The sequence below is a fragment of the Streptomyces sp. NPDC006544 genome, assembly GCF_040611715.1.
Taxonomy (GTDB): Bacteria; Actinomycetota; Actinomycetes; order Streptomycetales; family Streptomycetaceae; genus Streptomyces.
The window spans coordinates 1-56,163 of record NZ_JBEXOV010000017.1; the positions used below are offsets into that span (position 1 = coordinate 1).

48 protein-coding genes and 1 riboswitch are annotated in these 56,163 nt (G+C 70.3%); of the genes, 24 read left to right on the top strand and 24 right to left on the bottom strand.

Annotated elements, in window-relative coordinates:
* The 3 genes from ABZY44_RS10990 to ABZY44_RS11000 all read right to left on the bottom strand — a co-directional run.
* On the bottom strand, positions 1–1,346 hold a 1,346-nt coding region (locus tag ABZY44_RS10990), incomplete at its 3' end, for an MFS transporter (protein ID WP_356652212.1).
* A 106-nt stretch (positions 1,347–1,452) separates the two neighbouring features.
* Positions 1,453–2,535 carry an inositol-3-phosphate synthase gene (locus ABZY44_RS10995; RefSeq protein WP_356652214.1) on the bottom strand — a complete coding sequence of 361 codons (1,083 nt, stop codon included), beginning with the start codon at positions 2,533–2,535 and terminating at the stop codon, positions 1,453–1,455.
* Positions 2,536–2,584: 49 nt separating this feature from the next.
* Positions 2,585–3,187, bottom strand: a complete 603-nt coding sequence (locus ABZY44_RS11000) for a PadR family transcriptional regulator (RefSeq protein WP_356652216.1) — start codon at positions 3,185–3,187, stop codon at positions 2,585–2,587.
* A 269-nt stretch (positions 3,188–3,456) separates the two neighbouring features.
* Here ABZY44_RS11000 and ABZY44_RS11005 point away from each other — a divergent pair, with 269 nt between their 5' ends.
* Together ABZY44_RS11005 and ABZY44_RS11010 are read left to right on the top strand one after the other, a co-directional pair.
* Positions 3,457–6,003 carry a transglycosylase domain-containing protein gene (locus tag ABZY44_RS11005; protein WP_356652218.1) on the top strand — a complete coding sequence of 849 codons (2,547 nt, stop codon included), beginning with the start codon at positions 3,457–3,459 and terminating at the stop codon, positions 6,001–6,003.
* Between the two features lie 90 nt (positions 6,004–6,093).
* Positions 6,094–7,554 (top strand): glycosyltransferase 87 family protein, encoded by a 1,461-nt coding sequence (locus ABZY44_RS11010; protein ID WP_356652220.1) that lies wholly within the window; start codon positions 6,094–6,096, stop codon positions 7,552–7,554.
* A gap of 1 nt (position 7,555) precedes the next feature.
* Here ABZY44_RS11010 and ABZY44_RS11015 read toward each other — a convergent pair whose 3' ends face one another.
* The 3 genes from ABZY44_RS11015 to ABZY44_RS11025 all read right to left on the bottom strand — a co-directional run bounded on the left by ABZY44_RS11015 (position 7,556) and on the right by ABZY44_RS11025 (position 10,228).
* Positions 7,556–8,587, bottom strand: coding sequence for an alanine racemase (locus ABZY44_RS11015; RefSeq protein WP_356652222.1), 1,032 nt, complete (start codon positions 8,585–8,587; stop codon positions 7,556–7,558).
* 71 nt (positions 8,588–8,658) lie between these two features.
* Complete coding sequence (locus ABZY44_RS11020) at positions 8,659–9,777, bottom strand: peptidoglycan bridge formation glycyltransferase FemA/FemB family protein (protein WP_356652224.1); 1,119 nt, start codon at positions 9,775–9,777, stop codon at positions 8,659–8,661.
* A gap of 130 nt (positions 9,778–9,907) precedes the next feature.
* Entirely contained in the window at positions 9,908–10,228 is a 321-nt protein-coding gene (locus ABZY44_RS11025; protein ID WP_356652226.1) for a hypothetical protein, read from the bottom strand.
* 252 nt (positions 10,229–10,480) lie between these two features.
* Here ABZY44_RS11025 and rpsF point away from each other — a divergent pair, with 252 nt between their 5' ends.
* The 4 genes from rpsF (at position 10,481) to rplI (ending at position 12,194) form a co-directional block, all read left to right on the top strand.
* Positions 10,481–10,771 carry a 30S ribosomal protein S6 gene (rpsF, locus tag ABZY44_RS11030; RefSeq protein WP_004950685.1) on the top strand — a complete coding sequence of 97 codons (291 nt, stop codon included), beginning with the start codon at positions 10,481–10,483 and terminating at the stop codon, positions 10,769–10,771.
* A gap of 72 nt (positions 10,772–10,843) precedes the next feature.
* Complete coding sequence (locus ABZY44_RS11035; protein ID WP_356652228.1) at positions 10,844–11,449, top strand: single-stranded DNA-binding protein; 606 nt, start codon at positions 10,844–10,846, stop codon at positions 11,447–11,449.
* Positions 11,450–11,492: 43 nt separating this feature from the next.
* On the top strand, positions 11,493–11,729 hold the full coding sequence (gene rpsR, locus ABZY44_RS11040; protein WP_003956534.1) for a 30S ribosomal protein S18: 237 nt from the start codon (positions 11,493–11,495) through the stop codon (positions 11,727–11,729).
* An 18-nt stretch (positions 11,730–11,747) separates the two neighbouring features.
* Entirely contained in the window at positions 11,748–12,194 is a 447-nt protein-coding gene (rplI, locus tag ABZY44_RS11045; RefSeq protein ID WP_356652229.1) for a 50S ribosomal protein L9, read from the top strand.
* 107 nt (positions 12,195–12,301) lie between these two features.
* Here rplI and ABZY44_RS11050 read toward each other — a convergent pair whose 3' ends face one another.
* The gene (locus tag ABZY44_RS11050) at positions 12,302–13,639 is read right to left on the bottom strand and encodes an MATE family efflux transporter (protein ID WP_356652230.1); all 1,338 of its coding nucleotides are present in this window, start codon (positions 13,637–13,639) and stop codon (positions 12,302–12,304) included.
* Between the two features lie 440 nt (positions 13,640–14,079).
* On the opposite strand from ABZY44_RS11050, the gene dnaB reads away from it, so the two are divergent.
* Positions 14,080–15,555 (top strand): replicative DNA helicase, encoded by a 1,476-nt coding sequence (dnaB, locus tag ABZY44_RS11055; protein WP_356652232.1) that lies wholly within the window; start codon positions 14,080–14,082, stop codon positions 15,553–15,555.
* A gap of 10 nt (positions 15,556–15,565) precedes the next feature.
* The gene (locus ABZY44_RS11060) at positions 15,566–16,951 is read left to right on the top strand and encodes a serine hydrolase domain-containing protein (RefSeq protein ID WP_356652234.1); all 1,386 of its coding nucleotides are present in this window, start codon (positions 15,566–15,568) and stop codon (positions 16,949–16,951) included.
* Between the two features lie 31 nt (positions 16,952–16,982).
* Here the strand turns inward: ABZY44_RS11060 and ABZY44_RS11065 are convergent, their stop codons facing one another.
* The 3 genes from ABZY44_RS11065 to ABZY44_RS11075 are packed head-to-tail and all read right to left on the bottom strand — an operon-like array spanning position 16,983 to position 19,576.
* Positions 16,983–18,158: a winged helix DNA-binding domain-containing protein gene (locus ABZY44_RS11065; RefSeq protein WP_356652236.1), complete on the bottom strand. Its 1,176-nt coding sequence runs from the start codon at positions 18,156–18,158 to the stop codon at positions 16,983–16,985.
* A gap of 54 nt (positions 18,159–18,212) precedes the next feature.
* A complete protein-coding gene (locus ABZY44_RS11070; protein WP_356652238.1) occupies positions 18,213–18,677 on the bottom strand; it encodes a GNAT family N-acetyltransferase in 465 nt (154 codons plus the stop codon).
* A gap of 17 nt (positions 18,678–18,694) precedes the next feature.
* Entirely contained in the window at positions 18,695–19,576 is an 882-nt protein-coding gene (locus ABZY44_RS11075; RefSeq protein WP_356652240.1) for a GNAT family N-acetyltransferase, read from the bottom strand.
* Between the two features lie 199 nt (positions 19,577–19,775).
* Here ABZY44_RS11075 and ABZY44_RS11080 point away from each other — a divergent pair, with 199 nt between their 5' ends.
* Positions 19,776–20,426 carry an HAD-IB family phosphatase gene (locus tag ABZY44_RS11080; RefSeq protein WP_356652242.1) on the top strand — a complete coding sequence of 217 codons (651 nt, stop codon included), beginning with the start codon at positions 19,776–19,778 and terminating at the stop codon, positions 20,424–20,426.
* Entirely contained in the window at positions 20,383–21,771 is a 1,389-nt protein-coding gene (locus tag ABZY44_RS11085; RefSeq protein WP_356652244.1) for a globin domain-containing protein, read from the top strand. The genes ABZY44_RS11080 and ABZY44_RS11085 overlap by 44 nt, the downstream gene beginning before the upstream one ends.
* A gap of 28 nt (positions 21,772–21,799) precedes the next feature.
* Here the strand turns inward: ABZY44_RS11085 and ABZY44_RS11090 are convergent, their stop codons facing one another.
* From ABZY44_RS11090 to ABZY44_RS11105, 4 genes are all read right to left on the bottom strand, one after another.
* Complete coding sequence (locus ABZY44_RS11090; RefSeq protein WP_356652246.1) at positions 21,800–22,279, bottom strand: NUDIX hydrolase; 480 nt, start codon at positions 22,277–22,279, stop codon at positions 21,800–21,802.
* Between the two features lie 117 nt (positions 22,280–22,396).
* A complete protein-coding gene (locus tag ABZY44_RS11095; protein WP_356652248.1) occupies positions 22,397–23,560 on the bottom strand; it encodes a cystathionine gamma-lyase in 1,164 nt (387 codons plus the stop codon).
* A complete protein-coding gene (locus tag ABZY44_RS11100) occupies positions 23,557–24,048 on the bottom strand; it encodes a low molecular weight protein-tyrosine-phosphatase (RefSeq protein ID WP_356652250.1) in 492 nt (163 codons plus the stop codon). Before ABZY44_RS11100 ends, ABZY44_RS11095 begins: the two co-directional genes overlap by 4 nt.
* An 11-nt stretch (positions 24,049–24,059) precedes the next feature.
* Entirely contained in the window at positions 24,060–24,440 is a 381-nt protein-coding gene (locus ABZY44_RS11105) for a phage holin family protein (protein WP_356652252.1), read from the bottom strand.
* Between the two features lie 90 nt (positions 24,441–24,530).
* Here ABZY44_RS11105 and ABZY44_RS11110 point away from each other — a divergent pair, with 90 nt between their 5' ends.
* The 4 genes from ABZY44_RS11110 to ABZY44_RS11125 all read left to right on the top strand — a co-directional run bounded on the left by ABZY44_RS11110 (position 24,531) and on the right by ABZY44_RS11125 (position 26,805).
* Positions 24,531–24,848: a cupin domain-containing protein gene (locus ABZY44_RS11110; protein ID WP_356652376.1), complete on the top strand. Its 318-nt coding sequence runs from the start codon at positions 24,531–24,533 to the stop codon at positions 24,846–24,848.
* A 143-nt stretch (positions 24,849–24,991) separates the two neighbouring features.
* Positions 24,992–25,219 (top strand): DUF5326 family protein, encoded by a 228-nt coding sequence (locus ABZY44_RS11115; RefSeq protein ID WP_356652254.1) that lies wholly within the window; start codon positions 24,992–24,994, stop codon positions 25,217–25,219.
* A 251-nt stretch (positions 25,220–25,470) separates the two neighbouring features.
* The gene (locus ABZY44_RS11120; protein ID WP_356652256.1) at positions 25,471–26,259 is read left to right on the top strand and encodes a helix-turn-helix domain-containing protein; all 789 of its coding nucleotides are present in this window, start codon (positions 25,471–25,473) and stop codon (positions 26,257–26,259) included.
* Positions 26,260–26,355: 96 nt separating this feature from the next.
* A complete protein-coding gene (locus ABZY44_RS11125) occupies positions 26,356–26,805 on the top strand; it encodes an SsgA family sporulation/cell division regulator (protein WP_356652258.1) in 450 nt (149 codons plus the stop codon).
* A gap of 208 nt (positions 26,806–27,013) precedes the next feature.
* Here the strand turns inward: ABZY44_RS11125 and ABZY44_RS11130 are convergent, their stop codons facing one another.
* Positions 27,014–28,471, bottom strand: a complete 1,458-nt coding sequence (locus tag ABZY44_RS11130) for a YibE/F family protein (protein WP_356652261.1) — start codon at positions 28,469–28,471, stop codon at positions 27,014–27,016.
* Positions 28,472–28,510: 39 nt separating this feature from the next.
* A riboswitch (TPP riboswitch) is annotated at positions 28,511–28,655 on the top strand.
* Between ABZY44_RS11130 and thiC the strand changes: the two genes are divergently transcribed.
* The gene (thiC, locus tag ABZY44_RS11135; protein ID WP_356652263.1) at positions 28,650–30,437 is read left to right on the top strand and encodes a phosphomethylpyrimidine synthase ThiC; all 1,788 of its coding nucleotides are present in this window, start codon (positions 28,650–28,652) and stop codon (positions 30,435–30,437) included. It overlaps the preceding riboswitch by 6 nt.
* A gap of 142 nt (positions 30,438–30,579) precedes the next feature.
* Entirely contained in the window at positions 30,580–31,629 is a 1,050-nt protein-coding gene (locus ABZY44_RS11140; protein ID WP_356652378.1) for an aldo/keto reductase, read from the top strand.
* On the opposite strand, the gene ABZY44_RS11145 is transcribed toward ABZY44_RS11140, so the two are convergent.
* A complete protein-coding gene (locus tag ABZY44_RS11145; RefSeq protein WP_356652265.1) occupies positions 31,626–32,750 on the bottom strand; it encodes a glycosyltransferase in 1,125 nt (374 codons plus the stop codon). The genes ABZY44_RS11140 and ABZY44_RS11145 overlap by 4 nt on opposite strands.
* A 256-nt stretch (positions 32,751–33,006) precedes the next feature.
* Between ABZY44_RS11145 and ABZY44_RS11150 the strand changes: the two genes are divergently transcribed.
* Positions 33,007–33,840 (top strand): hypothetical protein, encoded by an 834-nt coding sequence (locus ABZY44_RS11150; protein ID WP_356652267.1) that lies wholly within the window; start codon positions 33,007–33,009, stop codon positions 33,838–33,840.
* 3 nt (positions 33,841–33,843) lie between these two features.
* Here ABZY44_RS11150 and ABZY44_RS11155 read toward each other — a convergent pair whose 3' ends face one another.
* The 3 genes from ABZY44_RS11155 to ABZY44_RS11165 form a co-directional block, all read right to left on the bottom strand.
* Entirely contained in the window at positions 33,844–34,662 is an 819-nt protein-coding gene (locus ABZY44_RS11155; RefSeq protein WP_356652269.1) for a hypothetical protein, read from the bottom strand.
* 148 nt (positions 34,663–34,810) lie between these two features.
* Complete coding sequence (locus ABZY44_RS11160) at positions 34,811–36,136, bottom strand: metallophosphoesterase (protein WP_356652380.1); 1,326 nt, start codon at positions 36,134–36,136, stop codon at positions 34,811–34,813.
* Between the two features lie 237 nt (positions 36,137–36,373).
* On the bottom strand, positions 36,374–37,489 hold the full coding sequence (locus tag ABZY44_RS11165) for a LacI family DNA-binding transcriptional regulator (protein ID WP_215021268.1): 1,116 nt from the start codon (positions 37,487–37,489) through the stop codon (positions 36,374–36,376).
* 362 nt (positions 37,490–37,851) lie between these two features.
* On the opposite strand from ABZY44_RS11165, the gene hisC reads away from it, so the two are divergent.
* Complete coding sequence (gene hisC, locus ABZY44_RS11170) at positions 37,852–38,934, top strand: histidinol-phosphate transaminase (RefSeq protein WP_356652271.1); 1,083 nt, start codon at positions 37,852–37,854, stop codon at positions 38,932–38,934.
* 72 nt (positions 38,935–39,006) lie between these two features.
* Here hisC and ABZY44_RS11175 read toward each other — a convergent pair whose 3' ends face one another.
* Positions 39,007–39,375, bottom strand: coding sequence for a cyclophilin-like fold protein (locus tag ABZY44_RS11175; RefSeq protein WP_356652273.1), 369 nt, complete (start codon positions 39,373–39,375; stop codon positions 39,007–39,009).
* Positions 39,376–39,564: 189 nt separating this feature from the next.
* Here ABZY44_RS11175 and ABZY44_RS11180 point away from each other — a divergent pair, with 189 nt between their 5' ends.
* The 4 genes from ABZY44_RS11180 to ABZY44_RS11195 all read left to right on the top strand — a co-directional run bounded on the left by ABZY44_RS11180 (position 39,565) and on the right by ABZY44_RS11195 (position 47,514).
* Positions 39,565–41,070: a cytochrome ubiquinol oxidase subunit I gene (locus ABZY44_RS11180; protein WP_356652275.1), complete on the top strand. Its 1,506-nt coding sequence runs from the start codon at positions 39,565–39,567 to the stop codon at positions 41,068–41,070.
* A gap of 18 nt (positions 41,071–41,088) precedes the next feature.
* On the top strand, positions 41,089–42,090 hold the full coding sequence (cydB, locus tag ABZY44_RS11185; protein ID WP_356652277.1) for a cytochrome d ubiquinol oxidase subunit II: 1,002 nt from the start codon (positions 41,089–41,091) through the stop codon (positions 42,088–42,090).
* A 70-nt stretch (positions 42,091–42,160) separates the two neighbouring features.
* A complete protein-coding gene (gene cydD / locus ABZY44_RS11190) occupies positions 42,161–45,715 on the top strand; it encodes a thiol reductant ABC exporter subunit CydD (protein WP_356652279.1) in 3,555 nt (1,184 codons plus the stop codon).
* A 50-nt stretch (positions 45,716–45,765) separates the two neighbouring features.
* Positions 45,766–47,514, top strand: coding sequence for a GAF domain-containing protein (locus ABZY44_RS11195; protein ID WP_356652281.1), 1,749 nt, complete (start codon positions 45,766–45,768; stop codon positions 47,512–47,514).
* A gap of 92 nt (positions 47,515–47,606) precedes the next feature.
* On the opposite strand, the gene ABZY44_RS11200 is transcribed toward ABZY44_RS11195, so the two are convergent.
* Positions 47,607–48,467 carry a Cof-type HAD-IIB family hydrolase gene (locus ABZY44_RS11200; RefSeq protein ID WP_356652283.1) on the bottom strand — a complete coding sequence of 287 codons (861 nt, stop codon included), beginning with the start codon at positions 48,465–48,467 and terminating at the stop codon, positions 47,607–47,609.
* Between the two features lie 252 nt (positions 48,468–48,719).
* Here ABZY44_RS11200 and ABZY44_RS11205 point away from each other — a divergent pair, with 252 nt between their 5' ends.
* Complete coding sequence (locus tag ABZY44_RS11205; protein ID WP_356652285.1) at positions 48,720–49,292, top strand: DUF6083 domain-containing protein; 573 nt, start codon at positions 48,720–48,722, stop codon at positions 49,290–49,292.
* Between the two features lie 33 nt (positions 49,293–49,325).
* Positions 49,326–50,228 (top strand): LLM class flavin-dependent oxidoreductase, encoded by a 903-nt coding sequence (locus tag ABZY44_RS11210; protein WP_356652287.1) that lies wholly within the window; start codon positions 49,326–49,328, stop codon positions 50,226–50,228.
* A 131-nt stretch (positions 50,229–50,359) separates the two neighbouring features.
* Here the strand turns inward: ABZY44_RS11210 and ABZY44_RS11215 are convergent, their stop codons facing one another.
* The 3 genes from ABZY44_RS11215 to ABZY44_RS11225 form a co-directional block, all read right to left on the bottom strand.
* Complete coding sequence (locus ABZY44_RS11215; RefSeq protein ID WP_356652289.1) at positions 50,360–53,449, bottom strand: tetratricopeptide repeat protein; 3,090 nt, start codon at positions 53,447–53,449, stop codon at positions 50,360–50,362.
* Positions 53,446–55,413, bottom strand: a complete 1,968-nt coding sequence (locus ABZY44_RS11220; RefSeq protein ID WP_356652291.1) for an HSP90 family protein — start codon at positions 55,411–55,413, stop codon at positions 53,446–53,448. Before ABZY44_RS11220 ends, ABZY44_RS11215 begins: the two co-directional genes overlap by 4 nt.
* Before the next feature lie 118 nt (positions 55,414–55,531).
* On the bottom strand, positions 55,532–56,071 hold the full coding sequence (locus ABZY44_RS11225) for an RNA 2'-phosphotransferase (protein WP_356652294.1): 540 nt from the start codon (positions 56,069–56,071) through the stop codon (positions 55,532–55,534).
* Positions 56,072–56,163: the final 92 nt, after the last annotated feature.

Here is a 56,163-nt window from a genome sequence, read left to right on the forward strand (position 1 = left end):
CCGTCAGCCGCTTCAAGTTCCCCGGAATGAAGCCGCTGATGTGGACCCTGCTCATCACGCAGATGTTCCCTATGGCCATCCTCATCGTGCCGCCCCTGACGCATGAGGAAGCCCGCGATCAAGGCGTAGAGCACGGCCACGCCGAGGACCAGCGGGACGGAGCGTCCGTCGAGCGGCAGCACGAGCGCGGCCACCGCCGCGGCGCCGACGAAGGCGGCGTTGAAGAGCACGTCGTAGACGGAGAAGACCCGCCCGCGGAAGGCGTCGTCCACCTGGGACTGCACGACGGTGTCGGTGGAGATCTTGGCGCCCTGGGTGGCCAGGCCCAGGACGAAGGCGGCGGCCAGCATCGGACCGGGGGTGAAGAACAGTCCGAGCGCCGGGACCAGGAGCGCGGATCCGGCGGCGCACGCGGTCATCCAGCCCCGGGTGCCCAGCCGGCCGACGAGCCAGGGAGTGACGAGGGCTGCCGCGAAGAACCCCGCACCGGAGACGCCGACGGTGACGCCCAGCAGGGCCAGCCCGTCGGACTCGTTGTCCGACCAGGCGTAGCGGCAGAGCATGAGCAGCGTGACGAACAGGGCCCCGTAGCAGAACCGCATCAGGGTCATGGCGGTGAGCGCCTGGGCCGCCTCGCGGCGGGACGACAGGTGCCGCAGGCCGTCCGCCATGCCGCGCACGGCGAGGAGGACTCCCTCGCGGAGCGTCGGGTCGATCCGGCCGGGAGGGTGGTCGGGTCCCAGGAGGCCCACGGCGAGGGACAGGGAGACCAGGGCCGCGCAGAGGTAGAGCCCGGCGCCGAGTAGGACGACCAGGGCGTCGGAGTCGGCGGCCAGGACTCGGACGAGGAAGGCGAGGCCCCCGCCGGCGACGGCCGCGAGGGTCCCGGCGGTCGGCGAGAGCGCGTTCGCCGTGACCAGCCGGCCGGAGTCGACGACGTGCGGCAGGGAGGCGGCGAGCCCGGCCAGGACGAAGCGGTTCACCGCGGTCACGGAAAGGGCCGAGGCGTAGAAGAGCCAGTCGGGGACGTGCGCGACGATCAGCATGCCGGTGACACAGGCGAGGAAGGCCCTCAACAGGTTGCCGTAGAGGAAGACCTGACGGCGGGGCCAGCGGTCCAGCAGCACTCCGGCGAAGGGCCCGATCACCGAATAGGGCAGCAGGAGCACGGCCATGGCCGAGGCGATCGCCGCGGGCGAGGCCTGCTTCTCCGGGGCGAAGACGACGTAAGTGGCCAGTGAGACCTGGTACACACCGTCAGCCGCCTGGGAGAGCAGCCGCACGGCGAGCAGGTTGCGGAAGTCCCGCAGACGCAGGAGTACGCGCAGATCACGTACGACAGCCATGTGGGCAAGGGTCACATACGCGGAGGGTCCCCGGGCACATTGCCCGGGGACCCTCCGTCGAAGTGCAGTCGAAGTCCAGGTGTCGTCGAGGACCCCTGGAGCGTGACTAGCGCTCGGTCTCGCCCTTGATGAACTTCTCGACGTTGGCCTGGGCCTCGTCGTCGAAGTACTGCACCGGCGGGGACTTCATGAAGTAGCTCGACGCCGACAGGATCGGGCCGCCGATACCGCGGTCCTTGGCGATCTTCGCGGCGCGCAGCGCGTCGATGATGACACCGGCGGAGTTCGGGGAGTCCCACACCTCGAGCTTGTACTCGAGGTTCAGGGGGACGTCACCGAACGCGCGGCCCTCGAGGCGGACGTAGGCCCACTTGCGGTCGTCGAGCCACTGGACGTAGTCCGACGGGCCGATGTGGACGTTCTTGTCGCCGAGCTCGCGGTCGGGGATCTGCGAGGTGACGGCCTGCGTCTTGGAGATCTTCTTCGACTCGAGGCGGTCACGCTCGAGCATGTTCTTGAAGTCCATGTTGCCGCCGACGTTGAGCTGCATGGTGCGCTCAAGACGGACACCGCGGTCCTCGAACAGGCGAGCCATCACGCGGTGCGTGATGGTGGCGCCGACCTGGGACTTGATGTCGTCGCCGACGATCGGGACACCGGCCTCGGTGAACTTGTCGGCCCACTCCTTGGTGCCGGCGATGAAGACCGGGAGGGCGTTGACGAAGGCGACCTTGGCGTCGATGGCGCACTGGGCGTAGAACTTCGCCGCGTCCTCGGAACCGACCGGGAGGTAGCAGATCAGAACGTCGACCTGACGGTCCTTGAGGACCTGGACGACGTCGACCGGGGCCTCGTCCGACTCCTCGATGGTCATGCGGTAGTACTTGCCCAGGCCGTCCAGGGTGTGGCCGCGCTGAACGGTCACGCCCGCGTTCGGGACGTCGCAGATCTTGATGGTGTTGTTCTCGCTGGCGCCGATGGCGTCCGAAAGGTCGAGGCCGACCTTCTTCGCGTCGACGTCGAACGCGGCGACGAACTCGATGTCACGCACGTGGTAGTCGCCGAACTGGACGTGCATCAGACCGGGGACCTTGGCCGCCGGGTCGGCGTCCTTGTAGTACTCGACGCCCTGCACCAGCGAGGCGGCGCAGTTGCCTACGCCGACGATGGCTACGCGAACCGAACCCATTCCGGTTGCTCCCTGTTTGTTCTCGGACGAGGCCTGCGAGGTGCAGGCCTCACTTTGCAGTTTCGTCGGGCGGACCGGGTCGTCTCTGATCCCGTCCCGCCCGCTCACTCTCGATGAGCTCGTTCAGCCAGCGCACTTCGCGCTCCACGGATTCCATGCCGTGGCGTTGCAGCTCGAGCGTGTAGTCGTCGAGCCGCTCGCGGGTGCGGGCGAGCGAGGCGCTCATCTTCTCCAGGCGCTCCTCAAGCCGGCTTCGACGGCCTTCCAGTACCCGCATGCGCACTTCTCGTTCGGTCTGGCCGAAGAAAGCGAAGCGTGCGGCGAAAGACTCGTCCTCCCAGGCATCGGGGCCCGTGTGGGAGAGGAGCTCTTCGAAGTGCTCCTTGCCTGCGGCCGTCAACCGGTAGACGATCTTGGCGCGGCGCCCTGCGAGTGAAGCGGCGAGAGCGTCTTCCGGGGCATTGCCCGGTTCTTCGATCAACCAGCCGTTGGTGACGAGCGTCTTGAGGCAGGGGTAGAGCGTCCCGTAGCTGAACGCCCTGAACACCCCCAGCGAGGTGTTGAGCCGCTTGCGCAGCTCATAGCCGTGCATGGGGGATTCGCGAAGCAGGCCCAGGACGGCGAACTCGAGGATGCCTGAGCGCCTGCTCATCCGCCTGCCCTTCCTCCGCCTCGGAGTGTTTATGTCGAGCTGATGTATCGGCTCGATACATCCAGACGATAGAACGGGCGGCCCCCGGCTACAAGTCGCAACGCGGTGACCGGCGTCACATCGTCAATTCACAGGGGGCAAGTTGCCTGTTTTGGGATGAACTTCGGCACTGGTGAGCTTTTGGTCCTGCGTAGTCTGTGCGCCATGACACCGGGGGGACCTCAACTGCCGCTTCCAGGCCACTCGCCTGCCCGAGGAGTAGTCGTTCGATGAGCGAGCACCGCCGCAAACAGCAGCAGCCGCAGGGCGGCGGCCGCGCCGCGGCCCGCAAGGCTGCCCAGCAGCGCCCCGCCCGGGGCGCCGGGTCCGGGCGTGACGTCCCCACCGCGTCACCCAGTGGGCCGTATCCGGACGAGCCGGGCCACGGCAGCCGTGCCGACGCCCGCAGAACCGCCGGCCGCGGGACTTCGGGCCGGGGCGCGGGCAAGGCCGGCCGCGGCACGGGCCGCCCGGACAAGCGCGTGATCAACTATCCGCGCTCGGACAAGGACGGCTGGAAGCGCTTCGTCCCCTCCTGGAAGCTGGTCGGCGGCACCGCCCTGGGCTTCTTCGCGATCATCACCGCGGGTGCCGGCATCGGCATCGCCTCGGTGAACACCCCCGACGCGAACAAGGCCGCCGAGGCGCAGAACAACGTCTTCTACTGGGCCGACGACACCCAGATGGTCGCGACCGGCGGTTCCATGAACCGCCAGATCGTGCCCATCGGGAAGATCCCCCGGTCGATGCAGAACGCCGTGATCGCCGCGGAGAACGAGTCCTTCGAGTCGGACAAGGGCGTCGACCCCATGGGCATCGGCCGGGCCGTGTGGAACATGGCCAAGGGCGGATCCACCCAGGGCGGCTCGACGATCACCCAGCAGTACGTGAAGAACACGTACCTGGACTCCGACCAGACGCTCAAGCGCAAGGTCACCGAGCTCTTCATCTCGATAAAGCTCGGTGTGACCGAGGAGAAGGCCACCATCCTGGCCGGCTACCTGAACACGGCCTACTACGGGCGCGACGCGTACGGGATCCAGGCGGCCTCCCGCGCCTACTTCAACAAGGACTGCACGGAGCTGACCCCCTCCGAGGGCGCCTTCCTGGCCGCGGTGCTCAAGGGCCCCAACCTCTACAACCCGGACGGCGGCATCGGTACCTCCGCCACGCCCCAGCTGAACTCCGAGCGGGCCCACCAGCGCTGGGCCTGGGTGCTGGACCGCGAGGTCGCGGTGGGCCGGATGCAGCAGTCCGAGCGGGACCAGTACAAGGAGTTCCCCAAGCTCGTCGAATCCGCGCAGGCCCGCGGCATGTCCGGGCAGATCGGCTACCTGGTCGACACGGCCAAGCTGTACGTGTCGAAGACCAAGGGCATCACGGCCGACGACCTGGCCAAGGGCGGCTACCAGATCCGCACCACCTTCGAGAAGCCGAAGGTGGACGCGCTGGTCAAGGCGGTCGAGGACACCCGGGACGGGTTCATCGACGAGAAGAAGCGGCCCGAGTACGACACCTTCGTGCAGTTCGGCGCGGCCTCCGTCGACGTGAAGACCGGCGCGCTGGTGGCCCTGTACGGCGGTCCGGGCATGGACAAGAAGTACTTCAACAACAACGCCAACACCACGGGTGTACCGGTCGGCTCGACCTGGAAGCCCTACGTGCTGGCGGCTGCCATGCAGTACGGCACCCAGAACTCCAAGGGCCAGGGCATCTCGGCCGACAGCAAGTACATGGCCAACGACCTCACGGTGATCAACAACCGTCAGGGCAAGCCGCTGTACGAGAGCCCCGGCAAGCCGTTCAAGCAGAAGAACGAGAGCTCGACGGCCTACGGCTACGTGACCCTGAACGAGGCGATGGAGAAGTCCATCAACGTCCCGTTCGCCCAGCTCATCTTCGACGTCGGGCACAGCAAGGTCCGGGACGTGGCCAAGGCCACCGGCATCCTCGACGAGTCGATGGACCCCGGTGACAACGCCTCGTTCGCACTGGGCACCTCGACCCCCAGCGCCATCCGGATGGCCGACTCGTACGCCACCTTCGCCGCCTCCGGAACCCACCGGGAGCCCTTCTCGGTGCGCAGCGTCCAGAAGGACGGCAAGGACCTGCCGGGCTTCGAGGCGCCCAAGGCGCAGCAGGCCATGGACAACTCCATCGCCGACAACATCACCAAGGTGCTGCGCAACGTCATCGAGAACGGCACCGGTACCAAGGCGAAGAAGCTGGGCCGCCCGGCCGCCGGCAAGACCGGTACCACCGACAAGAACAAGTCGGCCTGGTTCGTCGGCTACACCCCCGAGCTCTCCACCTCGGTGGCGCTGTTCCGATCGGACCCCAACGCGGAGAAGAAGGAACTGATCTCCATGAACCACGTGGGTGGAGTCGACTCCATCCACGGTGGTGACATCCCGGCCCAGATCTGGACCGAGTACATGAAGGCGGCTCTGAACGGCGTCCCGGAGAAGGACTTCCCGGAGCCCGAGGAGATCGGGGTCACCGCGGACTCCTCGGGTGCCCCCTCCCCCAGCCCGTCCCCCTCCCCGTCCCCGACGCCCTCCCCGTCGCCGACCCCCTCGATGACCCCGCCCGCGGAGCCGTCGCCGACGCCGAGCAAGGGCGGCAAGCCGTCCTGCCGGCCGTGGGAGATCTGCGACCCGGACCCGACTCCCAGTGGGACCGGTTCACCCTCGCCCACCAAACCGACGGGCAGGCCGGGCGGTACGACGAACGGGGGAGGCGGCGGCTTCCCCATAGGGGGATCCACCGGAGGCTGACCGGCTGCCCCGAGGCAACGCCGGAGAGGGCCGTCGCACCTGGTGCGGCGGCCCTCCCCCATGTCCGGCGCGGTACGGCAGGATGTGCGCATGACGAAGGTGCACGAGGAAAGCCCCGTACTGCCCACCCAGCAGGACGAGATCGCTGCCGCGGGGAGCGAACTCATCGGCGGGCCGCTGGGCCGCTACGCCCGGCTGGGCGGCCACTGGCTGACTCCCGTGCGCGTCGTGGTGCTCGTGGCCCTGGGGATGTTCGCGCTCGGCATGGTGCAGAAGCTGCCCTGCTACGACTGGGCGTGGTTCCGCGGCGCGGGATCCCAGTACACCCACGCCTGCTACTCGGACATCCCGCACCTCTACGTCGTCCGAGGCTTCGCCGACGGGCTCGTCCCGTACTTCGACCGGCTCCCCGGGGACATGCAGTTCCTGGAGTACCCGGTGCTCACCGGGCTCTTCATGGAAATCGCCTCCTGGCTGACCCCGGGCAGCGGCTCCATGCAGCACCGGGAGCAGATGTACTGGATGGTCAACGCGGGCATGCTGATGGTCTGCGCCGCGGTGATCGCCGTGTGTGTCGCCCGTACCCACCGCCGGAGGCCGTGGGACGCCCTGCTCTTCGCCCTCGCGCCCGCCTTCGCGCTGACCGCGACCATCAACTGGGACCTGCTGGCCATCGCCCTGACCGCTGCCGCGATGCTCATGTGGTCACGGGGACGGGCGCTGTCCTTCGGCGTCCTGATCGGCCTGGCCACCGCCGCCAAGCTCTACCCGGTGCTCCTGCTCGGGGCCGTGTTCGTGCTCTGCTGGCGGGCCGGGAAGTGGCGTGCGTTCGGTGCGGCGGCCGGCGGCGCCGCGGCCTCCTGGCTCCTGGTGAACCTGCCCGTGATGCTCTTCGCGTGGGAGGGCTGGCAGAAGTTCTACACCTTCAGCCAGGAGCGGCCCATCGACTTCGGCTCCGTGTGGCTGCTGATCTCCCAGCGCTCCGGGAACCCGCTGGAAGGCGCCAACACCTATGCGACGGGCCTGACGCTGCTGCTGTGCGCGGGGATCGGCCTGCTCACGCTGACCGCGCCCCGCCGCCCCCGCTTCGCCCAGCTGGCGTTCCTGCTCGTCGCCGCCTTCATCCTGGTCAACAAGGTCTACTCGCCCCAGTACGTGCTGTGGCTGATCCCGCTCGCCGCGCTGGCCCGGCCGCGCTGGCGGGACTTCCTGATCTGGCAGGCCGGCGAGGTCGTCTACTTCCTGGGCATCTGGTTCTACCTGGCGTACACGACGAGCGGGGAGAAGCACCAGGGTCTGCCCCTGGAGGGGTACCAGCTGGCCATCGCCGCCCACCTCCTGTGCACGCTCTACCTGTGTGCCGTCGTGGTGCGCGACATCCTGATGCCCGACCGCGACGTGGTGCGGCGCGACGGTTCGGACGACCCCTCCGGCGGCGTCCTGGACGGCGCCGAGGACGTGTTCACGCTGTCCCCGACGGCGAAGGCGCCGCAGTACGCGGCGCCTTCGGAAGGACAGCGGGTCGACTGGGGCGCGGGCCCCAGGGACTGACTCAGGCGTCGAGCACCCGGTCGAACTGCGTGGTGGTGTGGCGCAGGTGCGCGACCAGCTCGTCGCCCACCTTCGGCTCGGGCGAGTCCGCGGGCACGAACAGGATGGACACCTGCATGTGCGGCGGCTCGGCGAACCAGCGCTGCTTGCCGGCCCACACGAACGGCGACAGGTTCCGGTTGACGGTGGCCAGTCCGGCCCGGGCGACGCCCTTGGCGCGCGGCATCACCCCGTGCAGGGCCTTGGGAGCCTCGAGGCCCACGCCGTGCGAGGTGCCGCCTGCGACCACGACGAGCCACCCGTCGGAAGCGGCCTTCTGCTGGCGGTAGCCGAACCGGTCGCCCTTGGCGACGCGGGTGACGTCGAGGACCGCGCCGCGGTACTCGGTCGCGTCGTGGTCGCCCAGCCACAGCCGGGTGCCGATGCGGGCCCGGAAGCGGGTCTGCGGGAACTGCTGCTGCAGCCGGGTCAGCTCCGCGGACCTGAGGTGGCTGACGAACATGGTGTGGAGCGGCAGCCGGGCCGCGCGCAGCCGGTCCATCCAGCCGATGACCTCCTCGACGGCGTCCGAGCCGTCCGGGCGGTCCAGGGGCAGGTGCAGGGCGAAGCCCTCCAGCCGGACGTCCTCGATCGCCGAGTGCAGCTGGCCGAGGTCCTGCTCGGAGATGCCGTGGCGGCGCATCGAGCTCATGCACTCGATGACCACGCGGGCACCGACCAGCCCGCGCACCCCGTCCAGCGAGGACACGGAGCGGATGACCCGGTCCGGCAGCGGCACCGGCTCCTCACCGCGGCGGAACGGGGTGAGGACGAGCAGGTCCCCGCCGAACCAGTCCTTGATGCTGGCGGCCTCGTACGTCGTGCCGACGGCCAGGACGTCGGCGCCCAGCCGGGTCGCCTCCTCGCAGAGCCGCTCGTGGCCGAAGCCGTAACCGTTGCCCTTGCAGACCGGGATCATCCCCGGGAACTGGTCCTGGACCTGCTTCTGGTGCGCACGCCAGCGCGCGGTGTCGACGTAGAGCGTGAGCGCCATGCCCGTCCGGAGCCTCTCTCGAAAAAGCTGCGTGGTGCAGCGGTGCCGTCTGTGTGGTGGGGCGGGGTGGATCAGCGGCGGGACATGTAGATGTCGAGCGCCTTGTGCAGCAGCTTGTTGAGCGGGAAGTCCCACTCGCCGACGTACTCGACGGCCTCGCCACCCGTGCCGACCTTGAACTGGATCAGACCGAACAGGTGGTCGTTCTCGTCCAGGGTGTCACTGATACCGCGCAGGTCGTAGACGCTTGCGCCGAGGGCGTAGGAGTCGCGCAGCATGCGCCACTGCATCGCGTTCGAGGGCCGGACCTCGCGCTTGTGGTTGGCGGAGGCGCCGTAGGAGTACCAGACGTGCTGGCCGACGGTGAGCATCGTGGCCGCGGCCAGCGGCTCCCCCTCGTGCTTGGCGATGTACAGCCGCATGCGGTTGGGGTCCTCGGAGTTGAGGGCCGTCCACTGGCGCTGGAAGTAGCTGAGCGGGCGCGGGCGGAACTTGTCGCGCTCGGCCGTGATCTCGTAGAGGTGCTGCCAGGTCTCGAGGTCCTCGTAGCCGCCCTGGACGACCTCCACGCCGGCCTTCTCGGCCTTCTTGATGTTGCGGCGCCACAGCTGGTTGAAGCCCTTGAGGACGTCGTCCAGCGAGCGGTTGGCCAGCGGCACCTGGAAGACGTAGCGGGGCTGGACGTCGCCGAAGCCGGCGCCGCCGTCCTCGGCCTGCTGCCAGCCCATGCGCCGCAGCTTGTCGGAGACCTCGAAGGCGCGGGGCTCGATGTGCGAAGCCTCCACGTCACGCAGGCGCTTGACCTCGGGGTTCTGGATTCCGGCCTTGATGGCCGTGGAGTTCCAGCGGCGGATGACGACGGGCGGCCCCATCTTCACGGTGAAGGCGCCCTGGTGCTTGAGGTGCGCCAGCATCGGCTGGAGCCACTCTTCGAGATTGGGTGCGTACCAGTTGATGACCGGGCCCTCGGGGAGGTAGGCGAGGTAGCGCTTCACCTTGGGCAGCTGGCGGTACAACACGAGGGCGGCGCCGACGAGTTCACCGGAGTCGTCGAACCAGCCGAGGTTCTCGGAACGCCACTCGTTCTTCACGTCGGCCCACGCCGGGACCTGGCAGTGGCTAGCCGAGGCCAGGCTCTGGAGGTACCCCAGATGCTGCTCTCGGCTGATGGTCCTCAGGGACAGGCTCATGCGGGGCGTCTCCTCCGGCGGCTTCGCTGGCTATGGCGCGAAGCCTACTGCGACAAGGGCGCCACCCATCTGGGGGACAGGCCGGGCCTGGGCCGGTTGGGGGGCCGGCGCCCGTCGCGGAGGTACCCGGTCAGCCCAGCCAGCCGCCGAAGAGTCCGCCGTGCGCCATGCCGAGGTAGAAGCCGAAGCCCGAGGCGCCGAGGCCGAGGATCAGCGCGAAGCGCTCGCGTGTCGTACTCGAGATGAACTGTCCGTAGGCGCCGGTCAGGATCCCGATCAGCCCGGTCCACGAGCTGAGCAGGTGCAGATTGTCGAAGAAGCCCGTGACGAACGCCACGGTGCCGAGGATCAGGGTGGCCGCGACCAGGGTGTCCTGGAGCGGGTGGGGCTTGCCGTCGGTCGCGAAGAGCGAGATCGCCGGAACGGACTGTCGTCGCATTGCCTGTGCCATGGGAAGGCACCTCCTGGCTGCAGCAGAGCGGTGCTCCGGGGCCGCCCGCGACAGGGGGTCGTGGGCATAGCACCGAGCACACCCGATGCCTACAGATTGTGGCCTCCTGGTGCCGGATTTCAACCGGAAGGAGTCGACCAGGTAGTCTGTACGGTCTGCGCGGTGTCTGCTTGCGGATGCCGTGCGTACGCATCACGACCCTCCTGCCACGGAACGACCGTGGCCGCTGAGTCCAAAGGAGGTGGGTTCCACATGCGTCACTACGAAGTGATGGTCATCCTCGACCCCGATCTCGAGGAGCGCGCTGTCTCCCCGCTGATCGAGAACTTCCTTTCTGTCGTCCGTGAGGGCAACGGAAAGGTCGAGAAGGTCGACACCTGGGGCCGTCGTCGTCTCGCTTACGAGATCAAGAAGAAGCCCGAGGGCATCTACTCGGTCATCGACCTCCAGGCCGAGCCTGCGGTCGTCAAGGAGCTTGACCGACAGATGAACCTGAACGAGTCGGTTCTCCGGACCAAGGTCCTTCGCCCCGAGACCCACTGAACTTCGGTTCAGCGGTAATCGGGACCGAGTAGCACAGCAGCCCAGCAGCAATCCCCGCCGAGAGGTTCATCCATGGCAGGCGAGACCGTCATCACGGTCGTCGGCAATCTCGTCGACGACCCCGAGCTGCGCTTCACCCCCTCGGGTGCGGCGGTCGCGAAGTTCCGTGTCGCGTCCACTCCCCGCACTTTCGACAAGCAGACCAATGAGTGGAAGGACGGCGAGAGCCTGTTCCTGACCTGCTCGGTCTGGCGACAGGCGGCGGAGAACGTCGCCGAGTCGCTCCAGCGAGGCATGCGCGTCATCGTGCAGGGCCGGCTGAAGCAGCGGTCCTACGAGGACCGTGAGGGTGTCAAGCGCACGGTCTACGAGCTGGACGTCGAGGAAGTCGGCCCCAGCCTGAAGAACGCCACGGCCAAGGTCGCCAAGACCACCGGTCGCGGTGGTCAGGGTGGATACGGCGGCGGCGGTCAGCAGCAGGGTGGCGGCGGTGGCAACTGGGGCGGAGCCCCCAGCGGCGGCGGTCCCCAGGGCGGCGGAGCTCCCTCCGACGACCCGTGGGCGTCCAGCGCGCCGGCCGGCGGCCAGCAGCAGCAGGGTGGCGGCGGTGGCTGGGGCGGAAGCTCCGGCAACACCGGCGGATCCGGCGGCGGCTACTCGGACGAGCCTCCCTTCTAGGGCAGCTCGAACCCCCACTTCTTGATTTCACAGGAGAGACACCATGGCGAAGCCGCCTGTGCGCAAGCCTAAGAAGAAGGTCTGCGCGTTCTGCAAGGACAAGACCGTGTACGTGGACTACAAGGACACGAACATGCTGCGGAAGTTCATTTCCGACCGCGGCAAGATCCGTGCCCGCCGCGTCACCGGCAACTGCACGCAGCACCAGCGTGACGTCGCCACGGCAGTCAAGAACAGCCGTGAGATGGCACTGCTGCCCTACACGTCCACCGCGCGATAAGGAAAGGGTGACCGAATAATGAAGATCATCCTGACCCACGAGGTCTCTGGCCTCGGCACCGCCGGCGATGTCGTCGACGTCAAGGACGGTTACGCTCGCAACTACCTGGTCCCGCGTGGTTTCGCGATCCGCTGGACCAAGGGTGGCGAGAAGGACGTGGCGCAGATCCGCCGCGCCCGCAAGATCCACGAGATCGCGACCATCGAGCAGGCCAACGAGTTCAAGGCCAAGCTCGAGGCCGTCAAGGTCCGTCTGGCCACCCGCGCGGGTGACGCCGGTCGCCTCTTCGGTTCCGTCACGCCCTCCGACATCGCCACGGCGATCGAGGCGTCCGGTGGCCCGAAGGTCGACAAGCGCCGCGTGGAGCTGGGCACCCCGATCAAGACCCTCGGTTCGTACCAGGTCTCCGTGCGTCTGCACGCCGACGTGGCCGCGAACGTGGGCATCGAGGTCGTCGCCGCCTAAGGGCTGCGCATGAAGGGCCGCACCCCTCGGGGTGCGGCCCTTCGTCGTTCCGCGGTGTTTCACGTGAAACACCGCGGACGGCATCTCGGTTTCACGTGAAACATCGTCTAGCGGCTCGCCCCCGCGATCAGCCACCGGCCCGAACGGGCGCGCCGCTGGAGCGTGACCATCCGGACCAGCATCATCAGCGTCATGGCACACCAGAGGGCCGTCAGACCGCCGCCCGCGGCCGGTACGAGCAGCGCCGCAGGGGTGAACACGGCGAGGGTCAGCAGCATGGCCCAGGCCAGGTAGCGGCCGTCCCCGGCGCCCATCAGGACGCCGTCGAGGACGAAGACGATGCCCGAGACGGGCTGGGAGAGGGCCACCACGAGCAGGGCGGGGAGCATGGCGCTCTCCACCGCCGGGTCGCTGGTGAAGAGCGGAATGAACACCGGGCGGGCCGCGATCACCAGGATGCCCAGGACGATGCCGCAGACGACCCCCCACTGCACCATGCGGCGGCAGGCGGCCTTGGCCCCCTCGGTGTCGCTCGCGCCGAGGTAGCGCCCGATGATGGCCTGTCCGGCGATCGCGATGGCGTCGAGGGCGAAGGCGAGCAGGGTCCACAGGGAGAGCAGGATCTGGTGGGCGGCGATGTCGGCGTCGCCGAGGCGGGCGGCCACGGCCGTCGCGATCAGCAGGACGGCACGCAGGGACAGGGTACGGACGAGCAGGGGAGCACCGGCCTGGGCGCAAGCCCGGATCCCCGCGGCGTCGGGGCCGAGGGAGGCCCCGTGCCGACGGGCGCCCCGGACGACCACGACCAGGTAGGCGGCGGCCATCGCGCACTGTGCGATCACCGTGCCCCAGGCCGACCCGGCGATACCGAGGCCGGCTCCGTAGACGAGCGCGACGTTCAGGGCGGCGTTGAGGGCGAAGCCGCCGATCGCGACGTAAAGAGGTGTCCGGGTGTCCTGAAGTCCGCGGACGACCCCGGTGGCGGCGAGCACCACGAGCATGGCGGGGATGCCGAGGGCCGAGATCCGCAGGTAGGTGACCGCATAGGGCGCGACGGCGTCCGAGGCTCCGAGGAGGGAGATCATCGTGGGTGCGGCGGGCAGTACCGCGGCGATGACGGCCGCACCGAGCAGCAGAGCCAGCCAGATGCCGTCCATGCCCTGCCGGATGGCGGCTTGGAGGTCGCCGGCGCCGACACGGCGGGCCACGGCCGCGGTGGTGGCGTAGGCGAGGAAGACGAAGACGCTCACGGCGGTGGTGAGCAGGGCGGCGGCGATGCCGAGACCGGCCAGCTGGGGGGTGCCGAGGTGCCCCACGATGGCGCTGTCCGCCATGACGAAGAGGGGCTCGGCGACGAGAGCGCCGAACGCGGGGACGGCGAGAGCGAAGATCTCGCGGTCGTGCCGTCTCGGGGCAGCCGTCGGTGCTGTGGGGGCCTGTCTCATGCGCACAATCTAATCTTCCACAGGTAATAGACACAAGAGCATGTGAGCCCTTACCGACAGGTCGATTCGCGCGTTCGTCCCACCTCATTGGAGGCGATCTTGAGACAGTGGCGAAGTTTTTTCCGTCCACGGGCTCGGGAGGGAGGAAATTGCAGGTCAGATGGGGTGGAAGGGTGGGTGGGGTGATTTTGTCCACAGCGTCGTCCCCCGGTCCGTGCACAGCTTCCGGGGAGTTACCCACAGCATTGGCGCCGTCATCCACACCTCATCCACACAGCCTGTGGATAACAAGATTGGCTGACGTCGCTCGCGGCTCTACCGTGGTTCGTTGCCCGACTCGCCGACAGCGGATCCGGGTGCCCCAAATGTCAGAGCCGTGTCGTAGAAAGAGTGGCACGGCGAGGTCCGCTCTGCGGACGGGAGGAGGTGGCCCGGTGAGCATGCCCGAGCCCACGGACGACCCTTGGGCCGACAGCGGTCCGGGTGACCGTCTGCCCGCCCGCTCGCGCCGTAACAGCGACGGCCGCGGCCGCGGGGACGCAGAGCAGGACCGAGGCCGGGAGGGCGGCTCCTGGGACGGCGGCGGGGGCGGGTTCGAGCGGGTCCCGCCCCAGGACCTCGACGCCGAGCAGTCCGTCCTGGGCGGCATGCTGCTGTCCAAGGACGCCATCGCCGACGTGGTCGAGGTGCTCAAGGGCCAGGACTTCTACCGGCCGTCGCACGAGACGATCTACCAGGCCATCCTCGACCTGTACGCCAAGGGCGAGCCCGCCGACCCGATCACGGTCAGCGCCGAGCTGACCCGGCGCGGTGAGATCAGCAAGGTGGGCGGGGCCCCGTACCTGCACACGCTGGTGCAGTCGGTCCCGACCGCGGCGAACGCGGAGTACTACGCGGAGATCGTCCACGAGCGGGCCGTTCTCCGCCGGCTGGTCGCCGCCGGTACGAAGATCACGCAAATGGGCTATGCCGCCGACGGAGACGTCGACGAGATCGTCAACAGTGCCCAGGCCGAGATCTACGCGGTCACCGAGCAGCGGACCTCCGAGGACTACCTGCCGCTCGGCGACATCATGGAAGGCGCCCTCGACGAGATCGAGGCGATCGGATCGCGCAGCGGCCAGATGTCGGGCGTCCCGACCGGCTTCACGGACCTGGACTCGTTGACCAACGGCCTGCACCCGGGCCAGATGATCGTCATCGCGGCGCGCCCCGCCATGGGTAAGTCCACCCTCGCGCTGGACTTCGCCCGCGCCTGCTCCATCAAGGCCAACCTGCCCAGCGTCATCTTCTCCCTCGAAATGGGGCGCAACGAGATCGCGATGCGCCTTCTCTCGGCGGAGGCCCGCGTGGCGCTGCACCACATGCGTTCGGGCACCATGACGGACGACGACTGGACCCGGCTCGCCCGGCGGATGCCGGACGTCTCCGCGGCCCCCCTCTACATCGACGACTCCCCGAACCTGTCGATGATGGAGATCCGCGCGAAGTGCCGCCGGCTCAAGCAGCGCAGCGACCTCTCGCTCGTCGTCATCGACTACCTCCAGCTGATGCAGTCGGGCGGCTCGCGCCGGCCCGAGAGCCGCCAGCAGGAGGTCTCGGACATGTCGCGAAACCTCAAGCTGCTGGCGAAGGAGCTCGAAGTCCCGGTGATCGCCCTGTCCCAGCTGAACCGTGGCCCCGAGCAGCGCACCGACAAGAAGCCGATGGTCTCCGACCTGCGTGAATCCGGCTCGATCGAGCAGGACGCCGACATGGTGATCCTGCTGCACCGCGAGGACGCGTACGAGAAGGAGTCTCCCCGCGCGGGTGAGGCCGACCTGATCGTCGCCAAGCACCGCAACGGTCCGACGGCGACCATCACCGTGGCCTTCCAAGGCCATTACTCACGGTTCGTGGACATGGCCAACACGTAGCATCCACCGCATGGATGCCGCATCTGAAGATCTCGTACTCCTGCCCGCGACCCGCCGCTCGCTCGCCCGCAGGATCGCGGCGGCCCAGCGCGAGGGCCGGGCGCCTTCCCTGGTGGCGGCCGTGGTGCGGGGCGGAGAGGTGGTCTGGGAGGGGTCCCGGACCATGGTCGAGGGTCACGGGCCCGACGGGGACGTGCAGTACCGGATCGGGTCGATCACCAAGACGTTCACCGCCGTCCTGGTGATGCGGCTGCGGGACGAGGGGCTCCTGGAACTGGGCGACCGGGTCGAGAAGTTCCTCCCCGGCACGGGTCTCGACGAGGTGACCGTGGGCCAGTTGCTGTCCCACACGGGCGGCCTGGCCGCCGAGACGCCCGGCGAGTGGTGGGAGCGGACTGCGGGCACGCTGCGTCCCCGGCTCTCCGACGTGCTGGGCGAGCGGCCGTTCCGCTTCGCTCCCGGACGGCGCCACCACTACTCCAACCCGGGCTACACGCTGCTGGGTTCGCTCGTGGAAGCCGTGCGCGCGAGGCCGTGGGAAGAGGTGCTCCGGGCCGAGGTGCTGGAGCCGCTGGGGCTCGAGCGGACGACGGCTCAGCCGGTGGCCCCGCACGCGGGCGGCTGGGCGGTCCACCCGTGGGCGGACGTGATGATGCCGGAGCCGCTGGAGGACCTCGGGCTGATGGCCCCGGCCGGACAGCTGTGGTCCACCACCGGGGACCTGGCGAAGTTCGCCGCGTTCCTCGTACGGGGGGACGCGCGGGTGCTGAGCGCGGAGTCCGTACGGGAGATGCGGACCGCGGCCGCTCCGCCGGAACCAGGAGCCGCCGGCCTCGGATACGGGCTCGGGATGCAGCTGACGGCTGACGGCTCGCGCCCGCTCGCGGGGCACAGCGGTTCGCTGCCGGGGTTCGTCGCCGGTCTGTGGCTGAGCGAGGCGGACGACGTGGCCGCGGTGGTGCTGGCCAACTGCACCTCGGGGGTGCCCGCTTCGACGGTGGCGGCGGACCTGGTGGGCATCGTCGCGGACGCCGAGCCGCGCATGCCCGAGCCGTGGCGCCCGCTGAGGGAGGCCGATCCGGTGGCGCTCGAGCTCTGCGGCCCCTGGTACTGGGGCACATCGGCGAACGCCGTACGGCTGACCTACGACGGGTTCCTGGAACTGGGCCCGGTGAGCGGCAGCGGCCGGACCGCGCGTTTCCGGCCGGAGCCCGACGGCAGCTGGACCGGACTGAACGGCTACTACGCGGGAGAGTCGCTGCGGGCCGTGCGGCGGCCGGACGGTTCGGTGAGCCACATCGACCTCGCCTCGTTCGTCTTCACCCGGGAGCCCTACGACCCGAACGCCCCGGTACCCGGCGGTGTCGACCCGCAGGGCTGGCGGGGCATCGGATAGTGCACGGAACACGCGCCGGGGCGAACCGCATTCACTGGGATACGAGTTCACGCTCCAGCGGGGTGCGGAAGCGCGGGGTGACACGGGCCTCTCCCACCCAGGCGGACAGCCGGGCGGCCTCGGTGGTGATCGCCTCCTCGGCGTCGCGGCCGCGGTCACAGAGCAGCCGGTGCACGATCCGGCCGTCGGCGCGTTGGGCCCAGCCGCCGACGACTTCGCCGTTCCACCACACGGTGGGGCCGATGTTGCCGGCGTAGTCGAAGAGGGCCGGGCGGTGCGCGGGATCCAGGTGGAAGCCGCGGTCCGCCCACCCCATCGCGCTCGGGTCCAGGGCGGGCAGCAGGGCGGCCCAGGGTTCCGGAGCGGGCTCGGCCCCCGTGTCACCGGGGGAGACGAGGGCGGTGACGCCGCCGTCCAGACGGACCTCGTCGGGGCCGACGGCCGCGAGGGCCTTGCGCACGTCCGTGAGGGTCCAGCCCGTCCACCACTTGAGGTCGGCCTCGGTGGCGGGGCCGTACGCGAGCAGCCAGCGACGGACCAGCTCGGCACGGGCCTCGGCCGGGAGCATGCCCGGCCAGGGCTCGGTGTGGACCCAGCGGTACTGGCTGGAGGTCCAGGATCCGCGGGGGCGGTCGCGGCGGATCCGGCCGTCGGCGGCCAGCAGGCGGATGACGCGCGTGGCGACACCGGTCTGCGTCTCGGAGTTCTTGCCCCGGTTGAGCGTGATCTTCTGACGCAGGGCCGGTACGGCGGCCGAGAGCTGGCTGCCGGTGGAAGGGCCGCAGGAGTCGAGGGCATCGAGCGCGGCGCTCTCGGCGAGCGCCAGCCAGGCTGCGTCGAGGCCCTGGCCGTCCTCGTCGAGGTGCTTGAGGAGGGTGCGGCGCTCCTTCAGGGCGATGGCTCTGGCGGTGGAGGCGTCGACGTAGGGGGCGAGTTCGGTGGAGACGGCGAAGAGGGTGTTGCGCATGCTGAGCAGCCGTACGAGCCGCACGTCCTCGTAGAGGGCCCGTTCGATCGCGCGGGGCTCGCCCTTGTCCAGACGCGCGCGGAGGGAAAGGAAGACGGTCGCGGCATCGGTGGCGTGCAAGGCGACCACGGCGTCCGCGGCCCGGGCCACGTCGGTGGCGTGGGCCGAGGGCGCGAGGCGGTGCCGGCGGCCGAGCCGGTGCCGGCGCTCCGCGGTGGTGACGAGGGGGAGGCTGCTCACCCTCCCGATCGTAGGCCGGGCCGCGAACGAGGGCCCGGCCCACACGGGACGGGTTCAGAGCTGGAGTTTGAACCCGACGTGGGAGGCGGCGAAGCCGAGCCGCTCGTAGAAGCGGTGGGCATCGGTCCGGCTCACGTCCGAGGTGAGCTGGACGAGCTGACAGTTCTCGGCGCGGGAGCGCTCGATCGCCCACTCGACGAACCGGGTCCCGAGTCCGCTGCCTCGTTCGTCGGCGTGGACGCGTACGCCCTCGATGATCGAGCGCGTGCTCCCCTTGCGGGAGAGCCCGGGGACGATCGTCAGCTGGAGGGTGCCGACGACTCGGCCCGCGCGGACGGCGACGACCACGTGCTGGTGGGGGTCGTCCGTCAGCCGCTTGAGCGCCGCGACGTACGGGGTGAGGTCGTCGGTGGACTCCCGGGTGGCACCGAGGGGATCGTCGGCGAGGAGCGCGACGATGGCCTGCAGGTCCTCCTCAGTGGCCGGGCGGATGAGCAGATCGGCGGTGGTGTCGGGCATGTTCTGGTACTTCCTGCTCAGCCCGCCGCCACGGTGAGCGGAGCCCAGCGACGGGTCCAGTCACCGGGCAGACCGGGGATGTCTCGGGTCATGACGGCATTGAAGGTCACGGATGCGAGCCCGCGGTCCTTGAGCCAGCCGAGCAGCTCTTCGTGGCGTACGTCGACATCGGTGCGCAGCGGCCGGTCGGTGGCCGCCGCGAGGGCGCTGACGAGGGCCTGCGCCGCAGCGGTGTCCCGGGCGACCAGCGGACCGATGACGTGGGTCTCCATGTTGGGCCAGATGGCTCCGTAGCCGATCACGTCGCCGGCGGAGTCCTCGGCGACCAGCAGCCGGTCCGTGAAAGCGGGAAGCCGGGTGATCAGATGGGTCCGGTCGACGCCGAAGACCTCGGCGTCCAGGCGGAGGATCGCCTGGACGTCCTCGGCCGTGGCCGGCCGGACGTCGGCTCCCGGCGCGGTCGATGCGTCCTGCTGGAACGTGCCCCGGAGCATCTCGGCGCGGCCCGTGGTGGCGAAGCCGAGCTCCTCGTAGAGGGGGCGTCCGTACGGGGTGGCGTGCAGGGTGAGCGGTACGCCCTTGAGGAGGTCGTCGCAGATGTACGTCATCAGGCGCCGCCCCAGGCCCTGGCGGGCGTAGCGGGCAGCGACGAGGACCATGCCGATGGCGGCCAGTTCCGGGTCGGCCAGTGGTGGGCCGTAACGGGTGACCACACTGACGGCGGCAAGTCCCCGGCCGTCGGGAGCGTCGATCCCGTAGCCGTGTCCGGCGGCCAGCAGGAGTCCCCACTTGTGATCCTCGCGGGGCCATCCGCGGTCTTCGGAGAGGTCGGCGCAGTCGCGGAGATCGTCCACGGTCAGTGCGCGGATCGGCAGGGCGGTGAGGTGTGGTGGTGTCACGGCCCCAGACTGGTTCATCGACAGGGGCCCGGTCCAGGGGATTTGAGTCGCATGTTTCACGTGAAACATCGTTGTGTCTCGCGCGGGACGGACCGATGTTTCACGTGAAACATGCGTGCCGGGCCCCCGGCCACGGCTGGGACATACTCCGGAGGTGTCCCCTGTTCTGCGGGAAATGGAGCCACTAACCTCCATGGTCATGACTCTCCTGCACCTCTTCGACCTCGACGGGACGCTGATGTACGGCTCGGCGGCGCCGGTCGAGATCTCCCGGCAGCTGGGGCTGTCGGAGGAGATCGCCGCGCTCGAGCGGTCCTTCGCTGCACGGGAGATCGGACCGCACGCGTTTTCGCTGGCGGCTCAGGAACTCTGGGCGGGGCTGACTCCGGCGCACGTCCGGGCGGCGTTCGACGGCTCGCCCTGGCTGGCGGGGATCCGGGAGGTGTGGCAGGACATCCGCGAGCGCGGCGACTACTGCGCGGTGATCTCGCTGTCCCCGTCCTTCTTCGTCGAACTCCTGCTGGAGTGGGGCGCACATGCCGCGCACGGCTCGGTCTTCCCGGAGGTTCCCTTCACCCGGCTGGTGGAGATGGCAGGGATCCTGACTCCCGAGGGCAAGGTGGGGGTCGCCGACCGGCTGTGTGCGCAGTACGGTCTCGGCCGGGGCGACTGCGTCGCGTACGGGGACTCACACACCGACGTGGCGCTCTTCGAGGCGGTCCCGCGGTCGGTCGCCGTGAACGCCCGGCCGTACCTGGCGGCGCGGGCGACGCACGTCTACGAGGGCCGGGACCTGCGGGAGGCCTATGAGCTGGCGGGGCTGCCGCGTGCGGGAGTTGAGGCATCCTAAGAGGAAGGTGGGTTCGAAACGCGGAATTCTCGCATTTACCCGCAAGTTCGGGGATGGACTGGCACGCTGTGAAACCCGGAACCACGGATTCGAAGGCCGTGGCGCGTGCAGACCTACCGACATGCTCGAAGCGAGGCACCGCATGGACGCTCCGCCCACCCATTCGGCAAGACGGAGGCCCACCCGGATACCGTCCGGGGGTGGTGCGCCCGAGGCCTCCCCCCCACCGTCCCCCGATGCCGTCCTCATCCGCCGGACCCTCGCGGAGATCGCCCCCGTCGCCGACAAGGTGACCTCCTACTTCTACGCCCTGGTGTTCACGGGGCGCCCGGATCTGCGGGGCATGTTCCCCGCCGCGATGGACGCGCAGCGCGACCGGCTGCTGAAGGCGCTGCTGACCGCCGCCGAACACATCGACGATCCGCAGGCGCTCACCGCCTACCTGCGCCGGCTGGGCACCGGGCACCGCAAGTACGGCACCCAGGCCGGTCACTATCCCCCGGTGGGCGAGGCCCTGATCGGGGCGCTGGCCCGGTACGCGCAGGACACCTGGGGGCCGGAAGCCGAAGCAGCCTGGGTCCGTGCGTACACCGCGATCTCACAGATCATGATCGACGCGGCGGCCGAGGCCGAGACGAAGGCGCCGCCGTGGTGGCACGCGGAGGTGGTCTCCCACGAGCTGCGCACCTCCGACATCGCGGTGCTCACCGTCCGCCCCGATCAGCCGTACCCCTTCCTCGCGGGCCAGTACACGAGCCTGGAGACACCTTGGTGGCCGAGGGTCTGGCGCCACTACTCCTTCGCCTCGGCCCCGCGCGGGGACGGGCTGCTGTCCTTCCACGTCAAGGCGGTCCCTGCGGGATGGGTCTCCAACGCTCTGGTGCGCCACGCCCGACCCGGTGACGTGCTCCGGCTCGGGCCCCCGGCCGGATCGATGGTGGTCGACCACAGCACCGACAACGGCATGCTCTGCCTGGGCGGCGGCACCGGTATCGCGCCGATCAAGGCGCTGATCGAGGACGTCGCCGAGCACGGCGAGCGCCGGCCCGTGGAAGTGTTCTTCGGGGCGCGCAGTGACCACGACCTGTACGACAAGGACACCTTGCTGGGTCTGCAGCGCTCCCATCCGTGGTTGTCCGTGCGCCCCGTGGTCTGCGCGGACGGACTGGCGGGGCAGCTGCCCCAGGCCGTCGGAGCACACGGGCCCTGGAGCTCGTACGACGCGTTCGTCTCGGGACCCGCGGCGATGATCCGTAGTGGGGTGGACGCCTTGAAGAGGATCGGGATCCCCGGAGAGCGCATCCGCTACGACGAGGTGGAGGAGCTGGCGGGCGTCGCCGGCTGATTCCGGCAGGCGCCCGCGGACCGGTGGGTCAGCTCAGATCGGGAGCGTGCATCGCGCGCACGCCCTCGATGTTGCCGTCGAGGTAGTGACGCAGGGACAGCGGGACGAGATGGACGGCGGCAATGCCGACGCGGCTGAAGGGCACGCGGACGATCTCGTACTCGCCCTCCGGCTCGTCGATCTCCGGGCCGTGCCGTCGGCTGGGGTCCATGGATTCGAGACGGCAGACGAAGAAGTGCTGCACCTTGACGCCGGTCACTCCCCTGTCGGCGATGTGCTCGACGGTGTCGACGAAGCAGGGCACCACATCGGTGATCTTCGCGCCGAGTTCTTCGTCGAGCTCTCGGTGAAGGGCGTCGACGACGGTGAGGTCCGAGGGCTCGACTCCGCCGCCGGGGGTGACCCAGTACGGGTCGACGCCGGGCTTGGTGCGCTTGATGAGGATCAGGTCGTCACCGTCGAGCAGGATCGCGCGGGCGGTGCGTTTGACCACGGGGCGTTCGGTCATGGGAGAAGAGTGGCCCAGACTTCCCCTTCCGAAACGCGGGCCGCGGAAATGCGCCGGGGTACGAGCCGGGCGGTCCGGGTCACCGGCAGGGACTCGGACCGCCTCTCGAGAGGCGGCTCAGTCTTTCGAGCGCGCCACGTCGAGGGCGCGCAGCACGTCCGCCACCAGGTCCTCGGTGTCCTCGGCTCCGGCGGAGAAGCGGATGAACCCTTCCGGGACGTCGTCGCCGCCCCAGCGCCGGCGCCGCTCGGCGGTCGAGCGCACCCCGCCGAAACTGGTGGCGTCCTCCACGAGGCGCAGCGACGCCATGAAGTGTTCCGCGTGCGCGCGGTCGGCCAGGGTGAAGGAGACCACCGAGCCGAAGCCCCGCATCTGCCGCGCCGCCGTCTTGTGGGACGGGTCCGCGGGCAGGCCCGGATAGCGCAATCCGGTGACGTCGGCGCGGTCGGCGAGCGCCTCGGCGACGGCGAGCGCGTTGGCCCACTGACGCTGGGCGCGCAACTGGATGGTGGACAGGGAACGGTGGGCGAGCCAGGCCTCCATGGGACCGGGGATCGCGCCGACCACCTTGCGCCAGCGGCGGATTCCCGCGGCGAGCTCCGCGTCACGGCAGACGACGTACCCGAGCAGCAGGTCGCCGTGGCCGGTGAGGCCCTTGGTGCCGCTGGCCACCGAGAAGTCGGCACCCAGTTCCAGGGGGCGCTGCCCGAGCGGGGTGGCGAGGGTGTTGTCGACGGCGACGAGGGCTCCGCCGGCGTGTGCGGCCTCCACGAGGCGGCGGATGTCGCAGACGTCGAGCCCGGGGTTGGACGGGGTTTCCAGCCACAGCAGCCGCGCCCCGTCGAGGACCGCGAGCTGACCGTCGTCGCCGGTGGGGGCGGTGCGCACGTGGATCCCGTACGCCTCCAGCTGTTCCCGTACGAGCGGCAGGACCTGGTAACCGTCGTCGGGCAGGACGACCGTGTCGCCGGCGCGCGCCTGGGAGAGCAGGACCGCGGAGACCGCGGCCATGCCGGAGGCGAAGACGACGGTGTCCACCCCGTCCTGGCCGGGGGCTTCCAGTTCCCCGATGGCCCGTTCCAGGAGGGTCCAGGTGGGATTGGTGTCGCGGGCGTAGGCGTACGGGCCGTCGACGTCGCCGGGGAGGTGGAAGTGGGCCGCGAAGACCGGGCCGGGCAGGGGCGGCTCGTTCTTGACGGGCTCGGGCAGGCCGGCGCGGACGGCGACCGTGCCGTCGCCGAGCCGGACAGGGCGGTCGGGACCGCTGTCGGAGGAGGTCATGGCGTGTGCTCCTTCATGGCTTCGCGTACGGCGTCCAGCAGGCCGGGACTCGCCGCCTCGACCAGTTCCAGGCACTCCTCGAATCCTTCGAAGGGGCCGTAGTAGGGATCGGGGACGTCGGCTCCGGCGGCCGGGGCCGACGGGTCGTAGTCCCGCAGCAGCCGGACCTTGGCGGCGTCCTCGGGGGTGGTGGCGAGTGCCCGCAGATCGCGCAGGTGCCCGGCGTCGAGCGCGATGACGAGATCCAGACCGGCGAACCAGGAGGCCCGGAACTGCCGGGCCCGGTGGTCCTGCTCGTACCCGGCGGACGTCAGTACGGCGACGGTGCGTGGGTCGGCGCCGTCCCCCTCGTGCCAGCCGCCGGTGCCCGCGCTGTCGACCTCGATCAGGCCGGCGAGCCCGGCGTCGGCGACGTGGGAGCGGAAGACGGCCTCGGCCATGGGCGAGCGGCAGATGTTGCCGGTGCAGACGAAGCACACGCGGTACATGGGCGCCCGCTTCAGTTCTTGTCGGGCAGGACCATGTTCATGGCCCAGGAGACGATCGAGATGATGAGGGCGCCGACGACCGCGGTCCAGAAGTTGTCGACGTGGAAACTGAGGTCGAACTGCTTGGCCAGCCATGAGGTCAGCATCAGCATCAGGGCGTTCACCACGAGGGTGAACAGGCCGAGGGTGAGCACGAAGAGCGGCAGCGAGAGCAGCCTCACCACGGGCTTGACGATGAAGTTGACCAGGCCGAAGATCAGCGCCACGAGGATCAGGGTGACCGTGCGGCGGCCCAGGCTGGTGCTCTCGTCGAGAGTGATGCCGGCGAGGAGCCAGATGGCGACGGCCAGGGCGGCCGCGTTGGCCAGTGTCTTGACTACGAAATTCGTCATGGGTCTGATCGTTGCAGAGATGATCCCCGTGGAACATCAGCTGATCTGCGGATACTCGTGACCGAAGAGAACACAAGGGGTACGAAGACGATGAAGGCCTTCCGGCTGAACGACCTCGAGGCCGAGCGGGCCGCGAACGAGGGTGCCTACCTGCAGTTCCTGCGCGAGCGGAACATGTCGGTGGGGCTCTACGCGCTGGACGCCGGTCAGAGCGACCCGCAGCAGCCGCACGCGCAGGACGAGGTGTACTTCGTCGTGAGCGGCCGGGCCTCGATCACCGTCGGGGAGGAGACGACGACGGTGGCGAACGGAAGCGTGGTCTACGTGCCTGCCGGAGTGCCGCACAAGTTCCACCACATCACCGAGAACCTCAAAGTGATGGTGGTCTTCTCCCCGCCCGAGCAGTGAACGGACCCGGAAACCGAGGGTTGGCGGAGCCGTCCCCCTAGGGGGCGGATCAGGGGACTCCGGGGGCTCACGGGCCCCCGGAGCGGGCCGTGGCCTCCTAGCATCGACAGCAGGAAGTCACGGACAAGGAAGAGGTTGGGGACATGGAAGGCATCCGAGGGATATTCGAGGGCATGCCCTGGTGGGTCAAGTGGGTCGCGGTTCCGCTGCTGGTCCTCTTCGTCTTCGGCGGTGTGATCACCAGCATCCTGGGTGCGCTGATCACCTTCGTCTTCAAGGCGCTCCTCCTGGTGGCTCTCGTCGGCGGCCTGGTCTTCATCGTCAAGAAGTTCACCGGCCGCGGTTCGAAGTCCTCTGCCGGGGAGTGGTAGGACGGGGGCCGGCCGGGCCCCTACCGGGCTGACACCGGGATTAACCCAGGTGAGCGAACGGGAGGGGCTAAACCGGTCACAGCTCGGGAATCGGCCGATAGAGTCGCAATCTGTGCCGTTCCCTGGGCACCGAAAGCCGGTACTGCCGCCCTGACCAGCGGTTCTTCCCATCAGCCACCGAGCACGACCCCCAGGAGTCATGGCGCACGCGGGGGAGGCCCCCGCGGGGCGGGCCTCCGAGGCCCGCCGCCATGCCAGGGGGTGAGCTCTTGTCTTCGGTTCACAATGCCGGTGTGCCGACACTGATCGGCTCGGTACAAAGGGCGTTGAGGCTGCTGGAAGCGGCGGGTTCCCATAGCGAGGGGGCCCCCGCGAAACAACTGGCACGCGAGGCCGGGCTCCCGCTTCCCACCGCGTACCACCTGCTCCGCACCCTGACGCACGAGGGCTACCTGCGCCGGGAGAGCGGGGTCTTCTTCCTGGGGGATGCCGCAGGCAGGCTGGCCGGTGGCGGCCTCCAGCAGAAACGTCGCAGCATGATCCTCGACTCGCTCGCGCACTTCCGCGACGCGGTCGGGGCCCCCGTCTACTTCGCGGTCTACCGTGAGGGTGAAATCGAAGTCGTGGGCGTATCGGACACTCCGGCCAATCCGGCCTGCGAGGAGTGGGCCGATTTCCGCGAGACCGGCCATGCGCACGCCATCGGGCAGTGCCTGCTCGGCCAGCTCGACGAGAAGACCCGCAAGGACCATTTCGACCGGCATCCGGTCGAGGCCGTCACTCCCTACACGGTGGCGGACCAGCACGCTCTGGAGCAGCGGATCGGCTCCATGGAGCGGATGCAGCCGGTGACGGAGAGGCAGGAGTACGTCCTCGGCACGGTGTGCGCGGCCATCCCGATCACCGCCGGCGACACCGCCGCGACCATGGCGATTTCTCTCCCCCTGCACCAGGAGAATCGATTGCTGTATGTAGTCGATCGACTACGGAGTGAAGTAGGCGCGCTGTTGAGTACCCTCTCGTTCTCTATCAGTATCTGAAAACTCACTCCTTGTGATCTGCATGCGCTTCCACCACTCTTGTCAAGAGGCGCTGGGGGATCATTCCTGGCCACTTCCACTACAGCGGGGTAGGCAATGCGCGATTCGGTACAGGCAGAGGTCATGATGAGCTTCCTCGTTTCCGAGGAGCTCTCGTTCCGGATCCCGGTGGAACTCCGGTACGACGCTCGTGACCCCTACGCAGTCCGCCTGACCTTTCACCTTCCGGGAGACGCGCCGGTGACCTGGGCGTTCGGCCGGGAGCTGCTTCTCGACGGCATCAACAAGCCGTGCGGTGACGGCGACGTCCACATCGCCCCCACCGATCCGGAGGAACTGTGCGACGTCCACATCCGGTTGCAGGTGGGCTCGGACAGGGCTCTCTTCCGTGCGAGCGCGGCGCCGCTGGTCGCCTTCCTCGACCGCACCGACCGAATCGTTCCGCTCGGTCAGGAGCGCAACCTCGGAGACTTCGAGGAGAACCTCGACGAGGCGCTCGACAAGATCCTCGCCGAATCGCAGCAGAACGAGCAGAACGCGGGCTGACCGCGCCGAGCAGCACGCCCCACCACACGGACCGCAGCGCCGGGACCGACACCGTGGGGGCCGACACCGTGAAGACCGCACCACGGAGCGGCGCGCCGGCACGCCGAGTGCTCCGGACCCGCCGTGCCGTACGACGGACCGCGCCCGCGACCTGACCGCCCGCGCCCGCCGGTCCGCCGATCAGTGCTCGCCTCTCACCTCTTACCGCTCACCGCTTGCGGCGGCGGCCCCGGCCGCCGCGCAGCGGACCCGCGGCCACTGCGGCTGCCGGCGACGGCGATTCCGCCCGGTCGGCGGAGACCACGAGGGCGGCCAGTGCCGTCGTCACGGGAACCGAGGCCACCAGTCCGATCGAGCCCACGAGGGTCCGTACGATCTCCTCCGCGACCAGCTCGCTGTTGGCCACCGAGCCCATGCTGCTGTTCGCGATCGAGAAGAGCAGCAGGAGCGGCAACGCGGCGCCCGCGTAAGCCAGAACCAGGGTGTTGACCACCGAGGCGATGTGGTCCCGACCGATCCGGATGCCTGCTCGGTACAGCTGGCGAGGGCCCATCGACGGGTCGGCCTGGTGGAGTTCCCAGACGGCCGACGTCTGGGTGACCGTCACGTCGTCGAGTACGCCGAGCGATCCGATGATGACACCCGCAAGCAGCAAACCGCTCATGTCGATGTGCGGGTAGAGCCCGTGGATCAGCCCGGTGTTGTCGTCGGTGTTTCCGCTCAGGAACGCCCAGTCGATGAACGCCGAGCCCAGCACGCCGATCAGCACCAGCGAGACGATGGTGCCGAGGACCGCGACCGAGGTGCGGGCGGTCAGGCCGTGGCACATGTAGAGCGCGATCAGCATGATCGCGCTCGCCCCCACCACCGCCACGACCAGCGGATTCGAACCCTGAAGGATCGCCGGCAGGATGAAGAGGGTCAGTACGCCGAAGCTGACGACGAGTGCGATGAGCGCGAACACCCCGCGCATCCGCCCGACGAGGACGACCGCGAGGGCGAAAATGCCGGCCAGTACGGCCATCGGGAACTTACGGTTCACGTCGATCACGGAGTACTGGAGGTCGCGGGGCGCGTCCGGGGCGTAGGCGACCACCACTTCCTGGCCCTTCGTCAACTGCCGCGGTGCGCCGGGCTGGACGATCTCGACGAACGCGCGGCCCTTGTCCGGACCGGTGCTCACCTCGACCGTGGCCTTCTTGCACGCGCCCGTCTGCTCGGCCAGGGCCTCGCGGCCCTCGGGCGTGGAGGTGTCCCCGGTGGCCGGCACCTGTGCGGCATTCACCGATTTACAGTCGACCTGCTGGATCGAGACGACCTCGCCCTGCTGGGTCTGGCGGTCGAAGCCGACCCCGGAACGTTCGTGGGCCGGGGCACCGCCCGGCCAGAGCACGGCCATGCCGATCACGACGGCGGCGGCGAAGGGGATCAGTACGGCCGCGATCACCTTGCGCAGGTGCTTGGAGACGGGGGCCGCCGGTCCGTGGCTGTGGGAATGCCCGTGGGAGTGCCCGGATGCGTGGCCGGGCGCATGTCCCGACGGGTGTCCGGGCTCCGCGTGCGGGTGTTGGAGGTGGCCGGTGTGACCATCGGGATCTGTGGGCTCGGTGAGGGGCTGCGGCGAGGACGTCACCGGCCGATCATCGCAAGAGATGAGGGGGCCCACTGTTCAGCACGCCACAGATGACGCTAGCGTGGGGGCTACTTTGCACAACGCGGGAGCTCGGAGCACCGGGCTGAGAGGGCGCTGATCACCGTTCGCACATGAAGATGCGTACGGGAGGAGGCTGCGTCGACCGCCGAACCTGTTACCGGGTAATGCCGGCGTAGGGAGATTAGGTCACATGACCATTCAGGACGCACACACGCCTGCCGTCAGCCAGGACGCCGACGGCCAGACCGAGCGCCAGCCCGGCTGGCACAAGGGATATGTGGCGGGCTCCCGCCCCGACATCCGGGTGCCGGTTCGCCAAGTGCATCTCACCAACGGCAAGGACGTGACGCTCTACGACACGTCCGGTCCGTACACCGACCCGCAGATCGAGACCGATGTGCGCCGGGGCCTCGCGCCGCTGCGCGAGAACTGGATCATCGGCCGCGGCGACACCGAGGAATACGCGGGCCGCCCCGCGCGCCCCGAGGACGACGGCATCAAGCACACTTCGCCGCGCGGTGGTCTCAAGAACCTCGACGCGGTGTTCCCGGGCCGTCCGCGCCAGCCCCGCCGGGGCCGGGGCGGGGCCGCCGTCACGCAGCTCGCGTACGCCCGCCGGGGCGAGATCACCCCGGAGATGGAGTACGTCGCGATCCGCGAGAACGTCTCCCCCGAGGTCGTCCGCGAGGAGATCGCCGCAGGCCGCGCGGTCATGCCCGTGAACGTGAACCACCCCGAGATCGAGCCGATGATCATCGGCAAGCGGTTCCTGGTGAAGGTCAACGCCAACATCGGCAACTCCGCGGTCACCTCCTCCATCGAGGAGGAGGTCGACAAGATGACCTGGGCGACCAAGTGGGGCGCCGACACGGTCATGGACCTCTCGACGGGCCGCAACATCCACACCACCCGCGAGTGGGTGTTGCGCAACTCCCCCGTCCCGATCGGCACCGTGCCCCTGTACCAGGCGCTGGAGAAGGTCGACGGCCGCGCCGAGGACCTGACCTGGGAGATCTACAAGGACACGGTCATCGAGCAGGCCGAGCAGGGCGTCGACTACATGACGGTCCACGCCGGCGTGTTGCTGTCGTACGTCCCGCTGACCGCGCGCCGGAAGACGGGCATCGTCTCGCGAGGCGGTTCGATCATGGCCGCGTGGTGCCTGGCGCACCACAAGGAGAACTTCCTCTACACGAACTTCGAGGAGCTCTGCCAGATCCTTGCGACGTACGACGTCACGTACTCGCTGGGTGACGGACTGCGCCCCGGTTCCATCGCGGACGCCAACGACGCGGCGCAGTTCGCGGAGCTGAAGACACTGGGCGAGCTGAACACGATCGCCAAGCGCCACCACGTGCAGACCATGATCGAGGGCCCCGGGCACGTCCCGATGCACAAGATCAAGGAGAACATCGACCTCCAGCAGGAGATCTGCGAAGAGGCGCCGTTCTACACGCTTGGCCCGCTGACCACGGACGTCGCGCCCGCTTACGACCACATCACTTCGGGCATCGGCGCGGCGATGATCGCCTGGTGGGGCACGGCGATGCTCTGCTACGTCACGCCCAAGGAGCACCTGGGCCTGCCGAACCGCGACGACGTGAAGACCGGCGTCATCACCTACAAGATCGCCGCGCACGCGGCGGACCTGGCCAAGGGCCACCCGGGCGCCCAGGAGTGGGACGACGCCCTGTCGGACGCGCGGTTCGAGTTCCGCTGGGAGGACCAGTTCAACCTGGCCCTCGACCCGGACACGGCCCGCTCGTTCCACGACGAGACCCTCCCGGCCGAGCCGGCCAAGACCGCGCACTTCTGCTCCATGTGCGGTCCGAAGTTCTGCTCGATGAAGATCTCGCAGGACATCCGGCGCGAGCACGGCGGCGACCTGAAGGCGGATGAGATCCAGGCCGGCATGGCGGAGAAGTCCGCGGAGTTCGCGGCCTCGGGCAACCGGGTCTACCTGCCGCTGGCCGACTGACCGGTCGCCTGCCCGAGCCGAGCGCGGCGTCCCGTGGCCCCGGGGGGAGTCACGGGCCGTCGCGCTTCGCCTTTCACCGCCGGTCCGCGGAGGAGGCTTGTGCTGGAGTGTGCTCCAGCTCCTACAGTGCGCATCCATGAGCATGCGATACCGAATTCTGGGTGGGACCGGCATCGAGGTCAGCGCGCATTGCCTCGGGACGATGATGTTCGGGGCGGTGGGGAATCCCGATCACGAGGAGTGCGCACGGATCATCCATGCCGCGCTCGATCACGGGATCAACTTCGTGGACACCGCGGACATGTACTCAGCCGGTGAGTCCGAGACGATCGTGGGCAAGGCCCTCAAGGGCCGGCGGGACGATGTCGTACTCGCCACCAAGGTGCATTTCCAGATGGGCGAGGGCCGCAACCGCAGCGGGAACTCACGGCGCTGGATCGTGCGCGAGGTCGAGGACAGCCTGCGGAGGCTGGACACCGACTGGATCGACCTCTACCAGGTGCACCGACCTGATCAGGGAACGGACGTCGAGGAAACCCTGTCGGTTCTCGGCGATCTGGTGCGGGCGGGAAAGATACGGGCCTTCGGTTGCTCCACCTTCCCGGCCCAGGAGATCGTCGAGGCGCATCACGTCGCCGAGCGGCGGGCCCTGCCGAGGTTCCGCACCGAGCAGCCGCCGTACTCGATCCTCGCCCGCGGGATCGAGACCGACGTACTGCCCGTGGCCCGGCGCTACGGAATGGGCGTCCTGACCTGGAGTCCGCTCGCGTCGGGGTTCCTGAGCGGTAAGTACCGCCTCGGTGGTGACGTCGATCTCACCTCCGGGCGAGCCGCGCTGACGCCGGCCCGCTTCGACCCCGCGATCCCGGGCAATGTCGCGAAGCTGGAAGCGGTGGAGCAGCTGGTCGAACTCGCCGACTCCCTCGGCTGCACGCTTCCGGAGCTGGCCGTGGCCTTCCCTCTGGCCCACCCGGCCGTCACGTCGGTGATCATCGGTCCCCGGACCATGGAGCAGCTGGAGGCCCTGGTGAAGGGCGCCGGGCTGGTCCTGGAGGACGCGGCTCTTGACCGGATCGACGCGATCGTGGAGCCCGGCCGGAACCTGTACCACCCCGATGGAGCCTGGCGCCCGCCGTCGCTGACGGATGTCGCACAGCGCAGGCGGGCGTTGGCAGACCGATCCGCCGGCTAGCTCTGGCCCGCGGCCGTGGACCGCTCCGATGTTTCACGTGAAACAGGGACCGATGTTTCACGTGAAACGTGGCTCGCCGCGAAGCCGCGATTGACTTCCGTCTGACGGCGGTAGAGCTCCGGCAGGTCGGGTAGGGCGAGCAGACGGTCGCAGGCGTAGAGCGAGGCGGCCATGTCGCCGACCCAGTAGGCGGTGATGGAGTGCTCGAAGAGCAGCCCCCACCGGTACACCCAGGGCTGGACGAAGAGGAGGTCATCCGGGACCGGCTGGTCCAGTACGGCCCGGGTGATCGCGTGCGCGGTGTGGTGGCGGCCCAGGAGCCGGAGCCTGGAGGCGAGTTCGTAGCAGGCTTCCAACCGGACGGGCCGTGACTCCCAGGCTCGGGTGAAGGCGTCCATGGCAGCGGGCCAGTCGCCGGACTCGCCGTGCAGGAAGCCGACTTGGAGCAGGGCGTAGTAGACCTCCTCGTTCCACCCGCCCATGGAGGCGCGACGCTCGTAGAGCTCGATGGCGCCGGCCGCGTCGCCCATGTCACGACGTGTCTGAGCGAGGTAGAAGACGGTGCGGGAGTTCGAGGGGTCCCGTTGGAGCTCGGCTCCGAGCAGACGGGCGTCCCGCTCGAACTTGTCGTGACGGGAGCCGCCGTCGGCGTGGTCCTCGATGGCCAGGACGTCCAGGTTCTCCTGCACTCCCGGCCGCTGGTCGTTCTCGTCGCGGCGGTCGCAGGTGAGGTACTCGTGGGTGACGCCCTCGTACCGCCAGGGCAGGTCGCCGCGGACCAGACGCTTGATCCGGTACTCGGTCTCACCTTCGTGGCGCAGCATGTAGGAGTGTGCGGTGAGCGGGGGCAGCGGGCCGGTGCGGCGCAGGACGAGGTCGGCGTCGAGGAGCAGCAGATAGTCCGCCTTCCCCCGGGCGTGCCCGATATTGAGGCTTCGGTTGTGCCCGAAGTTGACCCAGGGCTCCTCGTGGAGTTCCCCCGGGATCCCGCGCAGTGCGTTGCGGATGAGGTCCTGGGTGCCGTCGGTGGAACCTGTGTCGGAGATGACCCAGGTGTCGATGAGGTCCCGCACGGAGTCGAGGCAGCGCTCGATGACGGCGGCCTCGTTCTTCACGATCATGCAGAGGCAAATGGTCGGCTTCACGGCGGCCGACCCTAGGGACGCCCCCCGGCCGGGCGGGTGCGGCACGCCGGTGCGGACCCGAGTGGCCCTGCTCCTGACCGCCAAGTGGCGGTGTTCACTGGGCCGTTCCACTGACCGGCGGGCGAGCCGGGCGTCCTCCTGGTGTCGCGTTCCTCAGGATGTCCCAGCGGAGCCCGGTCACGCCAACGGACTTCGCAGATCCATTCGATCCGGTGTGCGCGAGGAGCGGTAAATGAATCTTGAGAACAAGGTCCGTACGTACCTGGGGCCCTTGCCCCGGCGGGCCGGTTGGCTGGCGGGAGGCACGCTCGCCTCGGTGGCGCTGGTGCTGGCGGGGATGGTGTCCCCGGCGGTCGCGCTGACCGGCGCACCCGAGGGCCCGGACGACTGCAGAACGGTGCAGCGCAAGGCGGACGGCACCCCGGCGCCAGAGACGGTGGCCGGGACCGGGCAGCTCGCCCACGGCGACGACGACTGCAACGTGGGTCCGACCGGGCCGCGTGGCCCGCGCGGCCCCAAGGGGCCGACCGGCCCGCGCGGCGCCACCGGCCCCACGGGCCCGCGCGGTGCGACCGGTGCCACGGGCGCCACCGGTGCGACCGGTGCGACGGGCGCCACCGGTACCGCGGGCCCGTGCTCCGACATCGACTCGTACAACCCGAACGCGGCCACGCAGATCAACGCCGTGCTCACCGGCGGCAAGGCCTACGCCGGTATCCGGAGCAACACACCCACCATCGCGCCGTTCACCTGGTACGACCTGACGAACGGCGGTACACCGCCGGGGACCTTCCCGGCCGGGGCCTGCGCCATCTCCGTGGGCGCCCAGGCCAACCTCGTCTCGATCGAGGTCCTGACCACCAGCAATCTGATCTACGAGACCACCTGCAACCCCGGTGTGGTGATGGGCAATCCGGTACTCGCGTGCACCAAGACGTGGAGCCAGATCAACCCCGTCAGTACGGCCACGCTTCGGGGCAAGTTCCGCCAGACGCCCGACGAAGCCAACTACCGTGCCAAGGCCGTCAAGAACATCGACGCGTCGGAACTTGCGGAAGCCAACTGAGGGTCACTCCGGCTCGGTCTCCGGGCCGCCGAAGTCCGGGCTCGTGAAGTCCGGAGACGCGTAACCGGGACGGGGACCCTCTGAAGGGGCCCCGGGGCTGGTGAAGTCGGGCCGGGAGTATCCCAGGTTGGGGATGCGCCCGGCCCCCGGCGTGCGGGGGGTCGGGTACGAGGTCACCGCGCTCGGATCGGCCAGCGCGTCCCGCAGGAACGGAATGATGCCGCGCTCCAGCAGAGCGTTGCGCCAGGCCTCCCGGGCCCGTGACACCTCGTCGGGTGCCGCCTCGGTCTCGTCCGCCACCACCTCGGTGGAGCTGTTGCGGACGGCCGTCACCAGCAGCCCGATCACGGCGAACAGCAGCGCGGCGGCCGTGAGTCCGCCGAACAGCCAGCCCGCCGTGAGCATGGTGTCGGCGAACGCCGGTTCGGGTTCGATCATCTTCAGGACGTAGCCCACCAGCAGGAAGATCAGCATGGCGGTGCCGGCCAGGACCGGCGCGAGGACCGCGACCACGGCGCTGACGCCCGCGCCGCCCCCCGCACCCTGCCCGCCGTCCTCTTGCGCGGTCGTTCCGGGCGTGGACAGGATCTCGTCCTGCCGCTCCTTGCGGATCTTCACGTAGTGCTCGTACTCGGCGGCGGCCGCGGCCACCAGCAGCGCGCTGGCACCCATGGCCATGGTGCGCAACTGTTCGGCGTTCAGCCGTTCGCCCAGGGTGGCGAGCTCGGGCCGGTCGTTCGCGGCGCGCAGCGCCTCGTCGAGGAGCCGATCGAACTCCGGGCGGTCTTCGGTGAGCAGGTGCGGAGCGCTGGTCATGTGCATCCCCCGATGCTCCGTGGAGGCCGGTATGCCCGCGTAGACCCGGGCGCCGGCACAAACGGAGGAGAGCCTGCTGCGGATAGAGCGATGGTAGAGCGCCCACGCCGTACGGTGACAGGGGCTTTCCGGAAATACCCTGCTCCGGCGAACCTCAGTCGTTCAACGGCAGTTGTACGACGAGTAGTTTGCCCGCCATCGTCACGCCGCCGTCCATGGCGATGGCCAGGCCCTGCGCGTACACGTGCGGGCCGACGACCTCCGGGCCGCGCGAGTCGTCGCCGTCCTCGGAGCCCACTTCGCCCAGCAGGTACGGGATGGGGCTGTGGCCGTGCACGACGCGCGTGCCGCCGTAGGTGCCGAGGAGTTCACGGACGGCTTGCGGGCCCGTCTCCTCGCTGCGGAAGGCGAAGCGCTTGGTGAACTTGCGGAACAGGTCCCAGGTGATGTCGGCGTCGTTGCGGTTGAGGAGCTCGTGGATGGTGTCGTTGACGTCCTCGACGGAGTCGCCGTAGTCGAGGTAGGCGGTGGTGTCGGAATGGAGGAGCAGGTGGTCGTCCACCAGGACGGCCGCGTCCAGTCGGGACATCCACTGCAGGTGGACGTCCTGGAGGCGCTCCATGTCGGTGCGCTGGCCGCCGTTGAGGAGCCAGGCCGCCTGGAACGTGGCGGTGCCGGCGCCGGAGACGATCGGGGTGTCGCCGAACCGCTTGGCGCCGATGAGGAGCAGCTCGTGGTTGCCCATGAGCGCCTTGCAGTAGCCGCCGGCGGCGGCGGCCTCGGCGGAGAGCCGCATGACGAGGTCGATGACCCCGATGCCGTCGGGGCCGCGGTCGGTGAAGTCGCCGAGGAACCAGAGCCGGGCATTGCCGGCGGACCAGTTGAGGTCGGCGTCGATGAGCCCCTGGGCCTGGAGCTCGGCGACGAGTTCGCCGAGGTAGCCGTGGACGTCGCCGACGACGTAGAGCGGGCCCGGGCCGTCGGCCACGGAGTCCTGGGGGACGTACTGGACCTGGACGGTGTCGCCGGGTCCGCCGAGGGGCGGGCGGACGATGACGGGCAGGTCCCGCTGGGTCGGGGTGTAGTCCTCGAAGCCGGCTTCGCCGGGGGAGTGGGCCGGGGCGGGCTCGGGTTCGGGGGCGCCGCCGTTCGCCGCGGGGTTCGTGGTGGCGTGCGGGCCGACGCCCGCGGCCGTGGCCGTCCCCGTGGCCGCGGCTGTGGCGTACGGGGCTTCGTAGCCGTATCCGTATCCGTGGCCCTGCTGCGCGGGCACGGTGGGCGGGTTCTCGTAGTAGGCGGGGTAAGCGCCGTAGACGGGGGCGTCGGCGGGCAGTCCGGCGATCACCGACGTCGTCCCGGCCTGTGCGCCGTGCACGGCGGGCGGGGCGGGTTCGACGACAGGCAACCGGAAGTCCCGCTGTGTGTCCGTCCGCACCGCGGGTCCTTGACCGGCCCCCTGAGTCATCGACCCCTCCACCACCGTCGCGCTGCCGTACACCTGCGGACCCTCCTGCCTCCAGGGCCAAGGGTCCGTGATGTCGTGCGCCCATCATAGGAATGCAGCTCGCGCTCTGTGACGCACCAGGGGTGGTGAATCCTGGTCGGAGCTGCTTGTTCCTACCAATTTCTCCCGATATCGGTGTTGCCGGGATCCGCGGCGGGGCCGGTTGGCCCCGCCGTTGGCCGGCGTGGTGGTCGGTCGGGGGCGTCGGGGTGGTCAGTCCTGTGCCGGTGAACGGGGCGGGCTGACGGTCGTTCTGGGCTGCCTGCGCTGGGAGGAGGTGCGGATGATCAGCTCGGTCGGGATGACCTGTTCGACGGGACGCCCCGTGTCGACACCCTCGATGGCGTCGATGAGCAGTTGTACGACGGCGGTGCCGATGCGGCGCGGTTTGAGGGACAGGGTGGTGATGGGCGGTTCGGTGTTGGCGTACACGGTGGACTCGCTGCAGCACACGAGCAGCAGGTCTTCCGGGACGCGCAGGCCGTAACGCCGTGCTGCGGCGAGCAGGTCGGTGCCGTTGGGGTCGAAGAGCCCGTACACGGCGTCGGGCCGGTCGGGGCGGGCGAGCAGCCGGTCGGCCGCGACGGCGCCGGCGCACGGGTCGTGGGCCGGGTAGGACTCGTAGACGGGATCCTGGCCCACGCGCTCGCACCAGCGGAGGTAGGCGGTGGTGGAGAGACGGGTGTAGGTGTCGGTGGTGGTTCCGGTCAGCAGCCCGATGCGGCGGGCGCCGGCGGCTGCGAGGTGGTCGAGGAGGCCCAGTACGGCGGCTTCGTGGTCGTTGTCGACCCAGGCGGTGACCGGGAGCGACCCGGCCGGGCGGCCGTCGGAGACGACGGGCAGGCCCTGGCGGACCAGCTCGGTGACGACGGGATCGTGGTCGGAGGGATCGATGACGACGGTGCCGTCGAGGGCCACATTGGACCAGACGTCGTGTCGGGAGGTGGCGGGAAGGATGACGAGGGCGTAGCCGCGGGCGAGCGCGGCGGAGGTGGCGGCCCTGGCCATCTCGGCGAAGTAGGCGAATTCGGTGAAGGTGAAAGGTTCATCCCCGTACGTGGTCACGGTCAGGCCGATGAGTCCCGACTTGCCGGTACGGAGGGTGCGGGCCGCCGCGGACGGGCGATAGCCCAGCCTGTCGGCGACTTCGCGCACGTGGCGGCGGGTGGCGTCTGGCAGCCGCCCCTTGCCATTGAGCGCGTCGGAGACGGTTGTGATCGAGACGCCCGCCGCGGCGGCCACGTCCCTGATGCCGGCCCGGCTCTGTCGGCCGGCGGCCCGTCGGGTGGTCTCGGTCCGGCTCACCTGATGCTTCCCTGCTGCTGTCATGGCGAGCCGATAGTAGGGCGCTGTGGGCAGGGTGGTCCGGGTGCATATGCAGGCGTTGACAGGCACGTTTCTGCATGGTTCGCCACCCCGAATGACCTTGGAATTGCAGGTATTGGGAGGTCGAGGGTGGGGCGGCCGCTTGTCGTCGGGTCCGTGCATGCCAAAACGGTGAGGTCTCGGATCGATTCCAACTCACCTGTACGAGGGACGCGCGCCACGGCGCGGGCCACCGGCGTGCGCATATATGCGTGCGCTCTCCCGCATTCCTGGCGCCCGCCGTTCTCGGATGGGCGGAATCCTCATAAGGTGAGGAGCATTGAGTCGACGGCGACGTCGTACGGGACGGTCGAGGAGGACCTGCGGTGAGCGAGAAGAGCCCGAAGCTGCGCGCCGAGCTGGACGGCATTCCCACCTACAAGCCCGGGAAGCCCGCTGCTGCGGGTGGTCCCGTGGCGTTCAAGCTGTCCTCGAACGAGAACCCGTACCCGCCTCTGCCTGGGGTGCTGGAGAGTGCGGTCGCCGCGGCCGGCCACTTCAACCGCTACCCCGACATGGCGTGCACGGGTCTGGTGAACGAGCTCGCCGACCGCTTCGGCGTGCCGGTGGAGCACATCGCCACGGGCACCGGATCGGTCGGGGTCGCGCAGTCGCTGATCCAGTCGACGGCGGGCCCCGGCGACGAGGTGATCTACGCCTGGCGGTCCTTTGAGGCTTACCCGATCATCACCCAAATCTCGGGTGCGACCTCCGTCAAGGTCCCGCTGACCGACGGGGACGTGCACGACCTGGACGCGATGTTCGAGGCGATCACCGAACGGACCCGGCTGATCTTCGTCTGCAACCCCAACAACCCCACCGGCACCGCCGTACGGCGTGCCGAGCTGGAGCGGTTCCTGGACCGGGTGCCCTCCGACATCCTGATCGTCCTCGACGAGGCGTACAAGGAGTTCGTCCGCGACGTCGAGGTGCCGGACGGGCTCGAGCTCTACCGCAGACGCCCGAACGTCGCCGTGCTGCGTACGTTCTCCAAGGCGTACGGCCTCGCGGGCCTGCGCGTCGGCTTCGCGGTGGCACACGAGCCGGTGGCCGCCGCGCTGCGCAAGACGGCGGTGCCCTTCGGTGTCAGCCAGCTCGCCCAGGACGCGGCGGTGGCCTCGCTGAGGGCCGAGGACGAGCTGATGGGCCGTGTCGGCGCGCTGGTCGGCGAGCGTGCGCGGGTCTACGGCGCGCTGCTGGCGCAGGGCTGGACCGTGGTGCCGCCCACGCAGGCCAACTTCGTGTGGATGCGGCTCGGGGAGCGGACCGCGGACTTCGCGGCGGCCTGCGAGAAGGCCGGTGTGGTGGTCCGGCCCTTCGCCGGCGAGGGCCTGCGGGTCACGATCGGCGAGCCCGAGGCCAACGACCTCTTCCTGCACACGGCGGAGGCCTTCTTCAAGGAGTTCTAGCGGGGCTCGCCGCGCGGGAGCGGGCGGAGCGAGGAACTGGCCTGGCCGCAACCCTTCGCCGAGGTGTTGCCGCTAGGCCAGTTCCACGCGGACGGGGTCGCCGTCGCGGACGGTGGCCAGCAGGCGGGGGTCGCCGTCGAAGGAGCCGAGCACGTTGCACGGGCTCGCCAGGCGGCTCTCGCCTCCGCGGGAGATCGGGGTGGGGCCGTAGGGGAGGGCCAATGCGTCGCCCTCGGTCCAGAAGGCGACGGTTCCGGGCTCGACGACCTGCTGGGCGTCGTGCTCGAGTGCCACGCGGACGCCGGTGTCGAAGTAGACCTCCTCGCCCCAGGTGTTCGCCGAGGCGGAAACGGGGAGGGCTGCGGCCAGTGCCGCGGCGGTAGGGGTCTCGTCGAGGGTCGCGGTGAGGTGGCCGGCGGGCCACAGGATTCGAATCTTCATGCCATGAATTCAACAATCTGTTGAATATTTTCGCTAGAGGCACCCCCCCTGAAAGATGCCGGAACCCGTGCGACATAATGCTTGTGAATGTGAACGCGTTCACAAGCGTGTCCTGCTTCCTCCCGTATTGATGGGGACGCAACAGGCAAACCGCGGCTGTGACCACGGCGACACGAAGGAGACGACGACGTGGACCTAGCTCTGGCGCCAGAGACCCTGGCGCGATGGCAGTTCGGTATAACCACCGTCTATCACTTCCTCTTCGTTCCCTTGACGATCTCGCTGGCCGCGCTCGTCGCGATCCTGCAGACCGCCTGGGTGCGTTCGGAAAAGGAGAAGTACCTCAGGGCCACGAAGTTCTGGGGCAAGCTCTTCCTGATCAACATCGCGATGGGCGTCGTCACGGGGATCGTCCAGGAGTTCCAGTTCGGCATGAACTGGTCGGACTACTCGCGGTTCGTCGGTGACGTCTTCGGAGCACCGCTGGCCTTCGAGGCCCTCATCGCCTTCTTCTTCGAGTCCACGTTCATCGGCCTGTGGATCTTCGGCTGGGACAAGCTGCCGAAGAAGATCCACCTGGCCTGCATATGGATGGTCTCGCTCGGCACCGTCCTCTCCGCGTACTTCATCCTCGCGGCCAACTCCTGGATGCAGCACCCGGTCGGCTACCGGATGAACGAGGAGCGCGGCCGGGCCGAGCTCACCGACTTCTGGCTGGTGCTCACCCAGAACACCGCGCTGACCCAGTTCTTCCACACCATGACGGCGGCCTTCCTGGTCGGCGGCGCCTTCATGGTCGGCATCGCGGCCTTCCACCTCGCCCGCAAGAGACACGTCCCGGTGATGCGGACCTCGCTGCGTCTCGGCCTGGTCGTCATGATCATCGCCGGACTGGGCACGGCCATCAGCGGAGACCTGCTCGGGAAGGTGATGTTCAAGCAGCAGCCGATGAAGATGGCCGCCGCCGAGGCGCTGTGGGACGGCGAGGCGCCCGCGCCCTTCTCCCTCTTCGCCTACGGCGATGTCGAGAAGGGCCACAACAAGGTCGCCATCGAGATCCCGGGACTGCTGTCCTTCCTGGCCAACGACGACTTCACCTCGTTCGTCCCGGGCATCAACGACGTGAACAAGTCCGAGCAGGAGAAGTTCGGGCCCGGCGACTACCGGCCCAACATCCCCGTCGCCTACTGGGGCTTCCGCTGGATGATCGGCTTCGGCATGGCCTCCTTCGGCGTCGGAGTGCTGGGGCTGTGGCTGACCCGGAAGAAGTTCATGCTCCCTCCGGGGCTGCGCACCGGCGAGAACGAGGTCCCGCACCTGGTCCTCTTCAAGAAGGCGCTGAGCCCCAAGTTCACCCACTGGTACTGGCTCGTCGCGCTCTGGACCATGGGCTTCCCGCTGATCGCCCAGTCCTGGGGCTGGATCTTCACCGAGATGGGCCGCCAGCCGTGGGTGGTCTACGGAGTCCTGCGGACCCGGGACGCGGTCTCGCCGAACGTCTCCCAGGGCGAGGTGCTCACCTCGATGATCGGCTTCACGTCCCTCTACGCCGTGCTCGCGGTCATCGAGGTCAAGTTGCTCGTGAAGTACGTCAAGGCCGGCCCGCCGGAACTCACGGAAGCCGACCTCAACCCGCCCACCAAGATCGGTGGGGACGACAAGAACCCCGACCGGCCGATGGCCTTCTCTTACTGAGGCTGGGGAGACCACACCATGCAACTCCACGACGTCTGGTTCGTGCTCATCGCCGTCCTGTGGATCGGCTACTTCTTCCTGGAGGGCTTCGACTTCGGAGTCGGCGTACTAACCAAGCTGCTGGCCCGCGACCGCAAGGAGAAGCGGGTCCTGATCAACACGATCGGACCCGTCTGGGACGGCAACGAGGTCTGGCTGATCTCGGCGGCCGGCGCGACGTTCGCCGCCTTCCCCGAGTGGTACGCCACCCTCTTCTCCGGCTTCTACCTGCCGCTGCTGATCATCCTGGTCTGCCTCATCATCCGGGGTGTCTCCTTCGAGTACCGCCACAAGCGGCCCGAGGACAGGTGGCAGACCAACTGGGAACACGCGATCTTCTGGACCTCGCTGATCCCCGCGTTCCTGTGGGGCGTGGTGTTCGCCAACATCGTGCGGGGCGTGAAGATCGACCAGCACAAGGAGTACGTCGGAACGTTCCTCGACCTGCTCAACGGCTATTCGATCCTCGGCGGGCTCGTCACCCTCACCCTGTTCACCTTCCACGGCGCGGTCTTCACCTCGCTCAAGACGGTCGGCGACATCCGGGTCCGCTCGCGCCGGCTGGCCATGCGGCTCGGGGTGGTGACCGCCGTCCTGGCGCTCGCCTTCCTGATCTGGACCCAGGTCTCGCGCGGTGACGGCTGGAGCCTGATCGCCATGGCCGTGGCGGTCCCGGCACTCGTCGGGGCCCTCGCCTTCACGTTCGCGGGCCGGGAGGGCTGGGCGTTCGCCCTGTCGGGGGTCACCATCGCGGCCGCCGTCGCGATGCTCTTCCTGACGCTGTTCCCGAACGTCATGCCCTCCTCGCTGGACGACGCCTGGAACCTCACGGTCACCAACGCCTCGTCCAGCCCGTACACCCTGAAGATCATGACCTGGCTCGCGGCGGTGATGACTCCGCTCGTCCTGCTCTACCAGGGGTGGACGTACTGGGTGTTCCGCAAGCGCCTCGGCACCCAGCACATCGCCGACTCGCACTGAGCCCGATCCTGCCGGCCGGTCCGTCCGGCCCCGTCCACTCCGTTCCGATCCTGCCTGGGAGATGTTTCACGTGAAACCGATCGACCCGCGCCTGCTCCGGTACGCCCGTTCCACCCGCCTCTTCCTGGGGGCCGTGGTGGCCCTCGGGCTCGCCGGGGCGGGGCTGGTCGTCGGACAGGCGATGCTGATCGCCGAGATCGTGGTCGGCGCGTTCGAGGACGGACTGGACGGTCAGGCGCTCCGGACGCAGCTGCTGCTGCTCGCTGCGGTGGCGCTGGGCCGGGGCCTGGTCGCCTGGCTGACGGAGCTCGCGGCGCACCGGGCGAGCGCGGCGGTCAAGTCGGAGCTGCGCGGCCGGCTGCTGGAGCGGGCCGCGGACCTGGGGCCCGGCTGGCTGAGCGGACAGCGGACGGGGTCCCTGGTGGCCCTGGCCACGCGGGGTGTGGACGCGCTGGACGACTACTTCTCTCGGTACCTGCCCCAGTTGGGCCTCGCGATCGTCGTTCCCGTGGCGGTGCTCGCCCGGGTCGTCGCCGAGGACTGGGTGTCGGCGGCGATCATCGTGGTCACGCTGCCGCTGATCCCGGTCTTCATGATCCTGATCGGCATGGCCACCCAGGCCAGGATGGACCGCCAGTGGCGGCTGCTGTCGCGGCTGTCAGGGCACTTCCTGGACGTGGTGGCCGGACTGCCGACCCTCAAGGTCTTCGGCCGGGCGAAGGCGCAGGCGGAGTCCATCCGGAAGATCACCGATGACTACCGGCAGGCGACGATGCGTACGCTGCGCATCGCGTTCCTGTCTTCGTTCGCGCTCGAACTCCTGGCGACGCTGTCGGTGGCACTGGTCGCGGTGACGATCGGCATGCGGCTGGTGCACGGGGAACTGGACTTGTACACGGGGCTGGTCGTCCTGGTCCTGGCGCCCGAGGCGTACCTGCCGCTGCGCCAGGTCGGGGCGCAGTACCACGCGGCGGCGGAGGGCCTGGCCGCCGCGGAAGAGATCTTCGACGTGCTGGAGACCCCGGCTCCCGCGGAGGGCGGAACGACCGCGGTACCCGGCGCGGGGCTGCGGATCGAGCTCGACGGGGTGGCGGTCCGGTATCCGGGCCGGGACGAGGATTCCCCGGGACCGGTCTCGCTGACCGTCGCACCGGGCGAATGTGTGGCCCTCACCGGACCGAGCGGGTCGGGCAAGTCCACGCTGCTGCACGTGCTGCTGGGGTTCGTGGAGCCGAGCGCGGGCCGGGTCCGGATCGCGGGCGTGGACCTGGCGGAGCTGTCGCGGGAGCAGTGGCGGGAGCGGATCGCGTGGGTGCCGCAGAGGCCGCACCTGTTCGCCGGGACGATCGCGGAGAACGTACGGCTCGCGAGGGCGGACGCTCCGGACGAGGCCGTCGTCGTGGCATTGAAGGATGCCGGGGCGTGGGAGTTCGTACGGGCCCTGCCGCGGGGCGCGGACACCGTGCTCGGCGAGGGCGGTGTCGGCCTGTCCGCCGGGCAGCGGCAACGGCTGGCGCTGGCGCGCGCCTTCCTGGCGGACCGCCCGGTGCTGCTGCTGGACGAGCCGACCGCAGCCTTGGACGGGGAGACCGAGGCGGCCGTCGTCGAGGCAGTACGGCGGCTGGCGGTCGGACGGACCGTGCTGCTGGTGGTGCACCGGCCGGCGCTGCTGGCGGTCGCCGACCGGGTCGTGCGGGTCGGGGCGCGCCCGGCGGGGCCCGACCCCGCACAGCCCCTGCCCGCAGCCGACGCGGCGGCGCTGCCCGGCGGGGCCTCGCCCCGGCCGGGCTCCGCGGGTGTGCCGTCCGGTCCCGGCGAGTGGATCCTGGGGGCCGCGCCGGAGCGGGCGGCCGCTGAGGGCGGCGTCGAGGCGGGCGGAGCCGACCCGCTCAAGCGGGTGCGGGGAGTGGCCAAGGCCTGGCAGGGGCGGTTCAGGCTCGGGTTGTTGCTGGGGGCGCTGGCCGTCGGTTCCAGCGTGGGGCTGATGGCCGTGTCCGGGTGGCTGATCTCGCGGGCCTCCGAACAGCCGCCCGTGCTCTACCTGATGGTGGCGGTCACCGCCACGCGGGCCTTCGGCATGGGGCGGGCGGTCTTCCGGTACGCGGAGCGGATCGTGTCCCACGACGCCGTCCTGCGGATGCTCGCCGACCTGCGCGTCGGTGTCTTCCGGGGGCTGGAGCGCATCGCCCCCGCCGGGCTGCGCGCGCAGCGGCGCGGGGATCTGCTGACCCGGCTGGTCGCCGACGCCGACGCCTTGCAGGACTACTGGCTGCGCTGGCTGCTGCCCGTCGGCACCGCGGTGCTCGTCGGGACCGGCTCCGTGGCATTCACCGCCTGGCTGCTCCCCGAGGCCGGAGCCGTGCTCGCGGTCGGGCTGCTCGCCGCGGGCGTGGGGGTGCCGCTCGTCAGCGCGGTCTGCGCACGCCGTACGGATCGCCGACTCGCGCCCGCCCGGGGCGAGCTCGCCACCCGCGTGGCCGATCTGCTCACCGGCACCGCCGAACTGACCGTCGCCGGAGCCCTGACCGGACGCAAGGACGCCGCGAAGCGGAGCGACCGCACCCTCACCGGGATCGCCGCCCGCGCGGCTGCCGTCACCGGGCTCGGGAGCGGGCTGTCCGCCCTCGTGTGCGGACTGACCGTGGTGTGCGCCGCCGCCGTCGGTGCGAACGCTGTCGTCGGGGGCCGCCTGTCCGGGGTCGCCATGGCCGTGGTGGTACTGACCCCGCTCGCCGCGTTCGAGGCCGTCACCGGGCTTCCGCAGGCCGTCCAGTACCGGCAGCGGGTCCGCCGCAGCGCCGAGAGGCTCTACGAGGTCATCGACGCGCCCGTCCCGGTCGCCGAGCCGGAGCGGCCGCGGGAGCTGCCCGCCTCGCCGTTCCCGCTGCGGCTGACGGGGCTCACCGCCCGTCACCCCGGCCAGGAGCGTGACGCGCTGCGTGGGCTCGACCTGACGCTGGAGGCGGGCCGCCGGATCGCGGTCGTCGGAGCCTCGGGCGCGGGCAAGACCACGCTGGCCCAGGTCCTGCTGCGCTTCCTGGACCAGCACGAGGGCTCGTACACCCTGGGCGGGACCGACGCGCGCGCGGTCGGCGGAGACGACGTCCGCCGGTTCGTGGGCCTGTGTGCCCAGGACGCCCACATCTTCGACAGCTCGGTACGGGAGAACCTGCGCCTGGCCCGCCCGGGGGCGAGCGAGGCGCAGCTGCGGGACGCGCTGGCGGCGGCCCGGCTGCTGGAGTGGGCCGACGGGCTGCCGGACGGCCTGGACACCCTGGTCGGCGAACACGGCGAGCGGATCTCGGGCGGCCAGCGTCAGCGTCTGGCCCTGGCGCGGGCGCTGCTCGCGGACTTCCCGGTCCTCGTCCTGGACGAGCCGGCCGAGCACCTGGACCTGGCGACCGCCGACGCGCTGACGGCGGATCTGCTGGCCGCGACCGAGGGACGCACCACCGTGCTGATCACGCACCGGCTCGCGGGTCTGGAGGCGGTGGACGAGGTGCTCGTACTGGACCGCGGAGCCGTCGTACAGCGCGGGACCCATGCGGAGCTGGCCGCCGTCGAGGGGCCGCTGCGGCGGCTGCTGGAACGGGAGCGGGCCGTGGACGGGGTGCCGGCCGTGTGATGACCGAGCTCGACTTTCCTCGCTAAAGCGGACTAACTAGGCTCAAGGGCATGTCAGCGCAGGAGTCTCAGGAATCGCCCGCGTCATCGCCGGATCCGGCGCCGCCCACGCCCGACCCGCTGGAGGCCGCGAGCGCCGCGACCCGGAGTCTCCAGGGCCTCTCCACCGAGCTCACGGCCCGGGTGCCGCAACTGCTGGAAGCCATGCGGTCGGTCGGTACCGGCCTCGAGCTGCACTCCACGCTGGACCGGATCTGCGAGACGGCGGCCGAGCTCGCGGACGCCCGCTACGCGGCCATCGGGGTCGTCGACACCGAGGGCCGCGGGCTCTCGGACTTCGTGACCTTCGGGATCAGCGACCAGTTGGCGAGGAAGATCGGCCACCGTCCGGACGGGAAGCGCGGGCTGCTCGGCGCGCTGATCTCGCACTCCGACACGGTCCACCTCCCCGACCTGCGCAAGGATCCGCGCTCGGCGGGCTTCCCCGCGCACCATCCGGAGATGACGACCTTCCTCGGGGTCCCGATCCGGGTGCAGGGGGAGATCTTCGGCAATCTCTACCTCGCCGAGAAGAACGGCGGCGGCGAATTCAACGACTACGACGTCCACATGGTCCGGGTGCTGGCCACCGAGGCGGGCATCGCCATCGGCAACGCCCGCCTCTACGAGGCTGCCACCCAGCGCGAGCGCTGGATCGACGGCTCCGTCGCCGTCACCACGGCCCTGCTGTCGGGCGGGGACGCGGACGACGCGCTCGCGGTCGTCGCCGAACAGGCGCGCCGCCTGGCCGATTCGGCCGCCGGGATCGTGATGCTGCCCACCGAGGACGGGGGGATGGAGATCGTCGCGGTCTCCGCCGAGAATCCGGCCACCTCCCTCGGCGCGGTGATCCCGGCCGAGAGCCCGGTGGTGGCCAGCCTCCTGGAGGGCGAGCCCGTCTTCGTGGACGACGCCTCCACGGATCCGCGCATGATCAGTCGGCTGACCAGTCAGTACGGGGCCTGCATGATGCTCCCGCTGCACAGCGGCGGCCGGGTCCTGGGCGCGCTCGTCACGCCCCGGGCGCGCGGCAGGCGGCCGTTCAGCGAGGCCGAACGGACCCTGGCCACGCAGTTCGCGTCCCAGGCGGCACTGGCGCTGATGATGGCCGAGGCGCAGCGCGACCGGGAACGCCTCGCGGTCTTCGAGGACCGCGACCGGATCGCCCGCGACCTGCACGACCTGGTCATCCAGCGGCTCTTCGCCACCGGGATGATGCTGGAGGGCGCCCAGCGCCGGTCCGTCGTGCCCGAGGTGCGCGACGGCGTGGGCAAGGCCGTGGACGAGCTCGACGTGACGATCCAGGAGATCCGCACCGCGATCTTCGCCCTCCAGCAGGGTCCCGCGGAAGCGCCTTCGGGTCTGCGCACGCGGGTGCTGCGGGAGATCAACATGGCTGCCGTGCCGTTGGGTTTCAAGCCCGCGCACCGCTTCCTCGGGCCGATCGACGCGGTCGTCGGTGAACTGGTCGGCAAGAACCTGATCGCCGCGCTGCGCGAGGCCCTGTCGAACGCGTTCCGGCACTCGGAGGCGTCCCGGATCGAGGTGGTCCTCGACTCCACCGTGACCCTGGGCGACGGGCGGCCCGGGGTGCGGCTGGAGGTCGCCGACGACGGGGTGGGCATCACGGAGGGCGGGCGGCGCAGCGGGCTGAGGAACCTGCGCCGGCGGGCCGAGTCGCTGGGCGGCTCGAGCTCGTACGGGCCCGGACTCGGAGAGGAAGGCGGCGGGACCACCCTGGTGTGGGAGGCCCCGCTCTAGCCGTCTCTCCGAGCCAGTCGCTCGAGCCGCTTTCACAGCCCGTCCCCTTCAGCCCGTCCCTTTCAGTCCGTCCCTTCCGGACGGCCCTGGACCTAGGACCGGGCGCGGGCAGCCCGTTCGGCCAGGATGCGCTCGATGACGACGGCGACGCCGTCCTCGTTGTTGGCGACCGTACGGCCCGACGCGGCCGCGATCACATCCGGATGGGCATTGCCCATCGCGTAGGAGGTACCGGCCCAGTCCAGCATCTCCACGTCGTTCGGCATGTCTCCGAAGGCGACGACCTCGGCCGCCGAGATGCCGCGCTCCTCGCAGCACAGGGCCAGGGTGCTGGCCTTGGAGACGCCCAGGCCGCTGATCTCCAGCAGGGAGGTCGGGCTGGAGCGGGTGATAGCGGCGTACTCCCCCGCGACGGAGCGGGCCAGCGTCAGGAACTCGTCCGGTGCCAGCTCGGTGTGGTGAGCGAGGACCTTGAGGACGGGCGCGGAGTCGTCGTCCATGGCCTCATGGAGGAGCTTCTCGGCGGTGGCGACATTGGCGCCCGGATCCTGGAAGAAGGGCGGGTACGTCGGCTCGTAGTTGATGCCGGTGGTCAGCTCGACGGCGAACGAGGTGCCGGGGGCGGCGGCTCGCAGGGCTTCCACCACCTTCAGGGCAGTGTTCCGGGGCAGCGCCCTGACCTGGACGAACTCCCGGCCGGTGGGCGCGCCGGTGCTGTGCGGATCGACCGCGTGGAGGTCGACGACGGCGGCGCCGTTCGCGCAGATCGCCAGGCCGTGGCCCTGGACGTGGTCGCTGACAACGCCCATCCAGCGGGCCGGACGTCCGGTCACGAAGAAGACCTCGATCCCGGCCTCCTCGGCCGCGGCGAGTGCGGCGACGGTGCGCTGCGAGACGGATTTGTCGTCGTGCAGCAGGGTTCCGTCGAGATCGGTGGCGATGAGCCGGGTCATGGGGGTTGGCCCGTCCGGGCACTGGGGAGCCGAGGTCACGGCTCCATCTTCGCCCATGAGCCCCGTCCCCCGGGCGGCCCCCTCCCGGCCCGTCCGCCGAGCCGGCATCCGGCGGCACCCCGGCAGCGACGGCCCTGGCGATGTTTCACGTGCAACATCGGCGCCGTTTCACGTGAAACATCGCGACATGGTTGTCAGTGGGAGGTGGAAGGATCCCTTCGCCGGTTTCGACGACGTCACACGGGGGGCGACGTGACCATCTCTTCAACCCGGACATCGTTCTGCGACGCGTGCGGCGATCCGCACGCCAGACGGAACGCCAGCATCGCGCTGTCCCTCTGCGCCGGCTGCGAGCGGGCAGGGGTCGGTCACCCCGACCGCGAACCGGTTCTGGTGGGTGAGGTGCTGGCCGGTACGGCCGAGGCCTTGGCCCGGGCCGCCCGCGCTGCCGGCTCCGCGACCCTGGTCCGGGCCGACGTCCGCTCCGTGATCTCCGTCCGCTCCGCCCGGTCCGATGCACCGGCCGGGTCCGTCCGGGATCCGCGCAGGACGGTCTGCCGCACCTGCGGTGGCGAGGCGGAGTGGCACCGTACGGTGCGGGGCCGCTGGCTGATGATCGAGCCCGGCGCATGGCCGGTCAGGTCCGTACCGGCGGGCAAACGCTGGCACATCGCGGCCGACGGCGCCGCCGTGACCCTGGGCGCCCCCGCACCATCCGACAGGTGCCGGATCAGCCATTTCGATGTCTGCCCCCTCGGTCCGGCGCCGACGGGGTCAGCCGTACTGCTCGCCCTGTGGCGCCGGAACGCCCAGCGCGTGACGTGAGGTGTTCCGGGCGGCGGTCGTAGGCTCAGGGGCATGACCTTGCGCCTGAGCACTGTGATCCTTCCCGTCCACCGGTGGCACGAAGGGGGGCGCGAGCGCTGGCAGCGGGCCGAGGAGCTCGGCTTCCACGCCGCCTACACCTACGACCACCTGTCCTGGCGGACCTTCCGGAACGGCCCGTGGTTCGGCGCGCTGCCGACGCTCACGGCCGCCGCGACGGCCACGGAGCGGCTGCGGCTGGGCACGCTCGTCACCTCGCCGAACTTCCGCCACCCGGTGACGCTCGCCAAGGAGCTGATCTCCCTGGACGACATCGCGGGCGGCCGGATCACGCTCGGCATCGGCGCCGGCGGCAACGGCTTCGACGCCACGGTGCTCGGCCAGGAGGCGTGGACCCCCAAGGAGAGGGCCGACCGCTTCGGTGAGTTCCTTCCGCTGCTCGACCGGCTGCTGACCGAGGATTCGGTCTCCCAGCGGGGCACGTTCTACTCGGCCGAGGAGGCCTTCAACATCCCCGGCTGCGCCCAGCGCCCCCGGCTGCCCTTCGCGGTCGCGGCGACCGGTCCGCGGGGCCTGAAGCTCGCGGCGCGGTACGGGCAGGCGTGGGTGACGACCGGCGATCCGAAGATCTTCGAGGAGGGCACCCCGGAGCAGTCGGTCGAGGCCATTCGCGGTCAGATCGCCAAGCTCGGCAAGGCCTGTGCCGAGACCGGCCGGGACGTGGCGGAGCTGGACAAGGTGCTGCTCACCGGCTTCACGCCGGACCGGGGTCGCCCGCTGGAGTCCGTGGACGCCTTCGTCGACTTCGCCGGGCGCCACCGGGAGCTGGGCATCACCGAGCTGGTGATCCACTGGCCCATTCCGGACTCGGACTTCGCCGCCGACCAGGTTGTCTTCGAGCAGATCGCCACCGAGGGCCTGGCCCAGCTGAACTGACCCGGTCCGGGCCCGCCCGCCCGGTGCGACTCAGCCAGGGCGGGCCCTTTCAGCCGGGAGCCGGGCGGTCGCCCGAAGCTGCCGCTGCCGCCGTGCCCGTCGGCGAAACCGGCGGCAGCGGCACGGGCCCGTCAGGTCGAGGCGTTCCGCAGGTGTTGTGCCGTGCGTTGGGCGCTCTCCAGCATCCACTCGGGCACCGTGCCCTCGGGCAGCGCGCGGATCTCGTCCACCAGCGCGGTCACCCGGGCGGCGCCGGCCTCGGGGCGGCCGAGCTCGTTCTCGGTCCAGGCAGCGTTGTTGACGCACTGGAACCGTGCCTCCAACTGCTCCGTGCCGAGCTCGGCATGGAGGCCTGCGGCCCGTTCCCAGAGCGCGATCTCCTCCAGGCGCAGTGCCTCCAGGCGCGCCGCGCCCAACGGCTCGGAGAGGCCGGCACCCTCCCGGTCGTCCCGGTCGTCCCGGTCGTCCTCGTCGTCCTCGTCGTCCTCCGAAGCGGAGACCCACCGGTCCAGCACCTGGGCCAGCTGGTTGCAGGTCTCGGCCAGCTCGGCCCGCGCCTCCCGGTCCTCCGGAGCCTGGGCCAGCGCCTCGGCCAGTACCTCCGCCGCCTCGTCCATCCGGACGCGCGCCCGGGCCACCGTCGTCTCCGTGACCTCTTCGCGCAGCCCGAGCCAGGCCAGCGACCGCAGGATCCTGACCTCGGCGACCGGAGCGTCCTTCGACCGCCGCCGCAGCTCGAGGGCCCGCTCGTACGCGGCGGTCGCCTCCGGCACCAGCCGTGCCTCGGAGAGCTGGTCGGCGGCGGACTGGGCGAAGTTCGCCTGCGGACGCGGGTCCTCCCAGTCCTTGGCCACCTCCGCCGCATGCAAGTACTGCTCCGCCGCGCCCCGGGGGTCCTGCAGGTCGCGGAGCAGATCGCCCATGAACTCGCGTACGGAGGCGGCCTGGCCCTCGCCGTGCTCGAGCAGGTCCGGCAGCGTCGACTGCAGCACCTCGGCCGCCTCGGCGGCACGGCCGTCGCGGGCGTGGCACCGGGCGAGCAGCAGCCGGGCCTGGGCACCGCCGTCCGTGGTGAGTCCGGCCTGGTCGAACCAGTGCGAGGCCTCCAGGGCGTGCCCGGCGGCTTCCGCGCCGGCGTCGCCGCCCCGCATCAGGATGTCGGCCAGCGTGAGCCGTACGACGGCCTGCGTCTCGGGGTCGGTCACCTCGGCGGCGTGCGCCAGCCCCGCGCGTACGGCCTGCTCCGCCTCCTCGGGGCGCTCCAGCGAGACGAGCACCCCGGCGCGCAGCACCAGCGGGTCCACGGCAAGCCACGGCCGGCCCGCCGCGACCGCCCGGTCGGCGGAGCCGGCGAGCAGCGCCACCGCGCGCTCCGGGTCGCCTTCGGACAGGGCGATGCGGCCCTGCATCTCCTCGGCCTCCGCCGCGAGATCCGGCACGGACTGTGCGTAGGCGTCGACGAAGCCGGCGAGCTCGGTGGCGAGTTCGCCGTGCCCGTGCCCGTGCTCCCGCGCGTGGTCGTGACCGCCGTGCTCGGGGTGCTCGGGGTGGTCCTGTGCCTCCTCGAGGGAGCGCAGGTACGACTCGATCCGGAGCGAGGTCAGTTCCGCGAGCGCGATGCGCCGATTCCGCTGCGGTTCGTCCTCGGGCAGTGCCTCGGCGGAGTGCAGGGCCACGGCCAGCAGCTTCCGCAGCTCCTCTGCCCCGGCCCCGGACTGCGCCGCCAGGGTCGCGAGGCGCAGCTCGGCCAGGGCCGCTCGCTCCGCCAGCCCGAGGGCCCGGTAGCCGTCGCGTACGTCCTCCAACAGCCCGGCGGCTCCGGCGGCCCCGGCCCGGGCGGCCGCCAGGGCCCGGTGGTCGGCGACGTCGGCGGCGGCCAGCGGCTCGGCCGCGGCCTCGGGGCGAAGCGCCACCTCGGCCCACACGGCGTCCGATCCCGGGTGTCCGGCGTCCCGAGCCGCGCGGGCCCGCTCCACCAGCTCGGCGAAACCGTCGGCCGGGGCCGGCGCCGGGTTCTGTGCCGGGGCCTGGGCCTGGGCCGGGTTCGAAGCCGGCGCGTACGCCGGTACCCGCCCGGGGACGGGCTCCGCCTGCGGGAGCGCGGCGAGCGCGGAGCTGCGTACGCCCAGCGGCAGGACCGCGACCAGCGGGGCCCGGTCGATGCGGGCGAGGAAGCGCTCCGAGATCCGGGTGGAGCCGTTGCGCGCGTCGAAGCGGCGGGCGATGTCGAGCGAGCCCGCGCGGAGCACCTCGTACAGCTCGGCCACGGTGTGCGGGGCGCCCTCGTAGGGGACGGCAGGGCTCTGCCCGTGCCCCAGTTCCCGCAGCCGGCGCAGCAGGACGAGGACGCCGCCGTGGAGGGCCAGCTGGTCGGAGAGGTTGGCGAGCGGGGCCACGTGGACCGCGTGCTCCGCCAGGATCTCCAGGCCGCGCGACTCGTTGCCGGTGAGGGCACAGAACTCGATGTGCCGTCCGATCGAGGGCAGCAGGCTCTCGTTGCCCCGGGACATGCGGTAGCCGCGCAGATGGGCGGAGCGGGCCTCGTCGAACCGGCCGAGCCGCACCAGCGGCAACAGCGAGGCGGCCAGCACCCGGTGGGGCTCCTCGGCGCAGGTCCGCTCGCCGGACAGCACCGGCTGCCAGACCTCCAGCGCTTCCGCGTCGTTGCCGCGCAGCACGGCGTACTGTCCCTGGCCGTTGAGTTCGCAGGCGTGGCAGTCGCTCATGTCGTCGCGCTCGGCGGCCTGCCAGCGGGCGTACGCCCGCCCGGCGCGCTCGTCGTCGCCGGTCGCGTCGGCGAGCCACAGCTCGGACTCGCGCACGGGACGCTCGCTGTAACCGGCGATCCGGTAGCGGCGCTCCATCTCGTCGAGCCAGCCGGTGGCGGACTCCAGCGGCACCTCGGGCGAGTTGCTGATGGCGGTGGCCACCCACTTGAACTGCCAGAACAGTGAGTGGGCGTCCCACTCGGAGAAGGCGCCGGGGTCCTTGTCGTACTCCTGGAGCAGCCGGGCGAAGGGGACGAGCATCTTCGGCGACTCGGTGCTGTACAGGTAGGCGTTGATCAGGGCGTCCAGCGCGTCGCGGAACAGCTCGCGGTCCCCGGTCGCCTCGGCGGCGGCGGACAGTGCCTCGGCGTGCGCGTTGCGGGCGGCGCCACCCGGCGCCTGGCGGTTCTCGGCCAGGCCGCGCTCGATCTCCTCGCGCGTCATGGTGCTCACTTCTCGTCCTCCTGGGTGGCGGTGGGGTGGGTGGCCCATTCCAGGAGCCCGAGGAAGGCCCGGTTGAGCAGGGCGGAGTCGGCCGCGCGCAGCGGCCGTTGGGACATCAGCAGGGCCTGCCCGTAGAGCGATTCGACCGCGGTGGCGGTCAGGGCCTCGTCGGGAAGGGCGGCGATCCGGCGGATCAGCGGGTTGTTGTGGTTGAGGACCAGGCGGGCGCGCGGTGCGGAGCCGCGCAGTGCGCCGAGGATGCCGCTCCACAGCGAGTCGGCGCTGTCGAGGGCGGCGGTGCGGTCGCGTTCCTGGCGGGCCTGGCGGTCGTCGAGGTAGAGCGCGGGGACGGCGACGGGCTGGAAGGCGCGCAGGACGACGTCACAGCTCTGGGGTTCCAGCCGGGTCCGGGCCGTGGCCAGGAAGGGGGCGAGGGCCAGCTCGGCGGCGGTCGGAACCGGGTCGAGGCGCTCGGTGACGGCTCCGGCGTCCAGTTCGGCGACCACGAGGTCCGGGCGCACGCTGGGCAGCAGGGCCAGCAGGTCCGCGTCGTAGGTGTAACCGGCGTTGATGACGCCGAGGCCGTGCGCCGCCGCGATCGGGGCGATCTGGCGAAACTCCTCGACCGTGCGCGTGAAGTGGATCTCGGAGTGCGCGGCGGCGAACTCCTCCAGGCTCATCGAGCCGTCGCTCGTCTCGAACGGCAGCCAGGGCAGCATCAGGCCGAGGAGTTCGCCGTCGTGGCGGGCCAGCGACTTCACGCCGAGGTGATGCACGCTCAGGAAGGCCGCGAGCCGGTCCGGTTCGCTCGCGGCGAGCTCGGTGAGCCAGCCGCGGATGCGGACGCCCAGGGCCTCGCGCACGGCGGCCAGGGTCTCGTCGTCGTACAGGTTCTCGCGGGACGCGGTGGGCCGCAGGGTGTCGGTGTCGAGGACCGCGCGGACGAAGAACGCCCAGTCGGGCAGCAGGTTGTCGGCCTTGTCGGTCAGCAGCATGCCCTTGAGGTGGACCCGGTGTCCGGACCGGTGGGCGGGGCTGGTCGGCTCGGGGAGGACGTACGCGACTCCGCGCACTCCGGCGACGGGGAGGTCGAGGTCGATGCTGTCGAGCGGAGTGAAGCCGAAGAGCCGGGCGCAGTGTCCGGCGAGCGCGACGCGGCGGGCGGCCGGAGTGGGGAAGGGCCGGTCCCAGACGGCGGGCCGGTCGGTGACGGGGCGGGGTTCGGTGCCGGAACCGTCGTCGAAGGTGATGTCGTAGGGCAGGAGGGAGCCGTAGTCGCGGGCGAGCCGGGCGACCTTGTCGGGGACGAGCCACTCCTCGGCGCCCGGCCGGGCCTCGAGTACGACGGTCGTACCGGGCTCCGGGCGGGCATCGGCGGGCAGCTCGCGGACGGTGTACGAGCCGTCGTCCGTGGCCAGCCATTCGACGGGCGCGGCCTCGGGGTCTCGGGCGGAGCGCGTGACGACGCGGATCTGGCGCGCGACGACGAAGCAGGCGAGCAGGCCGATGCCGAACTGGCCGAGGAACTCCTGGCGGGTGGTCTCCAGGCCGTGGTCGCCGCCGCGCTTGGAGCTGCGGCCGATGGTGGCGAGGAGGGAATGGGCCTCGGCGGCGGTCAGGCCGATGCCGCTGTCCTCGATGGTCACCCGGTTCGCGGTGGCGGAGAGGCGGATGCGGATCTCTGCCTCGGGGTCCAGGGCCTGGCGGGCGGTGACGGCGTCCACGGCGTTCTGGAGCAGCTCGCGGACGTAGACGCGCGGGCTGGAGTAGAGGTGGTGGGAGAGCAGGTCGACCAGACCGCGCAGATCGACCTGGAAGGTGTTGGCCGAGGGGTCGGAGCCGGAGTCGGCCGCGGCGGCCTCCGCCCGGGCTTGCGCTCCGGCGGCCTCGGCTTCGGCTTCGGCGGCGGCCGCGGTCTTCGCTTCGGCTTCGCCTTCGGTGCGGGCGGACGGGGTCGGTTGTGCGGACGTCATGGTGCGTCACCTCGGGTGCTGGTGTGGCGTGTTCGGCGACCGCGAGGTCCCCCCTCACAGATCCCGGAATGAGGAACAGGGTAGGGGGATGATCTGACAATCCCTCTGTTAATTCCGGCTATGAGAAGCGGATGAACCGCGGTGGCACGGCATCGGCCAGCCAGACCCCGTTGGCGCTGATCCGGAAGACGTGTCCGGCCGCGCGCATGGCCGCCGCGTCCACGCTGAGGACGACCGGCCGGCCGCGCCGGGCACCCACGCGGGTCGCCGTCTCCCGGTCGGGAGACAGGTGTACGTGGTGGCGGGCCATCGGGCGCAGCCCCTCGGCGCGGATGGCGTCCAGGGCGGCGGCGACGGTGCCGTGGTAGAGGTACGCGGGCGGTTCGGCCTCCGGCAGTTCCAGGTCCACCGGCACGGTGTGGCCCTGGCTGGCCCGGATCCGGGTGCCGTCGACGGCGAAGCGCTGCTTGTCATTGGCGGCGACGACATGGTCGAGGTCGGCCCGGCTGAAGGGGAAGCCGTGCGCGGCCGCCGCGGCCAGCAGGTCGTCGATCTCGACCCAGCCCTGCGCGTCGAGCACCAGTCCGATGCGTTCCGGCTGATGCCTCAGGTGTTTCGAGAGGTATTTGGACACCTTCACGGTGCGTCTGTCATCCATTCGCCCAGCGTGCCGGGTGGGCCGGGTCCGGCGCAGCGCATTTTCGCCGTTCCACCGAACCTGGACTCCCTCTATCGCCTTTCCAAGATACG

Excerpts from the sequence above, each read along its gene's own strand:
- ABZY44_RS10995 (WP_356652214.1), bottom strand. The coding sequence starts at position 2,535 with ATGGGTTCGGTTCGCGTAGCCATCGTCGGCGTAGGCAACTGCGCCGCC.
- ABZY44_RS11000 (WP_356652216.1), bottom strand. The coding sequence starts at position 3,187 with ATGAGCAGGCGCTCAGGCATCCTCGAGTTCGCCGTCCTGGGCCTGCTT.
- ABZY44_RS11005 (WP_356652218.1), top strand. The coding sequence starts at position 3,457 with ATGAGCGAGCACCGCCGCAAACAGCAGCAGCCGCAGGGCGGCGGCCGC.
- ABZY44_RS11010 (WP_356652220.1), top strand. The coding sequence starts at position 6,094 with ATGACGAAGGTGCACGAGGAAAGCCCCGTACTGCCCACCCAGCAGGAC.
- ABZY44_RS11015 (WP_356652222.1), bottom strand. The coding sequence starts at position 8,587 with ATGGCGCTCACGCTCTACGTCGACACCGCGCGCTGGCGTGCGCACCAG.
- ABZY44_RS11020 (WP_356652224.1), bottom strand. The coding sequence starts at position 9,777 with ATGAGCCTGTCCCTGAGGACCATCAGCCGAGAGCAGCATCTGGGGTAC.
- ABZY44_RS11025 (WP_356652226.1), bottom strand. The coding sequence starts at position 10,228 with ATGGCACAGGCAATGCGACGACAGTCCGTTCCGGCGATCTCGCTCTTC.
- rpsF (WP_004950685.1), top strand. The coding sequence starts at position 10,481 with ATGCGTCACTACGAAGTGATGGTCATCCTCGACCCCGATCTCGAGGAG.
- ABZY44_RS11035 (WP_356652228.1), top strand. The coding sequence starts at position 10,844 with ATGGCAGGCGAGACCGTCATCACGGTCGTCGGCAATCTCGTCGACGAC.
- rpsR (WP_003956534.1), top strand. The coding sequence starts at position 11,493 with ATGGCGAAGCCGCCTGTGCGCAAGCCTAAGAAGAAGGTCTGCGCGTTC.
- rplI (WP_356652229.1), top strand. The coding sequence starts at position 11,748 with ATGAAGATCATCCTGACCCACGAGGTCTCTGGCCTCGGCACCGCCGGC.
- ABZY44_RS11050 (WP_356652230.1), bottom strand. The coding sequence starts at position 13,639 with ATGAGACAGGCCCCCACAGCACCGACGGCTGCCCCGAGACGGCACGAC.
- dnaB (WP_356652232.1), top strand. The coding sequence starts at position 14,080 with ATGCCCGAGCCCACGGACGACCCTTGGGCCGACAGCGGTCCGGGTGAC.
- ABZY44_RS11060 (WP_356652234.1), top strand. The coding sequence starts at position 15,566 with ATGGATGCCGCATCTGAAGATCTCGTACTCCTGCCCGCGACCCGCCGC.
- ABZY44_RS11070 (WP_356652238.1), bottom strand. The coding sequence starts at position 18,677 with ATGCCCGACACCACCGCCGATCTGCTCATCCGCCCGGCCACTGAGGAG.
- ABZY44_RS11080 (WP_356652242.1), top strand. The coding sequence starts at position 19,776 with ATGACTCTCCTGCACCTCTTCGACCTCGACGGGACGCTGATGTACGGC.
- ABZY44_RS11085 (WP_356652244.1), top strand. The coding sequence starts at position 20,383 with ATGAGCTGGCGGGGCTGCCGCGTGCGGGAGTTGAGGCATCCTAAGAGG.
- ABZY44_RS11090 (WP_356652246.1), bottom strand. The coding sequence starts at position 22,279 with ATGACCGAACGCCCCGTGGTCAAACGCACCGCCCGCGCGATCCTGCTC.
- ABZY44_RS11095 (WP_356652248.1), bottom strand. The coding sequence starts at position 23,560 with ATGACCTCCTCCGACAGCGGTCCCGACCGCCCTGTCCGGCTCGGCGAC.
- ABZY44_RS11100 (WP_356652250.1), bottom strand. The coding sequence starts at position 24,048 with ATGTACCGCGTGTGCTTCGTCTGCACCGGCAACATCTGCCGCTCGCCC.
- ABZY44_RS11105 (WP_356652252.1), bottom strand. The coding sequence starts at position 24,440 with ATGACGAATTTCGTAGTCAAGACACTGGCCAACGCGGCCGCCCTGGCC.
- ABZY44_RS11110 (WP_356652376.1), top strand. The coding sequence starts at position 24,531 with ATGAAGGCCTTCCGGCTGAACGACCTCGAGGCCGAGCGGGCCGCGAAC.
- ABZY44_RS11115 (WP_356652254.1), top strand. The coding sequence starts at position 24,992 with ATGGAAGGCATCCGAGGGATATTCGAGGGCATGCCCTGGTGGGTCAAG.
- ABZY44_RS11120 (WP_356652256.1), top strand. The coding sequence starts at position 25,471 with ATGCCAGGGGGTGAGCTCTTGTCTTCGGTTCACAATGCCGGTGTGCCG.
- ABZY44_RS11125 (WP_356652258.1), top strand. The coding sequence starts at position 26,356 with ATGCGCGATTCGGTACAGGCAGAGGTCATGATGAGCTTCCTCGTTTCC.
- thiC (WP_356652263.1), top strand. The coding sequence starts at position 28,650 with ATGACCATTCAGGACGCACACACGCCTGCCGTCAGCCAGGACGCCGAC.
- ABZY44_RS11140 (WP_356652378.1), top strand. The coding sequence starts at position 30,580 with ATGCGATACCGAATTCTGGGTGGGACCGGCATCGAGGTCAGCGCGCAT.
- ABZY44_RS11145 (WP_356652265.1), bottom strand. The coding sequence starts at position 32,750 with ATGATCGTGAAGAACGAGGCCGCCGTCATCGAGCGCTGCCTCGACTCC.
- ABZY44_RS11150 (WP_356652267.1), top strand. The coding sequence starts at position 33,007 with ATGAATCTTGAGAACAAGGTCCGTACGTACCTGGGGCCCTTGCCCCGG.
- ABZY44_RS11155 (WP_356652269.1), bottom strand. The coding sequence starts at position 34,662 with ATGCACATGACCAGCGCTCCGCACCTGCTCACCGAAGACCGCCCGGAG.
- ABZY44_RS11165 (WP_215021268.1), bottom strand. The coding sequence starts at position 37,489 with ATGACAGCAGCAGGGAAGCATCAGGTGAGCCGGACCGAGACCACCCGA.
- ABZY44_RS11175 (WP_356652273.1), bottom strand. The coding sequence starts at position 39,375 with ATGAAGATTCGAATCCTGTGGCCCGCCGGCCACCTCACCGCGACCCTC.
- cydB (WP_356652277.1), top strand. The coding sequence starts at position 41,089 with ATGCAACTCCACGACGTCTGGTTCGTGCTCATCGCCGTCCTGTGGATC.
- ABZY44_RS11195 (WP_356652281.1), top strand. The coding sequence starts at position 45,766 with ATGTCAGCGCAGGAGTCTCAGGAATCGCCCGCGTCATCGCCGGATCCG.
- ABZY44_RS11200 (WP_356652283.1), bottom strand. The coding sequence starts at position 48,467 with ATGACCCGGCTCATCGCCACCGATCTCGACGGAACCCTGCTGCACGAC.
- ABZY44_RS11210 (WP_356652287.1), top strand. The coding sequence starts at position 49,326 with ATGACCTTGCGCCTGAGCACTGTGATCCTTCCCGTCCACCGGTGGCAC.
- ABZY44_RS11220 (WP_356652291.1), bottom strand. The coding sequence starts at position 55,413 with ATGACGTCCGCACAACCGACCCCGTCCGCCCGCACCGAAGGCGAAGCC.
- ABZY44_RS11225 (WP_356652294.1), bottom strand. The coding sequence starts at position 56,071 with ATGGATGACAGACGCACCGTGAAGGTGTCCAAATACCTCTCGAAACAC.